Source organism: Massilia suwonensis (assembly GCF_042655665.1).
Lineage (GTDB): Bacteria > Pseudomonadota > Gammaproteobacteria > Burkholderiales > Burkholderiaceae_D > Telluria > Telluria suwonensis.
On the sequence record NZ_JBHSMR010000013.1, the window covers coordinates 168,219 to 223,210 of the forward strand.

The window sequence follows — 54,992 nt, forward strand, 5'->3', positions numbered from 1 at the left end:
CGTGGTCGGCGCGGCGGAGGCGCCTTCCTTCCCCGGCAACAGCCGCATCACCTCGGCCTGGTTCCCGACCCACGAACGCGGCCTCGCCTCGGCGCTGTTCAACTCGGCCCAGTACTTCGCTACCGTGCTGTTCGCGCCGATCATGGGCTGGCTGGTGCATTCGTTCGGCTGGCAGAGCGTTTTCTACGTGATGGGCGCGCTGGGCATCGCGATGGCCTTCGTCTGGCTCAAGACGATCTATGGCCCGAAGGATCACCCGACCGTCAGCGACAGCGAGCTGAAATACATCGAGGCGGGCGGCGCACTGGTCGACCTGGACGGCGCCAAACGCGGCGCCGCGGCGCCGGCCGTCGACACGCTGGCCTGCTTCAAGGAACTCCTGTCCAACCGCATGCTACTGGGCGTGTACATCGGCCAGTACTGCATCAACACGCTGACCTATTTCTTCCTCACCTGGTTCCCGGTCTACCTGGTGCAGGAGCGCCACATGACGATCCTGAAGGCCGGCTTCGTCGCGTCGCTGCCTGCGATCGCCGGTTTCCTCGGCGGGATCACCGGCGGCTACGTCTCGGACCGCCTGGCCAGGGCCGGCTACTCGCTGTCGGTGTCGCGCAAGGCACCGATCGTGACCGGCATGCTGCTGTCGATGAGCATGGTCGCCTGTAACTACATCGAGACCGACATGCTGGTCGTCGCCGTGATGGCGCTGGCATTCTTCGGCAAGGGCGTCGGCGCGTTGGGCTGGGCCGTGGTGGCGGATACCTCGCCGAAGGAGGCGGGCGGATTGAGTGGCGCGTTGTTCAACATGTTCGGCAACGTGGCCGGCATCACCACCCCGATCGTCATCGGCTACATCGTGCAGGGAACCGGTTCGTTCGCCGGCGCCCTGGTGTACGTCGGCGCCAACGCGGCGGTCGCGATCTTCAGCTACCTGTTTATCGTGGGCGACATCAAACGCGTGACCCTGGTGAAGTCGCTGGTGAAGTAGCCGACCGATGCGTCCGTAGCCGTGAAGCGGTCCTGCGCGCGACAGGCATGCCGTGACAGCCGCGGTCTCAGGCGCCCGCGGCGACGAAACCGCGCACCAGCCGGTTGAAGCTCCCCGGATGCGTCATGTTCATGCCATGCGAGGCGCCGGCGATGGTCTGCCGCTCGGCGCGCGTGATCCACTGCGCCAGCCATTCTACGTTGTCGCGGTACATGCGCGGACTCCGTTCTCCCTCGATCAGCAAGGTCGGGCACTGCACGCCGGCCGCATCGGCGCGCGTATAGGCCGGCAGCGGATCGCGGAACTGCTTCGGCAGCGTGGCGGCGTTGTCCAGCGCCATCGTGCGAAAGCTAGGCGAACTCCTGCGCCAGATGCCGGGCATGCTGACGGAATCGACGAACATCTCCAGGCCCGCCTCGAAGGCGCCGTCCTCGATCAGCTCGGCGACCCGGGCGCGCAGGGCGATCGTCTCCGGCGGCAAGGCGGCCTCCGCCTGGCCGTCGATGTGCAAGGGGCCGCCAGGATCGGCCAGCGTCAGCGTCTTGACGAGCTGCGGACAGGCGCGCGCCAGCTGGAAGGCGACGCAGCCCCCGCGCGAATGCCCGACCAGGTGCACCGGACCGAGGTCCAGCGCGGTAATGAACCCGGCGAGTTCGGCGGCGTGCGACTGCCAGCCGAACGGACGCGCCAGGCCCGCTTCGCCGGCCGGCCAGTAGTGGCTGAGGCTGACGGAGATGCAACGGACATGTCTGGACAGGGCGGCGACCTGGACGCTCCAGTAGCGGTAGTCGCACAGCGAGCCGTGGACGAACAGCAGGGCTTCTCCGGAGCCGGTGTCCGTATAGGGAATCCGGATCCCGGACGGGATGGCGGCGAACGCCAAGCCGGAGGCGGCGTCGGGCGCCGTATGGGTTCGTGCGGTCACGCATGAGTCCTCATCTTGGCAGGGGGCGTTAGTGTAGCAAAACCGGTGCCCTGGCCGGTGCAGTAATCGGCCGCCATCCAGGGTCAAACCCGAACCGAACTGCCTTGCATGGAGCTGCCATGGCCATTACCAATGTGTCCGCCGGGACGAACGTCGAGGAGATCGCCGACGGCGTCTACCGGATCAATACGCCCGTGAGCCTGATACCGGGCGGGTTCTCGTTCAACCAGTACCTGGTCGTGGACGAGCAGCCGCCGCTGTTTCACACGGGTCCGCGCAGGATGTTCCCGCTGGTGCGCGAAGCCGTCGAGCACGTGATGCCGGCCGAGCGCCTGCGCTTTCTCGCCTTGTCCCATTTCGAGGCGGACGAATGCGGTTCACTGAACGAGTGGCTGGCGGCGGCGCCGCAGGCCGTGCCCTTGTGCAGCCGGGTGGCCGCGATGGTGTCAGTGAACGATGTCGCGGACCGGCCGGCCATGGCGCTGGCCGATGGGGCGGAACTCAGCCTGGGCCGGCGCTCGGTGAAATGGCTCGACGCGCCGCACCTGCCGCACGGCTGGGAGACCGGCTTTCTGATGGATACCATGAGCCGCACGCTGTTCTGCGGCGACCTGTTCACCCAGGGCGGCACCGGCGCGGCGGCGCTGACCACGCAGGACATCCTGGACAACAGCGAAGCCTTCCGCCAGCCCATGGACTATTTTTCGCACTCGACCAACACCCGGCAGCTGATCGAACACCTGGCAGTCGAAGCGCCGACGACGCTGGCCTGCATGCACGGCAGCGCCTGGAGGGGGGACGGCGCGGCGCTGCTGCGGGCCTTGGGAGAAAGACTGGTCGGCCAACCGGCGCGGACGGCGTAAAGCCCAGCGCGCCGGCTGGCGTCTTCAGGGCGCGTCGACCAGCACCTCGCTGACCTGAATCACCGGTTTCTGGTTGGTGTAGTTCGGGATGTCGGCCATGATCTCCTTCGTATGCGGACCGAATCCCGCCTGGAAGGCGTCGAGCGAATCGCAGTACAGGTGCGCCATCGCGATATAAGGCGTATTTGAATCCGGCACGCCGCTGGACAGTGCCCTGTCGACCGTGTAGTACTTACAGGTGTCTCCCATCAGCCGCTTCACCATCGGCATGTGCCGCTCGCAATAATAGGCATCGTCGAAACGGGCGTCGGGGCCATTCGGATACATCACGCTTACCTTGATCATCGTCTGTCTCCTGTTGTGTGAGGGATGGTGCAAGCATCCTGCCCCGACGCGCGGCGTCTGGCAAGCGCCGCGTTGCGTTTTTGCGTTTGTCTACCCGCCTCGCATCAAGGCTGGGCGCAGCGGTAACTGCTCGCTGCATTCACGTCGCCACGGCCCCTGTACTGCGGGTAGGCCGGATACTCGCACAGCGGCCGGGTACGGCCCGCGCCTGGCGTCCCGACGTTGCCGTCGCTGGCGACCAGGTCGCGCGGCGCGCGGCCGTGCTCGACCCAGGCCTGCAGCGCCGCCAGGGAATCCCAGCGCGCGCGGAAGATGCCGTCGCCGTGGCCGAAGCCCGGGATCAGGTAGAAGCGTACGAAGTCGTCCACATTGGCCTGGCCGTTGTCGGCCACCAGCTTGCGGTAATAGGCGATCGTATTGTGCGGCGAGATCGAGTCGTCGATGGTCCCGTGGGTCATCAGCATCTTGCCGCCGTGGCGGCGGAAGCGATCGAGATTGGTGCTGGCCGCCTCCATCCAGCCTGACACCTGGCGGATGCGCGGCACCCAGGCGTCCGCGTCAAACGCCAGCGGATCGGTGGCGAAGTCGCGCGTGATGATCCCCTTGATCGTGCCGCTGGCCGGCAGCAGCTGGAAAGCCGAACCGTTGACGGGGTCGAAGGGCACGACCGGCGGATTCTGGGCCGTATTCGTGCGGCCCAGGTGGTTGTTGAGGAAGGTCGCGCCTTCCAGGATCGGCCAGCGCGGGTAGCTGTTCGAGCCGCTGGCGAAGGCGAAGTGGAACTGTACCGGCGAGGCGATCTTCGCCACCGCGCCGATCTGGGCGTCGGACAGGCAGCTGTCGCCCGTATCGCGGCCATCCGGGCAGCGCAGGGTCGACTTCACGGTGTCGATGGTAAACGCCTGGTTGCAGGCCTGGACGTTGGCGATGATGCCGTCCTCGACGCCGTCGAGCCGGTCGCAGGTGCCGGCGACCGCTTTCACCAGGGTCGCTACCTTTGCCGGGTTGATCCACGATGCGCTCGGCACGCCGGACTGCCTGCCATATACCGCCTGCGCCTGGGCCTGCGAGCCGAGGTGCATGTTGATGATGTTGTAGGCCGGGTACTGCGCGATTACGCCGTCGTAGTCCTTCGGGTAGCGCTGGGCGGCGTCAAAAGCCTCGTCCCCGCCCTGCGAGCCGCCGGCAAAGTAGACGTAGCGCGGCTTCTTGCGGTAATAGGCCTTCATGATGGCCTGGGCCGCGTCGAGGGTCTTCTTGACCTGCAGCTGGCCGAAGTTGAGGAGCTGTTCCTGGTTCAGGGCGAAGTGGGTGTCGAAGGGCGGATCGTTGTCGGCGTTGTGGCCGGAATCGCTGCCCAGGGTGACGAAGCCCTACGCCAGCGCCGTCGGCTGGGTGGCCGGCTGGCCCACGTAGCTGCCCAGGCCCGTGACCACCGTGCCGTCGGTGCCGCCGCCGCCCATTTGCAGGGCGCGCTCGTTCCAGCGCGACGGCAGGTTGACCTGGAAGCGGATCGGCGCCGCGTTCGGATCGACCGGATGGATCACGCCCGTGAGCTTGCAGTAGTCGCGCGCGGCGCCGGCGCTGTCGACGTCGGCGGTCTGCACCGCCGCATTGACGGTCGCGCCGCGGGTCGGCAGCCCGATCCGGGATGCGGGAATGCTCATGCCGGCCAGGGTGGCGCAGGCCGGGGCGGCTTTGGCACTCGATGCCGGTGCGGCGGCGGCAGTGCCGCAAAGGGTGGCGATGGCGAGGGCGAGGGTGCCCGAATGGTAGCGTTGGTGCATGCTTCGTCTCCTGTGGTTTTCATTTGAACGGACATGCCGGGAGCAGCACCCCTCCGGGCGGAGGGGCGTTCTGTCGGGGTGGCACTGCGGGATTGCTGCTTACGACTTCTGCTTGTTCCAGTCGGCCGCGTTCGACGCCGCGCTGCCGGCGACCGAGTACAAGGCCCTGGTGTTGCGCGTCTTCTGGAAGTCTTCCAGCGACTGGCCGCGCATGGCGGCGTAGATGTGCAGGTTCGACACGCCGACCACGGCGCCCAGCTTTTCAAGCAGGAAGAAGATCACGCCGTAGCGGATCAGCGCCTGCCAGTCGCGCCGCGCGATCATGTCGCGTTCCTGCGGCAGCAGGCCGGCTTCCTCGTAGGTCGTGTCCGGTTCGGCCAGGAAGCGCGCACGGAAGGCCGGGTCGATCAGCTGGTGCAGGTACTTGTTGATGCGGTAGCCCTCGACGCTGCGCTGCAGGGTGAATGGATAGGTGCCTTCCAGTTCTTCGGCGCCCGCGGTCTGGTGCGCCATGTGGCGGCGGTGCTGCTCGCGCGCGGCCGCGTTCAGGCCTGGATCGGCGGCGACTTCGCTCTCGTACAGCGCCACCGCGATGCCCGTCATCGAGGGCAGGTAGTACTCGCGGTGCAGGCAGGCGATCTTCGCCGGCATGGCGCCGCGCATCACCATCCACATCACGATCTCGGCGCTTTCCCAGCCGCCCAGGCGCGCGAAATCGGCCTGGGTCATGTTCAGCAGGATTTCCGGATCCTTCTCGAACAGGTCGAGGAACTGCTGGTCCCAGCTCGTGTTGTTGAAGCCACAGCGCTCGCCGTGGACCTGGTGCGACAGGCCGCCGGTGGCGACGATGGCGACGTTCAGGTCTTCCGGGTAGCTCTCGATCGCGCGGCGCAGGCCCTGGCCCAGCTTGAAGCAGCGCCGCGCCGAAGGCACGGGAAACTGCAGCACGCCGCACTGCAGCGGCACGATGGCACCCGGCCAGGCCCCTTCGGCATGCGGCCACATGACCGACAGCGGCGAAAAGCAGCCATGGTCGAGCGGTTTGTCCTGGAAGAAGGACATGTCGAATTCGTCGGCCATCAGCGACTGCCCGATGTGGCGCGCCAGGCCCGCGTGGCCGGCGACCGGCGGCAGCTCGCGCGCGCCGCCGCCCTCGTCGGCGACCCGGTAGCGGTCGCCGATGCCGAGCGCAAAGGCCGAGTAATGGTCGAAGAAGAAGGACGTGACGTGATCGTTGTAGATCATCAGGAGAACGTCGGGCTTCCTTTGCGCCAGCCATTCCCTGACCGGCTCGAAGGCGGCGAAGATCGGCGCCCAGACGGCGTCGTCCTGCTTGTTCGCGTCCAGCGCGAAGCCGATGGTCGGGGTGTGTGAAGAGGCGATCGCGCCGATGATGTTGGCCATGATGATTCCCTGGTATTCAAGCGGCGGCGACGGCCGGGCGCGGCGCGAAGCGGGCGAACGCGATGGAGAGCGCCGCGATGGCGGCCGGGATGGCGAGGATCGCGATCACGGCGGCGAAGCCCCAGTCCATCGACAGCATCACGCCGCCGGCAAAGGAGCCGAAGATGCTGCCGAAGCGGCCCATGCCCTGCATCCAGCTGACGCCCGTGGCGCGCACCGCGGTCGGGTAGCAGCCCGGCGCAAAAGCGTTCAGGCCGGTCTGGGCGCCGCTCATGCAGAAGCCGGCGAGCAGCACGAAGGCGGCGAACAGCGAGGTGCCCGCCGAGCCCGAGGCCAGGAACAGGATGAACACGGCGCCGGCGGCATAAGCGAACGCGATCACCTTGTTCGGGGTCCAGCGGTCCATCAGGTAGCCGACGAACAGGGCGCCCACGGTGCCGCCCAGCTGGAACAGGGCGGTGATGCTGGCGGCGCGCTCGATCGGCAGGCCGGCGTCCTTGATCATGGTCGGCAGCCAGCCGCTGAGCAGGTAGATCACCATCAGGCCCATGAAGTAGGTGGCCCAGAGCGACAGGGTCATCTTGCGGAAGGCCGGCGAAAGCAGGGCCGCGGTCGGGGCGCCGGCCTGGACGGTCTGTTCGCTCACCGTGAAGCGGGTAGCGCCTGTCACCTGCGAGCCGACCACGCGGCGCAGCGTACGGGCGATGCGCTCGGCCGGGTACCCGCGCACCACCAGGAAGCGGGCCGACTCCGGCACCAGCCACAGGTAGAAGGGCAGGCAGGCCAACGGAATCAGGCCGCCGGCGACCAGCACGCTGCGCCAGCCGTAGTCGGGCAGGATGGCAGCGGCGCCGAAGCCGACCAGGGCCGAGCCCAGGTTAAAGCCGGTGAACATGATGGCCAGCAGGGTGCCGCGCGACTTCTCCGGGATGTATTCGGACAGCAGGGTGGTCGTGTTCGGCATCGCCGCGCCCAGGCCGAGGCCGGTCAGGAAGCGCAGGATGGATAGCGTGTAGACGTTGTCGGCCAGCGCGCACAGCAGGCTGAAGCTGCCGAACCAGGCCACCGCCGCCATCAGCAGCTTCTTGCGGCCGTAGCGGTCCGAGAGCGGGCCGATGAGGAGGGCGCCGATGGCCAGGCCGACCGGGGCGGCGCTCATGACCACGCCGAAGGCGGCGCGCGAGATGCCCCATTCTTTGGTGATCGCCGGCGCCAGGAAGCCCATGATGGCGACATCGATGCCGTCGGTGGTGATGATGAGGAAGCAGAGGACCAGCAAGAGCCATTGGTAGGCGCTCATCGGACGGGTGTTGATGTGCTCGCGCACATCCAGGGTGTGTACTGTATTCATTATGTCTCCTATGCGAACCGGGGATATCATGGTGCGTGCGCCGGCTGGTACAAGTAGCTCGAGTGGCCGCGCCGCACTGAATATCGGCTATGCCTTTCGGTGATACCGCATGCGGAGTATAGGTTTTTCGTCCTCCCCAAGTATTGCTATTGGCTGGGTGAGCGTTGCTATCTGCTTATCGGACTTTTATTTCGGGGTGCTCCGGCGCCAGCCTGTGGCGATCGTTTCCAGCTCGTCGATCAGGGCGCGCGCACCCGGCGCCAGGTGCGTGCCCTTGCGCGTCATGACCCCGATCGAGCGCTCCAGGCCCGGCATCTCGAAAGGCAGCACGGCCAACTGGCCGGTCGCGACTTCATAGTGCAGCTGGTGCGCGGAGAGCACGGTCAGCATGTCGCTCGACATCAGGAGGCCGCGCAGCAGGGCCAGGTCGCCCGTCTCCACCGTCGGCTGCGGCGGCGCCATGCCCTGGCGCTCGAAGAACTGCACCAGCGACTCGCGCAGCGGCGCCCCGGGCCGCGACAGCACCCAGGGATAGCCTTCCAGGTCCGCCAGTGTCAGCTTCTTCTTGCGCGCCAGCGGATGGCCGGCGCGCGCCACCAGGGCCGCCTTGTCCTCGAACAGGGGCTCGGCGCTGAAGGCGTCGCCGGGGTTGCTGCGCAGGGCGCCGACGATGAAGTCGATGCGTCCGCCCAGAAGGCCCGCGGTGAGCTCGCCATATGGACTCTCCAGCGAGCTGACCTGCAGGCGCGGGTGGCGCTGCAGGACGGAGGCGATCGCCAGCGGCAGCAGGCGGGTGCGCGCCAGCGGCAGGGCGCCGATCGTCACCGTTCCCTGCACCACGCCGGCCAGGGCGGCGATGTCTTCCGGGATGTGGCGCAGTTCGGCCAGCACCCGTCCGAAGCGCTCGACCCAGCGCCGGCCGGCGTCGGTCGGCAGCATGCCGTGGGCGGTGCGCAGGAACAGCGGCTGGCCCAGCATGTCTTCCAGGCGCGCCACCGCCTGGCTGACGGCCGACTGCGAGGTCCCCATCGCATGCGCCACGGTCGGCATGTGGTGCATCTCGGCCAGCAGGGTGGCGGCCTGCAGGCGCCGTTCGTTGAGCAGGGCTTCGATGCCGCCCACCTTGCGCCCGTGCCGGTCTTGAAAGCGCAGGGCGTCGTCGCGCACCGCCTGCAGCTCGGCGTCGATTCGGTCGGCGCGCAGGCGCACGGTTTCGCCGGCGGCGGTGGCCAGCATGCCGCTGCCCTTGCGTTCGAACAGCTGCACGGCCAGCTGCCCTTCCAGCGTCGCGACCGAACGCGTCACCGCCGACGAGGCCCGGAACAGGGAGCTCGAGGAGCGGCGGATGCCGCCGGTCGCGGCGACCACGCGGAAGGCGTGCAGGTGTCTGAGGCTGAGTTCGGTCATGGCCGCTTTTTCGTGAGGATAATAAGAAAATTAGAACACTCGATTGCCCAGAAAGCAACCACGCCGGGAAGGCAAGGCCAGATACTTGACCTTATCAACTCCCTTGCGGATACGTCCATGGCTACCGACCTCATTTCCGACTTGCGTCCCGTTCCCTGCATCCTGATGCGCGGTGGCACCTCGCGTGGCCCTTTCTTCCTCGAATCCGACCTGCCGCTCGACACCGACGAACGCGATCGCCTGCTGCTGGCGGCGATGGGCTCGCCCGACCGCCGCCAGATCGACGGCCTTGGCGGGGCGCATCCGCTCACCAGCAAGGTCGGCATCGTGCGCCGCAGCACCACGCCCGGCGTCGACCTCGACTTCCTGTTCGCCCAGCTCCAGCCCGAGAAGGAGACGGTGGACGTCACGCCCAACTGCGGCAACATGCTGGCCGCAGTGCTGCCTTTCGCGCTGGAGCGCGGCCTGCTGCCGGCGGCCGAGGGCACGACCACGGCGCGCATCCTGACCCTGAACACGGGCATGCAGTGCGACGTCACCGTCCTCACGCCCGGTGGACGCCTGCAATACACGGGCGAGGCCCGCATCGACGGCGTGCCGGGAACGGCCGCGCCGATCACGATCAACTTCCTCGACACCGCCGGTTCGGTCTGCCCCGCGCTGCTGCCCAGCGGCCGGGTGCGCGACGAGATCGCGGTCGGCGGCGCAGAACCGTTCACGGTGCAGGCGACCCTGATCGACAACGGCATGCCGATGGTGATCGTGCGCGCGGCAGACTTCGGGGTCACCGGCTATGAGAGCGTCGACCAGCTGAACGGGGACACGGCCCTGCGCGCGCGCATCGAGGCGCTGCGCCTGGCCTGCGGGCCGCTGATGGGTCTGGGCGACGTAGCCAACAAGAGCTATCCGAAGATGTGCCTGGTCGCGCCCCCGGACGCCGGCGGCAGCGTCGCCACGCGCTGCTTCATTCCCCACGTCTGCCATGAGGCGATCGGCGTGCTGGCCGCGGTGACCGTGGCGACGGCCTGCGTGCTGGAGGGATCGGTCACGCAAGGGATCGCGCGCCTGCCCGAAGGATTGCGCAAGACGGTTTCGGTCCAACATTCGACCGGCGAATTCAGCGTCGAACTCGAACTCGACGCCCAGGACCAGCAGAAGGTGGTGCGCGCGGCGCTGCTGCGCACGGCGCGGCCCATCATGCGCGGGGAAGTCCTGATCCCCGAATGACAACAGAGAGACTCAACATGCGCAAACCCCTGATTATCGACTGCCACGGCCATTACACGACGGCCCCCAAGGCGCTGGAAGACTGGCGCAACCGCCAGATCGCCAACCTGAACACCCCCGCGCTCGGCCCAACAGCTTCGGAGCTGAAGATCGGCGACGACGAGCTGCGCGAATCGATCGAGGCCAACCAGCTGCGCCTGATGAAGGAGCGCGGTTCCGACCTGACGATCTTCTCGCCGCGCGCCAGCTTCATGGCCCACCACATCGGCAACTTCGAGACCAGCGCCACCTGGGCCGCGATCTGCAACGAGCTCTGTTACCGCGTGTCGACGCTGTTCCCCGATCACTTCATCGGCGCGGCCATGCTGCCGCAGTCGCCCGGCGTCGATCCGAAGACCTGCATTCCGGAGCTGGAGCGCTGCGTCAGGGAGTACGGCATGGTCGGCATCAACCTGAACCCGGACCCGTCGGGTGGGCACTATACCTCGCCGCCGCTGTCCGATCGCCACTGGTATCCGATCTACGAAAAGATGGTCGAGCTGGACATCCCGGCGATGATCCACGTGAGCACCAGCTGCAACCCGTGCTTCCACACCACCGGCGCGCACTACCTGAACGCGGACACCACGGCCTTTATGCAATGCCTCACCAGCGACCTGTTCAAGGACTTCCCGACCCTGAAGTTCCTGATCCCGCATGGCGGCGGCGCCGTGCCTTACCACTGGGGCCGTTTTCGCGGCCTGGCGCAGGAGATGAAGAAGCCGCTGCTCTCCGAGCACCTCTTGAACAACATCTTCTTCGATACCTGCGTCTACCACCAGCCAGGCATCGACCTGCTCACCAAAGTCATCCCGACCAGGAACGTGCTGTTCGCCTCCGAGATGATCGGCGCCGTGCGCGGCATCGATCCCGAGACCGGCCACTACTACGACGACACCAGGCGCTACGTCGAGGCCGCGAACATCTCGGATGCCGACCGCTTCCAGATCTTCGAAGGCAATGCGCGCCACGTCTATCCGCGCCTGGACGCCGCCCTCAAACAGAAAGGCTTTTAATGTGAACACGCCCCCGATCAACCAGCTCGGCGTAGTGAAGCGCAATATCGTGCGCGCCGATGCCGGCGCCGCCGAGCATCTCGGCCGCCTCGGCAGCGCCACCGTGCACGAGGCGATGGGCCGGGTCGGCCTCCTGAAGCCCTACATGCGGCCGATCTGGCCGGGCGCCGCTGTCAGCGGCACGGCGGTGACGGTGCTGCTGCACCCGGGCGACAACTGGATGATGCACGTCGCGGCCGAACAAATCCAGCCGGGCGACATCGTCGTCGCGGCGATTACCGCCGAATGCACCGACGGCTACTTCGGCGACCTGCTGGCCACCAGCTTCATGGCGCGCGGCGCGCGCGCGCTGGTCATCGACGCCGGCGTGCGCGACGTGCGCGTGCTGAAGGAGATGGGCTTCCCGGTGTGGAGCAAGGCCGTGAGCGCGAAGGGCACGATCAAGGCGACGCTCGGCTCGGTCAACATCCCCGTGATCTGCGCCGGCGCGCTGGTCAACCCGGGCGATGTCATCGTGGCCGACGACGACGGCGTGGCCGTGGTGCCGGCCGCCGACGCGGTGCGCGTAGCCGAGGTGGCCCAGAAGCGCGAGGACCTGGAAGGCGAGAAGCGCGCGAAGCTTGCTTCCGGCGTGCTGGGACTGGACATGTACAACATGCGCGGCGCCTTGGAGCAGGCGGGCCTGAAATATATCGACTAGACCGAGCAAGGCAGTACCCCTAACAATAAACCCAGGAGATAAGATGAAGAAAGCCCTCTGCAGCGCCGTTGCACTAATGTGCGGACTTGCCGCGTCTTTGAGCACTGCGGCTCACGCCCAGACCGCAGTCCAGATCTACGGCATCGTCGACAGCGGCATCGCCCACCTGACCAACGTGAACAGCGCAGGCGATTCGATCACCAAGGTCCCGTCGCTGACCAGCTCCTTCCCCTCGCGCATCGGCTTCCGCGGCACCGAGGACCTGGGCAACGGCCTGCAGGCTTTCTTCGTGCTGGAAAACGGCCTGGCGCTCGATACCGGCACCCAGCAGCAGGGCGGGCGCCTGTTCGGCCGCCAGGCCAACGTCGGCATCAAGGGCGCCTGGGGCACGATCACGCTCGGCCGCCAGCAGAACATGACCTACATCTCCGGCCTCAAGACCGACGTGCTCGGTCCGCACCTGTTCGCGATCGGCTCGATCGATCCTTACCTGCCGAACGCGCGCAGCGACAATGCGATCGGCTATATGGGCAACTTCAACGGCTTCGTGCTGGGCGCGACCTGGAGCTTCGGCCGCGACGCCTCGAACGCCGGCGGTCCTGCAGCGACCAACTGCGCCGGCGAAGTCGGCGGCGACTCGAAGGCTTGCCGCCAGGTCACGGGCCTGATCGGTTACGAAACCAAGGCCTGGGGCCTGAACGCCTCCTACGACCAGCTGCGCGGCAATGTCGGCGCCGCCGGCGGCCTGACCGGCAGCGACAACACCGACGTGCGCAAGACCGTGAACGCGTATGTGATGTTCGGCCCGACCAAGCTGGGCGGCGGCGTGATCGCGCGCGACACCGATGCCAACGCGACGGTGGGCGATTCGGAATCGAACCTGTACTACCTGGGCGTGAGCCATCCGTTCGGCTCGTTCGTCGGCGACCTGCAGGTGGCGCGCCGCGACACCAAGGATTCGCCGAACGACGTCAACATGCTGGTGGCGCGCCTGACCTATGCGATGTCCAAGCGTACCTTCGTCTATGGCGCGGTTGGCCGGATGGACAACAAAGGCGCGTCGGCGGTGGCGCTGGATGCGGGCGGCAGCGTCGGTGCCGGCATGGCCCAGAACGGTGTGATGGCCGGCTTGCGCCATCACTTCTGATTTGCGTAGGGTGGGCACTCCGTGCCCACGCGGTGGTACGCGGCGGCGAGATCGTCGAGCACGTTATCGGAGCCGTTACGTATCACGCGTGGGCACGGAGTGCCCACCCTACGGTCAGTTCGAGTTTCTACACTAATAAAAGGAGACATACCATGAACCAAACCCGTCGCACCATCCTGCTCGCCGCCGCCATGCTCTACGCCGGCCTGGCCCACGCCGCCGAACCCCTGAAAGTGGGCCTGATCCTCCCCATGTCCGGCCCCTTCGCCTCGACCGGCCGCCAGGTCGACGCCGCCGTCAAGCTCTTCCTGCAAAAAAACGGCAACACGGTCGCCGGCCGCCAGGTCCAGGTCATCCTCAAGGACGACGGCGGCGTCTCGCCCGACGTCACCAAGCGCCTGGCCCAGGAACTGGTCGCGCGCGACAAGGTGCAGGTGCTGGCCGGCTTCGGCCTGACGCCGCTGGCCCTGGCCGCGGCGCCGATCGCCACGCAAGCCAGGGTGCCGATGATCGTCATGAACGCCGCCACCTCGATCATCCCGCAGCGCTCGCCCTACATCGTGCGCACCGGCCTGACGGTGGCCCAGGTGACGGCGCCGATGGCCGAGTGGGCGGCGAAGAACGGCATCAAGTCGGTGGTGACCCTGGTCTCCGACTACGGCCCCGGCATCGACGCCGAGAAGGTGTTCGTGAAGGACTTCGGCAAGGCCGGCGGCAAGATCGTCGAGGCGCTGCGCGTCCCGCTGCGCAACCCGGACTATGCGCCTTTCCTGGCGCGCGTGAAGGACGCCAAGCCGGATGCGGTCTTCGTCTTCGTGCCCTCGGGCGAGGGCGCCGCCGTCATGAAGCAGTTCACCGACCGCGGCCTGGCGCAGGCCGGCATCAAGCTGATCGCCACCGGCGACGTGCTCGACGACGACCTGATGCCGAGCATCGGCGACGCCGCGCTGGGCGTGGTCAGCAGCCACCATTATTCGGCGGTGCATCCCTCGCCCGAGAACAAGGCCTACGTCGCCGCCTTCACCAAGGCCAACCCCGGCATGCGCCCGAACTTCCACGGCGTGGGCGGCTATGACGGCATGCAGTTGCTGTACGCCGCGCTCACGAAGACCAAGGGCGACAGCGACGGCACCAAGCTGATCGAGGCGATGAAGGGCCAGTCCTGGACCAGCGTGCGCGGTCCGGTCAGCATCGATCCGCAGACCCGCGACATCGTCCAGAACGTCTACATCCGCAAGGCGGAAAAGCGCGATGGCGGCGTCTACAACGTCGAATTCGACACGATCGAGAAAGTGCGCGATCCTGGCGTGGAGTAAAGAATAACGAACGACATGAAGACACTGTATCTCCTGTGCGGCCTGCTCTGTGACGAGCGGGTCTGGGAAGCGCAAGCGAACGCGCTGCGGCCCGAATACCACGTGCGCGTCATCAGCTTCGGCAACGGCGAGGACACGCTTGCCGCCATGGCCGAACGCGTGCTCGCGGACGCGCCGGCCAGCTTCGCGCTCGCGGGCCACTCGATGGGCGGCCGGGTCGCGCTCGAAGTCTGCCGCCGCGCGCCAGAACGGGTGGAGCGCCTGGCCCTGCTCGACACCGGCTACGAAGCCGTGGCGCCGGGCGAAGCCGACAAGCGCGCGGTGCTGGTCGACCAGGCCCGGCTTGAGGGAATCGGTTCGATCGCCGCGGCCTGGGGCCTGCCCATGCTGGCGCCAGGCCACCGCGACGACCCGGCATTGGTGCAGGCCGTGTTCGACATGGTAGGGCGCATGTCGCCTGCCGTCTACGCGGCCCAGACGCGCGCCTTGCTCGCCCGTCCCGATGCGACAGGCGTGCTGCGCAGCCTGGCTTGCCCGACCCTGGTCCTGTGCGGCATGCAGGATGCCTGGAGCCCGCCGGAGCGGCACGAACGCATGGCCGCGCTGATTCCGGGGCGGCCGCAGGTACGCCTGGTCGACGACTGCGGCCACATGTCGCCGATGGAGCAGCCCGCGGCGGTGACAAGCGCGCTGCGCGCCTGGCTGGGAGCATCCATATGAACGAAACCTTCATTCGCCAGGCCTGCACCGACCTGATCGTGCGCTACGCCTACCTCAACGACGAGCGCCGCTTCGACGAGCTGGCGGCGCTGTTCACCGATGACGCCGTGCTGTACCGGCCGTCGGCGCCGCAGCAGGGCATCGCCGGCCGCGCCGCCATCCTCGAGGCCTTCCGCAAGCGCCCGCTTGAGACCATCACCTTCCACGTGACCAGCGACATCCTGGTCGAGGTGCAGGATGGCGAAACGGCGCAGGCCCAATCGCGCATCCTGCTGCTGTCGGCCGCCCGTCCGCTCGAAGCCGGCGCGCTGCCGTCCGAGCAAAAACCAGCGGTCCCGGGCGTCTTCCGCGACCGCTTCCGCCTGACGCCGCAGGGCTGGCAGTTCGCCGAACGGCGCGGCATGTTCTGGATTTAAAGAGAGAGATCGCTATGGCCAAGATTATCGGAGGTATCGGTACCTCCCACGTTCCCACCATCGGCCTGGCCTACGACAGGAAGCGCCAGGACGATCCGGCCTGGGCGCCGCTGTTCGAAGGCTACAAGCCGGTCGCCGCCTGGCTGGAAGAGAAGCAGCCGGACCTGCTGCTGTTCTTCTACAACGACCATGCGAACAGCTTCTTCTTCGATTGCTACCCGACCTTCGCGATCGGCGTGTCGCCGGAATTCGACATGGCCGACGAGGGCGCGGGCAAGCGTCCGCTGCCCGGCATCCTCGGGCACGCCGCACTGGCGCGCCACGTCACCGATTGCCTCGTCAACGAGGAATTCGACATGGCCGTGTTCCAGGACCGGCCGCTGGACCACGGCTGCAACTCGCCCCTGGGCCTGATGTGGCCGCACGAGCCGGCCTGGCCGGGCGCGATCCTGCCGATCGCGATCAACGTCCTGCAGTATCCGCTGCCCACCGCAAAGCGTTGCTACAAGCTGGGCCAGGCCGTGCGGCGGGCGGTCGAGTCCTTCCCGGAAGACCTGAAGGTCGTCATCGTCGGCACCGGCGGCCTGTCGCACCAGATCCACGGCGAACGCACGGGCTTCAACGACGTCGAGTGGGACGAGGAATTCCTGCGCCTCTTCGTCGAGGAGCCGCAGGCGCTGGCGGCCATGACCCACGCCGACCTGGTGCGGCGCGGCGGCGCCGAGAGCGTCGAGGTGATCATGTGGATGGCGATGCGCGGCGCGCTGACGGAGCAGATCGCCTGCATCCACCAGAACCACTACCTGGCGACGACCACCAACATGGCCGTGGCGATCTACGAGCAGGTCGAGGGCAGCGGACCGCCCCCAAGCCCGCCGAAGGCGCGCTCGAACGAGCAGCTGGCCGGGATCGAGGAGATCGACGGCACCTATGCCTTCGACGTCGAACACAGCGTCAAGGCCCTGAACCTGAACCGCTTCTTCTGGCGCCACCGCGAGCCGGCCTTCCGCGAACTGGTGGTGCGCGACCTGGACGCGGCCTTCGGGGAGCTGCGCCTGAGCGAGGAGGAGCGCGATCTCGTGCGGCGCCAGGATTGGCTGGGGCTCGTGCAGTATGGCGTGAGCTTCTTCGTGCTCGAGAAGTTCGCGCGCGTGCAGAAGATGTCGAACCTGCAGGTGTACGCGAAGATGCGCGGCGAGACCCTGGAGGACTTCCTGAAGACGAGGAGGGTGCCGGAATCGGCGTGAGGCGTGTTGCATCGATCGCAACAAGGGCTCATCATGGACGGATCGCCGCCTTCCAGGAAACGACCATGACCGAGAACCAGCCCACAACCGCCATCCACGTCCACGACCGCGCGCAGACCGCCGCCTTGCTCGATTTCGCCGAACTGGTCGACGCGCTCGCCCTCGCTGCGGGAGAGCTCGAGGCCGGCGCCATCCGCAGCCCGGAGCGCCTGGTGGTGCCCCTGGGCGCAGGCGCGGTCATGCTCAGCATGCCGGCGACGGCCGATGACATCGGCATCCACAAGCTGGTCAACGTCCATCCGGGGAACGGCCGTCTCGGCCTGCCCACCATCCACGGCGCCGTCACCGTGTGCGACGCGGCGACGGGCCGCATCCTCTGCGTGCTCGACGGCCCGGAAGTCACCGGCCGCCGCACCGCCGCCGTCACGCTGCTGGCGATGCGCCGCCTGCTGCCGCAGCCGCCGCGCCATGTGCTGCTGATCGGTACCGGCACCCAGGCCCGCTATCACGTGCAGGCCTTGCAGGCGCTGCATCCGCAGGCCCAGATCTGGATCCAAGGACGCACGGCGCAAGCCGCGCTGCGCTTTTGCGAGGAACACAAACAGCTGCGTCCTCTCGACGCCTCGGCCCCCGACATGGACGCGGTAGTGACGCTTACGACCAGCACCGAGCCTGTATACGACGCGGCGCCGCGGCCCGGGCGCCTGGTGGTCGGCGTCGGCGCCTTCAAGCCGGAGATGGCGGAGCTGGGCGCGGCGCTTCTGCACGGCAGCGAGCTGTATGCGGACGATCCGGCCGGCGCCCGCCACGAAGCCGGCGACCTGCTGCGCGCCGGCGTCGACTGGCCGCGGGTGAAGTCGCTGGGCGCGCTGCTGCGCGGTCCGGTCGATGAAAGCCGGCCCGCCGTATTCAAGAGTGTTGGTACCGCGGCCTGGGACCTGGCCGCCGCGCGGGTGGCGCTGCGTACGCTCGCGCGCCGGTAAGCGGTCCGGATTTCCCGGCATTTTTCACACGGATGAACTTCGTTCCATATCGTGAAATTTGCGCCTCATCAATCCCTCCGACTTTTCCCGTTTCGCAAAAGGCCTTCCCGTATGGCGAAACGGTCGCTATAAGCCATTGATCCTGAACGTAAAAAAGTTTTGACAACTCTTATATAAGACAGAAGATTCGCAGCTGTACTGGCCTTATGATGGACTCATCCGATCGCGGCCCGGCGGGTAGCACGAACCGGGCAGCGATACGAGCGCTTTCGAGTCATCTATTAAATGGAGTGTCATCATGTCCCAGTACCAGAACGATATCCAGTCCATCACCGCCCTGAAAGACAAGCAAGCAGGCTGGCACGCGATCAACCCGGAATCGGCGGCGCGCATGCGTGCCCAGAACCGCTTCCAGACGGGCCTCGACATCGCCCGCTACACCGCCGCCATCATGCGCCGCGACATGGCCGCCTACGATGCCGACCCCTCGCAGTACACGCAGTCGCTGGGCTGCTGGCACGGTTTCATCGGCCAGCAGAAGATGATCTCGATTAAAAAGCACTTCCAGACGACCGAACGCCGCTACCTCTACCTGTCGGGGTGGATGGTCGCCGCGCTGCGCTCGGAGTTTGGCCCGCTGCCGGACCAGTCGATGCACGAGAAGACCGCGGTCGCTTCGCTGATCCGCGAGCTCTACACCTTCCTGCGCCAGGCCGATGCCCGCGAACTGGGCGGCCTGTTCCGCCAGCTCGATGCGGCCGAAGGTCCGGCGCGCGCCGCCATCCAGGACAAGATCGACAACTTCGTCACCCACGTGGTGCCGATCATCGCCGACATCGACGCCGGCTTCGGCAACGCCGAAGCGACCTACCTGATGGCCAAGCAGATGATCGAAGCGGGCGCCTGCTGCATCCAGATCGAGAACCAGGTCTCGGACGAGAAGCAGTGCGGCCACCAGGACGGCAAGGTCACCGTGCCGCACGAGGACTTCCTGGCCAAGATCCGCGCCGTGCGCTACGCCTTCCTCGAGCTCGGCGTGGACGACGGCATCATCGTCGCCCGTACCGATTCGCTCGGCGCGGGTCTCACCAAGCAGATCGCCTACACCCGCGAGCCGGGCGACCTGGGCGACCAGTACAACAGCTTCCTCGATTGCGAGGAAGTCGATTCAAGGGCGCTGGGCAACGGCGACGTCGTCATCAAGCGCGACGGCAAGCTGCTGCGTCCGAAGCGCCTGCCGAGCAACCTGTTCCAGTTCCGCGAAGGCACCGGCGAAGCGCGCTGCGTCCTCGACTGCATCACCTCGCTGCAGAACGGCGCCGACCTGCTGTGGATCGAAACCGAGAAACCGCACATCGCCCAGATCGGCGGCATGGTGAACGAAATCCGCAAGGCCATCCCGAACGCCAAGCTGGTCTACAACAACAGCCCGTCCTTCAACTGGACCCTGAACTTCCGCCAGCAGGTGTACGACAGCATGAAGGGCGAGGGCGCCGACGTCTCGCGCTACGAGCGTTCGCAGCTGATGAGCGCGGAATACGACGACTCGGAGCTGGCGCGCGAAGCCGACGAACGCATCCGCACCTTCCAGGCCGACGCGGCGCGCGAAGCGGGCATCTTCCACCACCTGATCACGCTGCCGACCTACCACACGGCCGCGCTCTCGACCGACAACCTGGCCAAGGAATACTTCGGCGAGCAGGGCATGCTGGGCTACGTGGCCGGCGTGCAGCGCAAGGAGATCCGCGAGGGCATCGCCTGCGTCAAGCACCAGAACATGTCGGGCTCGGACATCGGCGACGACCACAAGGAATACTTCAGCGGCGAAGCGGCGCTGAAGGCCTCCGGTGCGGCCAATACGATGAACCAGTTCTAAGCCAAGGGCCGTTCACGGGCCCGCGGGAGCGGGCCTTTTTTATCGACCGTTCGACCCAGCGAGGAAACCAGATGAGCAATATGCAGCACGAACTCCAACACCTGCCCGCATCGGCCGGACTCGAGGCACGCACCGTTGGCCGCGTCGGCATCGTCGGCGCAAGCAGCACCGGTATCGGCATCGCCATCCAGTTGCTGGACGCCGGCGTTCCGGTCACCTTCTACGAAGCCGACGCGGCGGCGCTGGGCGCGGGACTTGCGCAGATCCGTTCGGCTTGGACGGACACGCATGACAGCCGCCTGGCGCTGCTGGCGGGGACGATCAACTTCCATCACCTGAAGGATGCCGACCTCGTCGTCGACGCAAGCGAAACGGAGGGCGGGGAGGCGCTGTTCCGGCGGCTCGACCAGACCACGAAACCCGGCGCGATCCTGGCGACGGCAGCTGCCGGCGCCGGCGTCGACCGCCTGGCCGGCGCTACCCGCCGCCACGGCGAGGTACTTGGCCTGCGGGTCGATCGCGCGCAGGTCTGGGAGCTGGTGCCGGGCAGGGACACGTCCGACCCGACCCTGGCCACCGTGGGTGCGCTGGCGCGCCGGCTGCACGCGCCGGCTGCCGCGCGCCGCTGAAACGGACGGCGCGCCAGCCAGGTATGCCTGAGCGTCAGGCGCGCTTGCGCCGCGCCGCGGCAACGCCCAGCATGGCAATGCCGAACAAGGCCAGCGAACCCGGCTCCGGAATATCGACCAGCCTGAATTGTCCGTTGCTGCTGACGAAGTAGTTGCCCGGGTCGTTGGCGAAATCGCCGCCGCCGCAGCCCGGGCCCGTAAAGCCGGCGAACTGGCAGGCCACTTCGTTCACCAGGGTGTCATGCGGGGAGGCGATCGTGTTGGCATTGGTGAAGCTCAGGGCGAGACGGGTGTTCGGCGACAGGCGTGCGCCGTCGGCCAGGGCAAAATAGCGCTCGTCCAGGCCGCCGACCGGCGCGGCCAGCAGGAGCAACTGGCCGCGGTTGATCGCCATGCCCTGGGCATCGACCCGGCCGCCGCCGCCGTAGACCTCGAAGCGGGCAATTTCGCGCCCCAGGTTCGCGCCGTAGTAGCCGGCTTCGGTGCCGTACTGGTGATTCACAGGATTCTGGTACAAGCGCAGCGTGCCGCCCGCATAGTTGATCGAACCGCCGTATTGTCCGACTCCGCTGGCGTCGAAGATGCCCGTGATATTCGCGCCCGGGAAAGTGATCGGGAACAGACGTCCATTGCTGTCGGCCTGGACGACGTTGAAGACGGCATGTTCGCGGAACGAGAAGCCGTTGCCGCCCGCGGCACTGGCCTGGATGAAGCTGTTGCCGTTGACGTCGAGCCATTCGTTGACCATCTGCCCGCTTTCGTAGCCGCCCCCGAGCGGGTTGAAGATCCAGTCGGCGAGCACGGTGCCGGCATTGGCGGCGCCTGCTGCGGCAGTGGAAAGGAGTGCGGCGAGGGCGAAATTTTTCAGAAGGGTCATGGCTGTCGTCGTCGGGGTGGTTGATGGCCCCTTCGGCTCAGCAAGGATCATGCCAAATATGCAATATTGTGAAAAATCAAGCACCTGTATGACACCCTGAGGGCTGTCGACATGGGATGTAAGCAAATCCGACAGGAATGCGTGCAAGCCGCATGGCGGCGTTCCGCTATCGCCTCCTTACGCCGCCGGCGCCACCGACGCCCCTTCGATCCCGTGCAGCTGCAAGGCCTGCGCGACGAAGCCCGACGCCTTCATCTCCTCGACGAACCGCGCCAGGAACGCCGCCGCCTCGGCCCCCCGGCTCTTCGGCACGCCCATCGCCTGCTGGATCACCATGAAGCGCTCACCCAGCAGGCGCAGGCCGCCGTGGCGGCGCGCATCATGTTCCAGCTGCTGCTTGACGCCGGCCGCGACTTCCGCGCCTGCCGCCAGGAAGGTGTCGACCACCGTGGGCGAGGTCGGCGAGCGCACGATCTGCGCGTGCTGAAGCGTGCGCGTCAGGTACAGGTCGTAGGCGCTGCCCTTGCCGACCACGACGCGGTTGGCGCTCATGTCCACTTCTTCGTTGCTGCGGATCGGCGAGTCTTCCTTCACCAGGTAGCAGCCCTCGATCAGCACATAGGCCGCGGTGAAGGCGATGTGTTCGCCGCGGACCGGGTCGATCGCGAAGAAACCGATGTCGGCGTCTTCGGCCACCACCACGTCCACCGACTTGCCGGCGGCGTCCACCAACACCAGTTCCAGTTCAACGCCCAGCCGTTTGGCGAATTCGGTCGCCAGGTCGACGGAGACGCCCGCGGCCTGGCCTTGCGCGTCGCGGTAGGCGAGGATCGGGTTGCCGAGGTTGATCGAGGCGCGCAGCTTGCCGGTGGGAGTGAAGGAGGACTGGATGGATGAGTGCATGGCGATCCCGGCGTAAGGTGTTGGTGAGACCCTGGCCCGCAGGATGGCCAGGGAGGGCCAGCCCGAGGATAGCATTGCCCGGGCCGTATGCGCCGCGAATGGCGGCGCTACGCGATCGGCCTGGCCGGGCAGGAGAAGGAGATGTCGTGTACGATTGATTCATCCATGGGACCCGTCCTCAGACAGATTCTTTATTGAGCGAAAAAAATCATGAGCACTGAAAGCAGCCTTAACGAAACCAACGACACCCAACTGCGCGCCGATGCTCTCGAATACCACCGCAGCCCCACGCGCGGCAAGATCGAGGTGATCGCGACGAAACCGCTGTCGAACCAGCGCGACCTGTCGCTGGCGTATTCGCCGGGCGTCGCCTATGCCTGCGAAGAGATTGCCGCCGATCCGGCGATGGCCGCCGAATATACCTCGCGCGCCAACCTGGTGGCCGTGATCTCGAACGGCACCGCCGTCCTTGGCCTGGGCAACATCGGACCGCTGGCCTCGAAGCCCGTCATGGAAGGCAAGGGCTGCCTCTTCAAAAAATTCGCCGGCGTCGACGTGTTCGACCTCGAGCTGGCCGAGAACGATCCCGATAAACTGGTCGAAGCGATCGCCATGCTGGAGCCGACCGTCGGCGGCATCAACCTGGAAGACATCAAGGCGCCCGAGTGCTTCTACATCGAGAAGCAGCTGCGCGAGCGCATGAACATCCCGGTCTTCCACGACGACCAGCACGGCACCGCGATCATTTCCAGCGCGGCCCTGCTGAACGCGCTGAAGGTGGTCGGCAAGGAGATCGGCCAGGTCAAGCTGGTGGCCTCGGGCGCCGGTGCGGCGGCGATCGCCTGCCTCGACATGATGGTGGTGCTGGGCGTGAAGCGCGAGCACATCTGGGTCACCGATTCGAAAGGCGTGATCTGGAAGGGCCGCGAAGCCAATATGGAAGCGAACAAGGCGCGCTATGCACAGGAGACCGACGCGCGCACGCTGGCCGACATCGTTCGCGACGCCGACGTCTTCCTCGGCTGCTCGACCGCGGGCGTCTTGAGCGGCGAGATGGTCAAGACCATGGCCGCGCAGCCGGTGATCCTGGCGCTGGCCAATCCGGAGCCGGAAATCCGGCCGGAAGTGGCGAAGGCGGCGCGGCCCGACTGCATCATCGCCACCGGCCGCTCGGATTATCCGAACCAGGTCAACAACGTCCTGTGCTTCCCCTACATCTTCCGCGGGGCGCTGGACTGCGGCGCGACGCGCATCACCGACGAGATGAAGCTGGCCTGCGTGTCCGCGATCGCCGAACTGGCCGAAGCCGAAGCGAGCGACGTGGTGGCCTCGGCCTACGAAGGTCAGGACCTGTCTTTCGGCCCCGACTACATCATCCCGAAGCCTTTCGATCCGCGCCTGCTGGCGGCGATCGCGCCGCGCGTGGCCGAAGCGGCCGCCGCTTCCGGCGTGGCCTCGCGCCCGATCGGCGACATGGCTGCTTACCGCGAGAAGCTGGCGCAGATGATCTACCACACCGGCTTCTTCATGAAGCCCGTGTTCGCCAAGGCCAAGGCCAACGGCCGCCGCGTGGCCTATGCCGAAGCCGACGACCGCCGCGTGCTGCGTGCGGTGCAGACGGTGGTCGACGAAGGCCTCGCCAAGCCGGTGCTGATCGGCGCGCAAGCCGCCGTCGAACGGGCGATCCGCGAGGCCGGCCTGCGCCTGAAGCAGGGCACCGACTATGAACTGATCGAGGCCGAGGGCGACACCACCCTGCAAGGCACGCGCCTGCTGAAGTCGGGCGCGGTCGACGCTCTGATCTGCGGCATGAAGGGCAGCTACGACAGCCACCTGGCGCACGTGCAGAACGAGATCGGCCTCGCGCCCGGCGCCGAAGTGATGGCCGCGATGAACGCGCTGGTGCTCGACAAGCTCACCCTCTTCATCGCCGACACCTACGTCAACGACCAGCCCAGCGCCCAGGAGCTGGCGGCGATCGCCCGCATGGCCGCCGCCGAACTGCGCCAGTTCGGCCTCGAGCCGAAGGTGGCGCTGCTGTCGCACTCCTCGCAGGGTTCGTCCGAGCGGCCGTCCGCGCGGCGGGTACGCGAAGCGCGCGCGCTGCTGGCGCAAAGCGCGCCGGACCTGGCGGTGGTCGGCGACGTCCACGGCGACGCCGCGCTGTCGCAGGAGATCCGCGACCTGTACCACGTCGACAGCGGCGCGGTTGGATTCTCCGGCAGCGCCAACCTCCTGGTTACGCCCTCGCTGGACGCGGCCAACATCCTGTTCAACGTGCTGAAGGTCGCCGCCGGCAAGGGCGTGACCGTCGGGCCGATCCTGCTCGGCGCGGCGAAACCGGTGCACATCCTGAGCCCGAGCGCCACCGTGCGCCGCATCGTCAACATGACGGCGCTGGCGGCATCCGGCATCCGCGAAGGCGAGGGCTAAGGGGCTAGGCGTCGGCGCCGGCGCGAGCCTGCTGCACCAGTGCGGCATGCTCGCGCTCCTTGAAGCGCTGCACCAGTTCGGCGAAGGACATCGGCCGCCCGAACAGGAAGCCCTGCGCGTACTCGACCCCGCGTTCGCGCAAGAAAGCGGCTTGCGCTTCGCTCTCGATGCCCTCGGCGATCATGCGCAGGCCCATCGAGCGCGCCATGGCGATGATGTGGCCGACCACCAGGCTGATCGGGGCGCCGGTGCCGATCGCCTCGATGAAGGAGCGGTCGATCTTCAGGAAATCGAGGTCGAGCGACTCGAGGTAGGACAAGCTCGAGTAGCCCGTGCCGAAGTCGTCGATCGCGACCTCGATGCCCTTGTCGCGCAGGGAGCCGATGACTTCGCGCGCCGAACTCAGGTTCAGGAAGCCGCGCTCGGTGATCTCGACGATCAGGTTCGCGGGCTGGGCGCCGCAGTCCCTGATCATGACGCACAGCCGGTCGACGATGGCGCAGGAGTGCAGGTCGTCGGCCGACAGGTTCAGCGCAATGTGAAAGTCCGGGTGCACGGTCAGGAAGTGGCAGGCGTCGTGGGCGACCAGGCGCAGCACCCGTTCGGTGATCCTGGTGATCAGCTTCGATTGCTCGGCGACGGGGATGAAGAGGTCGGGCCCGACCAGGGTGCCGTCGGCGCGGCGCCAGCGCAGCAGGGCTTCTGCGCCGACCCATTCGCCGGTCTGCAGGCGCACGATGGGCTGGTAGCACAGGAAGAATTCGTCGCGGCGCAGGGCGCTCCGTAGCGCCGCTTCCATCGACAGCTGGCGCCGCGCCAGCATCAGGATCGCCAGCGCCACCACCAGGCCCGCCAGCAGGGCGGCCGGCACCAGGCGCCTGGCGATGGCGTCGGCACGCCGGTCGAGCTCCGCCAGCGGAACGGCGGCGACGGCGACGAACTGCGTCTTGTGCGAACGAAGCACCGACACGACGAAACGCGTGTCGGTGAAGCGCGCCTCGAAACCCGTGCCGAGCTTTTGCAGCCAGGCCGGGTCGACCGGCCCGCGGGCGATCGGCAGGCCCAGGCCGCCCACGTGCAGCACGCCGAGCGCGACGCCGGGCACGTCGGTCCAGACATCGATCGGCAGGTCGCGGTGGATCAGGGCGACCTGGTCGTCGCGGCCTACCGCCATCAAGGGCAACTGGCCCGGCCGGCTGAGGGGGATGTCCTGGTAGATGGTGACCCCGGCCGAGGTGCGATAGCCCGGCTGGCCCAGGGCCATGGGGGCGCCGCCCATCGACGAGCAGACGATGCTGCCCTCGCGTACGTAGCCGACGGCCTGCAGGTAGCTCGAGCCGAGATCGATCTGGCGCATCAGGTCCAGGGATTCGGCCGAACAGGGCGCGAAGCCGGACTGCTTGAGCTGGCGGAAGGCGGCGTCTATCTGCTGCGCGGTGCCGTCGGTCCGGCGCAGCACGTCCATGGCATAGCGCCGCACCTGCTCCGACTCGGCGACATAGGCCTGGCGCCGCGCTTCCTGCAGCGCGAGCCAGGGCGGCAGCGCCACCACGCCCAGCGCCAGAAGTACCGTCAAGCCCAATCCTATGCGTGCGCGCATGTACTCCCCCTTGGACTGAATGGCGCAGCGGCCCGCCGCTGCCCGGTCCGTTGGGGCGAAGCCGATTCCGCAGTATAGCCTTGCGTATGCGCGTCGCATTACCTGTCTTTACATCTTTTTGTGAGCGGATACAAAAAGCGTAGAATCGGCTGCATTGTTACCTTGACCGAGACAATGGACCGCTTCCTCGAAATGCAGGTGTTCAGCAATGTGGTCGACGCCGGCAGTTTCACGGGCGCCGCCGACGCGCTCGGCATGTCGAAGGCGGCCGTCTCGCGCCACGTGGCCGAGCTCGAGGAACGGCTCGGCGTGCGCCTGCTGCACCGGACCACGCGCAAGCTGTCGCCGACCACCGAGGGCGAAATCTTCCATGCGCGCTGCCGCGAACTGCTGGCCAACCTGCTCGAAGCCGAGGCAGAGATCACCGCGCGCAGCGGCGAAGCGGCCGGGCTGCTGAAAGTGAACGTACCGGTCAGCTTCGGCCTGATGCACCTGGCAGCGCTGTGGCCGGCTTTTCTCGCGCGCCACCCCAAGCTCCTGCTCGACATCACCCTGTCCGACCGCGTGGTCGACCTGGTCGAGGAGGGCTTCGATTGCGCCGTGCGCATCGGCCAGCTGCCGGCATCGACCCTGATCAGCCGTCGGCTCGCGTCCACGCGCCTGGTGCTGTGCGCCTCGCCCGGCTACCTGAAGCGGCGCGGCGAACCCGTGCAGCCTGCCGATCTGCCCGCGCACGAGGTGATTTCGTATAGCCTGTTCTCCAGCGGCGAGAACTGGAGTTTCACGGGACCGGAGGGCGAGGAGACGTCGGTCAAGGTGCTGCCGCGGGTACGCACCAACAGCGGCGATACCTGCCGCGCCGCCGCCCTGCAGGACCAGGGCCTGATCCTGCAGCCGAGCTTTATCGTCGGTCCCGACCTGGCGGCGGGCAGGCTGGTCGAAACCATGGCGGGCTACCGCTCGCGCGAGCTGGGCATCTACGTGGTCTATCCCTCGCGCCGCTTCGTGGCGCCGAAACTGCGCCTGCTGGTGGACTTCATGGTGGAGGCCTTCGCCAAGCCGCAGTGGGAGTGATTGTTGCTCGTGGTGAGACAGTGTTGTCCGAAAGGACGTATTTATCTCGCCTGCCGATCCAATTAAGATGAAGGCCATGTTACTCAACGAGGTAAAGACCATGACCACGCTCCCCGCCATCTTCGTCTCCCACGGCTCGCCCATGCTGGCCCTGCAAGACAGCCCCGCGCGCCGCTTCCTGGAAAGCCTGGGCCAAACGCTGCCGCGCCCGAAAGCCATCCTGGTGGTCTCGGCGCACTGGGAAACCATGCACGGCCCCGCGGTCAGCCTCGCCGCGCAACCCGACACCATCCACGATTTCGGCGGCTTTCCGCGCGCCCTGTTCGAGATGCGGTACCCGGCGCCCGGCGCCCCCGAAGCCGCCGAGCGCGCGGCCTCGCTGCTCGAGGCGGCCGGCATCCGCGTCGGCCGCAGCAGCACGCGTGGCCTCGACCACGGCGCCTGGGTGCCGCTGCGCCTGATGTATCCGGATGCGGATATCCCGGTCGCCCAGGTCTCGGTCGTGCGCGGCGCCAGCCCGGCCGAGCACGAGAAGATGGGCCGCGCACTGGCCGCGCTGCGCGCGGAAGGCGTGCTGGTCTTCGCGTCGGGTTCGCTCACCCACAACCTCTACGAATTCCGCGGCCAGGCGGTCGATGCGCCGGCGCCAGGCTGGGTCAGCGACTTCGCCGCCTGGATCAAGGAGCGGCTCGAGGCCGGCGACCGCGCCGCCTTGCTCGACTACCGTCAAGCCGCCCCTTTCGCTGCCGAGAATCACCCGACCGACGAGCACCTGCTGCCCCTGTTCGTCGCGCTCGGCGCCGGCGGGGAGGGCGCGCATGCGACCCGGCTGCATTCGAGTTTCGAACACGGCGTGCTCGCCATGGACGCCTACGCTTTCAACTGATCCACAACGACGTACTTAACCAAGAGGCTTCATCATGCATACCACGACCACCCAAGCCCTCGCCACCCACGACGACGGCGGCAAGCTGCTGTTGCGCGCCGTCCTCGCGATCCTGATCCTGTTCCACGGCGTCTCCAAGCTCATCGGCGGCATCGACCCGATCGTCGGCATGGTCACTAAGGCCGGGCTGCCCGCCGTCTTCGCCTATGGCGTCTATATCGGCGAAGTCGTCGCGCCGCTCTTGATCCTGGTCGGCGTATTCACCCGTGCGGCGGCCCTGGTCGTGGCGATCAACATGGTGGTGGCGCTGCTGCTGGCCCACACGAGCCAGTTCTTCACCATGGGCGCGACCGGCGGCTGGGCGCTCGAACTGCAGGGCATGTACCTGGGCGGCGCGCTGGCGGTGGCCCTGCTGGGCGCAGGCCGCTACAGCCTGGGCGGGATCCACGGGCGGTATAACTGAGGAAGCACCTGCACGGCGGGCGCGCACGGAGTATGATCATGTTCTCAACCAAACACAGGATCCGATGAACATGACGACGTCCAGCTATCCCGACACCCGCCTGCTGATCGCCAACGAATGGCAAGAGGCCAGCGGCGGCAAGACCATCCCCGTCGTGAACCCGGCCACCGGCCAGCCGATCGGCACCGTGGCCCACGCCTCGATCGCCGACCTGGACCGCGCGCTGGCCGCCGCCCAGCAAGGCTTCGAGACCTGGCGCGCCGTGCCCGCCTTCGAGCGCGCCGCCATCATGCGCCGCGCCGCCCAACTGCTGCGCGAACGCGCCGGCGACATCGCGCGCCTGCTGACGCAAGAGCAGGGCAAGCCGCTGGTCGAAGCCAAGGGCGAGACCCTGGCCGGCGCCGACATCATCGACTGGTTCGCCGCCGAAGGCATGCGCGTGTATGGCCGCATCGTCCCCTCGCGCAACCCGGCTGCCCAGCAGCTGGTGCTGAAGGAGCCGGTCGGCCCCGTCGCCGCCTTCACGCCCTGGAACTTCCCGATCAACCAGATCGTCCGTAAACTCGGCGCGGCGCTCGGCACCGGCTGCTCCTTCCTGTGCAAGGCGCCGGAAGAGACCCCGGCATCGCCGGCCGCGCTGCTGCAGTGTTTCGTCGACGCCGGTATCCCGCCAGGCGTCGTCGGCCTGGTGTTCGGCGACCCGGCCGAGATTTCGAGCTACCTGATCCCGCACCCGGTCATCCGCAAGGTCACCTTCACCGGCTCGACCCCGGTCGGCAAGCAGCTGGCCGCCCTGGCCGGCGCCCACATGAAGCGCGTGACGATGGAACTGGGCGGCCACGCGCCGGTGATCGTCGCCGAGGACGCCGACGTGGCGCTGGCCGTGAAAGCGGCCGGCGGCGCCAAGTTCCGCAACGCCGGCCAGGTCTGCATCTCGCCGACCCGCTTCCTGGTGCACAACGCGGTCAAGGAAGAATTCACCCGCGCCTTCGTCGCCCACGCCGAGCGCATCAAGCTGGGCAACGGCCTGGAAGAGGGCACGACCCTCGGTCCGCTGGCCAATGCGCGCCGCCTGACCGCCATGGCGAAAGTCGTGGAAGACGCGCAGGCCAAGGGCGCCACGCTCGCCTTCGGCGGCGCGCGCGTCGGCGACGCCGGCAACTTCTTCGCGCCGACCATCCTGGCCGACGTGCCATTGGAGGCGAGCGTGTTCAATGACGAGCCCTTCGGCCCGGTCGCCGCGATCCGCGGTTTCGACAGCCTGGACGACGCCATCAACGAGGCCAACCGCCTGCCTTACGGCCTGGCCGGGTATGCCTTCACGCGCTCGATCAAGAACGCGCACCAGCTGATGAACCGCGTCGAAGTCGGCATGCTCTGGATTAACCAGCCGGCCACGCCGAGCGCCGAGATGCCCTTCGGCGGCATCAAGGATTCGGGCTACGGCACCGAAGGCGGTCCGGAGGCGATGGAGGGCTACCTGAATACGAAGGCGGTGTCGATGGTCGGCGTGTAAGCCGTCCCGCTTGCGTAAAAAAGGCCGCCGGCTGACCCCGGCGGCCTTTTTGCATTTACGCAATAACGGTACACTGTCGGGATGATTTCGACCGACACTTCCTTCGACCTCGCCGCCGGCGCCCTTAACCTGCTCGACTGCGGCGTCATCGTCCTCGACGGCGAACACCGCATCGTCTTGTGGAACCGCTGGATGACGACGCGCTCCGGCCGTTCGTCGACGCGCGTGTGCGGGCAGTCGCTGTTCACGGTCTTCGCCGAGCTGCGCGGCTCGCGCGTGGAAGCGGCGGTGCTGGCGGCCCTGGTCGACGGCAACGCCAGGACCGTCTCGCAAGGCCTGGAGCGCGCGCCTTTCCCGCTGCGCGAGGCCGGCAGCTTCGACGGCGCCCGCATCGAGCAGGCGGTGACCGTCTCGCCGCTGCGCGAAGGTGGCGCGACGCTGTGCATGATCGAGATCCGCGACGTGAGCGGCACCATCGACCGCGAACGCCAGCTGCTCGAACACGCCGAGTCGCTGCGCGCCCGTTCCTACGTGGACGGCCTGACCGGCATCCACAACCGCCGCTACTTCGACATGACGCTCGACCGCGAACTGCGCCGCGCCCAGCGCAATGGCGGCCCGCTGTCGCTGCTCTTGATGGACATCGATTCCTTCAAGGCCTACAACGACCACTTCGGCCACCAGCAGGGCGACACCTGCCTGATCACCGTCGCGCAGGCGCTGGCCGCCATGCTCAAACGCCCGGCCGACGTGGCCGCGCGCTACGGCGGCGAGGAGTTCGCGGCCATCCTGCCCGACACCACGGCCGAGCAGGCAGCCGGCGTGGCCGAGGCGATCCGCCTCGACGTCGCCAAGCGCCGGCTCGCGCATGCGCCGGCGGCGCACAAGGACCACGTGACGCTCAGCATCGGCGTGGCCAGTTTCAGCAAGGATGGGCTGAACGAGCCGGCGCTGCTGATCGAAGCGGCGGACAAGGCGCTGTATGCCGCCAAGCGGGGAGGGCGCGACCGCGTCGTGATGGCGGGCACCGACCCCTCCCCATGAAACGCCTGCTCCCCTCGCTGGTGCTGCTGGCCGCGTGCGGGCATCCGCCGGCGCCGCCCCTGGCGAATCCCGGTACCGCGCCCAACGCTTACCAGCAGAGGAAGCATGTCGGGGAGGACGTGTATGCAGTCGATCCGCAGGCTTCGCTGCTGACCGTTGCGGTCCGGCGCGCAGGTCCCCTGGCGTGGCTCGGGCACGATCACGTAGTGGCCAGCCGCGCGCTGGAGGGCCATCGCTGCCCGACGCCAAAGGCAGCCGGCGAGCTCCCGAGACGCCAGGTAGCACCTTTGTTTGCGCTATCGACGCGATCGTGTTCGTTACGCTTTACCCCTTCTCACAGCTGCGCGGATTTGAGAGCCCCGGTTCGTGCCTTGCATACGCGAGAGCGGCAGGCAACAAGTCGTATCGATATGGGCCATACCGGTAGGAGCCGTCCCTGTACTCGATACCGTGCGCATCCATCTGCAGCCGCTCGGCCTGGGTAGGTGGGGCCCATTGCTTCCAGCAACGCGGCATGGGGTCCTCGTGCAAGCCCTGCCTGCCCTGGTCCAGCCGCGCATAGCGGAGCGCCTCGATGAGCCGATCATAGGTATAGTCCTGATAGTGATATGCCCTTCCGTCGAAGGATACGCCGCAAGCTGCTGCCTCAAGTGGCAATGTAGTCGAGTCGTCCATGATGTCGTCACAAGAGCGGGTGCGATTGGAAGATGTCCGATCGGCCGTCGGCACATCCATACCGGAACGGCGTCAATCTTTACGCCGGCTGGCTGACCCGTACGGGTGCGTGCTGACCGGACGGGCATCTGGAAAGACGTTCCTGAACTGACTGGTATCCTGCGCATGTGCGTCTATCCACGCATGCGCTCTGGCGACCTGGTCGAATTCCTCGAAGCAGTACATCACGCCATCGAGCATGACTTCATTTGCAAATTCCATGTTTTGTCCTCATCGGTGACGATGGTCTGAACGCGGTGGCGCGGTTCGCCTGTCCCGTGCCGCTTATCGGTCGGCGAAGGCCACCTCTTGCGTGATGACCCGCTGTATGACCGATTCCTCCACCCCGACGGACTCCAGAAAATGTCGGGCATAGGGGACGCCCCAGTCCTGGTTCAACACGCGCCCCAGGTTAACGAGCGCCCGCTCTTCGGCATTTTTGCGTGTTTCGATCTGAGCATTCATATCGTCCTTCATGAAGGAATATGCCAATGGCCGGAATCGAACGAGCCTATCCAGCTTGATCCCAAGCGTGGTGCATGGCCGCCCTCGTCTCGTCCCATGTCAGTGGCTTGCCTTCACGACGGCCGCGTTCCCATTCCGCCCGTATCTCCGGTTCCACGTCATCCCAGCTGCGGCCCCGGAAAGCGCGCCGGCGGCGCAGATTGTTCCCATAGCGGTAAACAGGGGCGACGTCGTCGTAATTCATGTGCGGATAGGTGCGTGCCAGATGAAGGCGATAGCCGGCCTCGCTTGTATCGTTTCCAAGCGTGCTTCTCTCCCACCCGTATTTCACGGCATCCATGAAGTTTTCCCAAGGCGTGAGCTCGCCGGGATGCTTGCGCTTCCATGCTGCTTTTCTCACGGCGGCGCCAAGGACCGGACCGGGATCGCGCCTGACTGTGACCTGTGCAGGGTGGCGCAGGTAAGGGAAGTAGCGCGTGTTCCAGTGACTTCGGAGGTAAGCGTCGTCATCGCTTTCCGGCCGCGTGCTTTCCCAACCGAGGTGCAGTGCCGGTTCGGACTGATCCCATTGCGCTCCTGCGCAATCGTGCGCCTCCCATAGCACCTTCAGGTCGCCGGTCGCGTCGTTCCACGAACGGTTGCGGAACCTTTCGCTCTCGTGGAGATGGCGCGCGAAGCGAAAAGCCCTGGCGGTGCCGTCCCAGGTGTCGTCGCTGCCGGTACGAACCAGACTGGGGACGAGCGATGCGGCGCGATCCCCTTCGGACTCGGAGTCTATGACCAGGGTCAGCAGGTAGCTGTCGGGCGATTGGGGCCTGTCGGCGGCGCTTGCCGCATTGCCGCGCGCGTGAAGCAGGAAGCGCGACAGGAACCGGACGGCCGATGTGCCCGAGTGCTCGCGCCACTTGATGCGCGCGGCGGGATACACGGCTGGTGTCGCGCCATGTACCGTCACCAGCCGGGCGTCGGCGCGTGCGTATCCCGAGCCGAGTAATCGATCCAGCGCCTGCTCGGCTTTGCCGCGCTCGTCGAACACCGCTTTCATTTGATGTCGCATAGGTCCTCCTGCTGCCATTGTTCGAGCATGCATGCCGTGCTTCGGGCATGACGCATGCGCGTGTGCGGGTACGGGTGCATCGTCGTGCATTGCCTGGGTACGGCCCGCATCGTGCGGACTGATCGTGGTCACCGGGGACAAAGCGTTCGTCATGCCGCGCAAGGGCGGCGACCAGGAGGGTAGGAGAGCGTCGCATGCGCAACACTGGATTGGAGTCTACGCCCATTGCCGGGGGAATGGGGGACATGCGCGGACTTTTTTTTGCAAGCGTGGGCACGGCAGGCGATCCATGGATGCACGCGCCGGGCGTCGCGCTTCGTGCTAGCATGGGATTGGGGATCCTCTTCAAGCCGGCGGTCCGGCGCGGGGAGTGTCCGACCGCTGACGGGACCGCGTGGGTTCCCGCATGTGAACGCCGCCTGGCCGGGCTACGTTTCAATCGACAAGGCATCGTTGCCTGTTCGGGCAATTGCCAACGCTGCGGCGTTGCCGCGGCAACCCGCATGGGTGGAGGCAGCGTGACAAACCAGGTTCTCATCATCTCCTCCCGACCGGACGATGTCCGCGCCCTGAAGCGGGCCCTCGGAAATGCGTCCGACGGCCCCTTCGTCGTCAGGGACTTGTCGACCCTGGCGCAGGCGCTGGAACGCATCCGGCACGGCGGGATCGACGCCATCCTGATGGACATGATGCTGCCCGACAGCGAGGGCTTGCCGTGCTTCGACCAGGTCCACGAGGCGGCGCGCCATACGCCGATCATGATGCTGTGCGGAGAGGAAGAGGAGCCCGCCGCGAGGGAGACTGTCCAGCGCGGCGCACAAGGCTGGTTATCGCGGGGATATTTCGACAATAGCCTGTTGCCGCAGTCTCTGCGCAACGTCATCGAGCGCATGAAAGTGGAACAGGGCGCTTACCTTGCCCTGGCGCGCGCCCAGATCACACTCGATTCGATCGGCGACGGCGTCATCTCGGTCGACATGCATGGACGTGTCGACTACCTGAATGTCGCGGCCGAGGAAATGACCGGATGGTCCGGTGCCGAGGCGGATGGAAGGCCGGTCGCGGAGGTGCTCGTCATCGTCGATGCCGCCAGCGGCGAGCCGGCTGTCAACCCGGTCGGCGCAGTGCTGGAAAGCGGCCACGACCAGGCGTTGGAGAGGGAAGTCGTCCTGGTCGGCCGTCATGGCGTACGCAAGGCGATCGACGATTCGGCCGCGCCGATTTTCGACTGGAACGACCGGATAGTGGGTGCCGTGATGGTGTTTCGGGACATTTCAGCTACTGTCGCGCTGACGTCGACGATGCGGCATCTGGCGCAGCACGACTTCCTCACCAAGCTGCCCAACCGTGTGCTTCTGAACGACCGGATTACCCAGGCCATCGCCATGGCCAGGCGCGGCGCGGCAGGCCCGGCACTGCTCTTTCTCGACCTGGACAAGTTCAAGCATATCAACGATTCACTTGGCCATGACGTCGGCGACCGGCTGCTCCAGGCGGTCGCCGCGCGCCTGCTCGACTGCGTGCGGCTCTCGGATACGGTCAGCCGCCATGGAGGCGACGAGTTCGTCATCCTGCTGGCCGACGAGCGGCGGCCGCACGCCGCCGCGCTGGCGGCCGAGAAGATCCTGATTGCCCTATCGACGCCCTTCCTGATCGAAGGGCAGCAATTGCATACCTCGACCAGCATCGGTATCAGTGTTTTTCCCGCAGACGGGGTGGATGCCGGCGCCTTGATCAGGAATGCCGATACCGCCATGTACCATGCCAAGGAGCGCGGGCGTAACAATTACCAGTTTTTTAGCCAGGATATGAATGCGCGCGCCGTTGAGCGGCAACTGATCGAAACGCATTTGCGCCTGGCGCTCGAGCGGCATGAGTTCACGCTGCACTACCAGCCCAAGCTGGACCTGGAAAGCTGCAGGATCACCGGCGTCGAGGCCCTGTTAAGGTGGAACCATCCTGAGTGGGGAATGACGCTGCCGGAACGTTTCATCCGCATCGCCGAAGAGTGTGGCCTGATCATTCCTATCGGACGATGGATATTGCGCGAGGCCTGCGCGCAATCGGTCCGGTGGCGCGACAGCGGATTGGCCCCTGTGTCGATCGCCATCAACGTATCGGCCCTGGAGTTTCGTCACCGCGACTTTTTCACCCATGCGACGGCTGTCTTCACGTCGAGCGGCGTCGCTCCCGCCTGCCTGCAGCTCGAATTGACCGAGAGCGTGCTCATGCGCGATGTCGCCGCCAGTGCCGAACTGCTGACGAAGTTCAAGGCGATCGGTGTGGAGATTGCCGTGGATGACTTTGGCACCGGTTATTCCAGCCTGAGCTACCTGAACCAGTTCCCGATCGACGTGCTCAAGATCGACCAGTCCTTCGTCAGGGCGATCGATGGGACCCTGGATGGCAACGGGGCGATCGTCAGCGCCGTGATCGGCATGGGCAGGAGCCTGAATCAGCGTGTGATCGCCGAAGGCATCGAGAATGCGACCCAGCTCGACTTCCTCAGACTGCACGGGTGCAGCGAAGGGCAGGGCTACTTCTTCAGCAAACCCGTCGACGCCACCCGGATGCGGGAGATGCTGCTGGGCTAGGCACTATCCGGCATGGGATAAGTTGCATTGCACCACGCCGGAAAAATAAACACGGCAAATCGTCCCGTGCGCACGGAAACAGGCGCATAGTGGGTTCGTTCGCAGGATCCCCGATCCCGCATCTCCCGCAGCGAGCGCTGCATCTCCCATCGATGCGCCAGGCCTTGCCGGTTCCGGTCACATCCGGCCGCGATACCTCACGTCTCGACACCCGAAAGGATTCACCATGTTTCCCTATTCTCCCGCCACCAATCCGGCGGTCCGGTCCCACCTTGATTCACAGTTTGCCTACTTTAACGATCTGAACCAGGCCCTGGCAGGGTCTTTCCAGGCGGTCTGCGACGCCAACCTGAAGCTGGGCCATACCATGATCGAAGAGACCATGAGCGCCGGGCAGCGGATGCTGTCCAGCGAGCGCGCCGTCGACGCCATGGGTGCGGCCGCGGCCCACGCCCAGCCGGCCACCGACAAGCTGCGTGCCTACCAGCAGCATCTTTCCCGACTGGCCGCCGAGGTGCAGGTCGAACTGGCGCGCGTCAACCAGCAGCATGGTCCGGAAACGGCGCGCACCGCGCACGCCCTGGCGGACGAGGTGACACGGGTTGCCAGCGAAGAAACGGCGCGCAGCGTGCAGCAACAGGAAGACGTCCTGAAGACATTCCGCGACCCATTCCAGCCAGGCGAGGTGCAACGTGGCGGCGAACAAGGTGCTGAACGTACGGCCACCAACGCCGAGCGCGCGGCCGCGAGCACGGGCTCGCGCATGCAGTTCGATGGTCTGGCCGAGAATGGCTCGGTGCAGGGCCATGTGCAGGGACCATCAGTGCAGGCAGCAGGCAGCAAGCCCCTGCGCAAGCCTGGCTGAGCAGCTCAGCCAAATGGCAGCCATCGGCATCATGTCCAGCTTTAACTTGGACGTGCAGCGCTTTACGGGCGCGGATGGAAGCAAGAGCTACCGGTTCAGGGCGGGCGGCACGGCGCCGGCCACGCCTGCTCGCGCTCATCCAGGCGAGCGGATGAAATCGATGAACGCGCGCAGCGGCGACGGCACCAGGCGCCGGCCGGGATAGTAGAGGTAAGGTCCGGAAAAGCGTGGCCACCAATCTTCCAGTACCGGCAGCAGTGCGCCGCTGTCGATGTGGGGACGCAGCCAATCCTCGAACAGGTAGACCAGGCCGCTGCCGCCCAGGGCGGCATCGACCAGCAGGTCGGCGGTGATGCCGATGCGGACGATGAGCGGTCCACGCGGCTTGATGGCAAGCTTTTCGCCGCCGCGCTCGAAGTCCCACTGCAGCACCGGGCCACCGGCGAAGCGCCCCGCCAGGCAGGCGTGCTGCAGCAGCTCGCTCGGATGCGCAGGGTGGCCGTGGCGCTCCAGGTAAGCCGGCGCCGCGGCGAGCGCCATGCGCTGCAGGCGCGGACCGATCGGTACGGCGACCATGTCCTGTTCCAGGCTTTCCTCGTAGCGGATGCCGGCGTCGCAGCCGGCCGCCAGCACGTCGACGAAACGGTCTTCGGCCGTCACTTCCAGCGTGATGTCAGGATGGGCTTCCAGGAAGCGTGGCACGATCGCCGGCAGCACCAGGCGCGAGGCGGCCAGCGGCACGTTCAGGCGCAGGGTACCGCTGGGACGGCTGTGGGCATCGTGGACGGCGTCGAGCGCGGCCTGCACCTCGTCGAGCGCCGGCTCCATGCGCGCGAGCAGTGCGTGCCCGGCCTCGGTCGGGACAACGCTGCGCGTGGTGCGGTTCAGCAGGCGCAGTCCCAGGCGTTCTTCGAGACGGCGCATGGCCTCGCTGATGCCGGAGGCGCTCAGGCCAGTGGCGCGCGCGGCGTCGCGAAAGCCGCCGGCGCGGGCCACGGCGAGGAATAGCCTCAAGTCGTTTAAATCAGCGTCCATCTATATTGTGCGTTTTTCCGGACAACCCGTTCGGCGGTGCCAGGATTGTCGCATGAAAGCGCACAGCGTATCGTGTCCTCATACCAACCCAACGAGGACACCACCATGCACACCACCCAGGACTGCGGCACCTTCCAGCTCGGCGACCGCCGCGTCAAGCGCATCGGCTATGGCGCCATGCAGCTCGCCGGCCCTGGCGTATTTGGCCCGCCGCGCGATCCCGGCGCCGCACGCGCCGTGCTGCGCGCGGCGCTGGAAGCAGGCGTCGACCATATCGACACCTCGGACTTCTATGGTCCCTACGTCACGAACCGGCTGATCCGCGAGGCGCTGCACCCGTATCCGTCGGACCTGACGATCGTCACCAAGATCGGCGCCCGGCGCGACGGGCAGGGTGCCTGGCTGCCGGCCTTCTCGCGCCCCGAGCTGATCGAGGCGGTCCACAGCAACCTGCGCAACCTGGGACTGGACGTGCTCGACGTCGTCAACCTGCGCAGCATGTTCGACGTGCATGGACCGGCCGAGGGCTCGCTCGAGGAACCGTTGACGGTGCTGGCCGGGCTGCGCGAACAGGGCCTCGTCCGCCACATTGGCCTGAGTAACGTGACGCCGGCGCAGATCAGCGATGCACAGAAAATCGTGCCGATCGTGTGCGTGCAGAACCAGTACAACCTGGTGCACCGCGACGACGACGCCCTGGTCGACCAGCTGGCCCGGCAAGGCATCGCCTACGTGCCCTTCTTCCCGCTGGGCGGCTTCACGCCGCTGCAGTCGGACGCGCTGGCGACGGTGGCCGCGCGGCTGGTATCGACGCCGGAGCAGGTCGCGCTGGCCTGGCTGTTGCAGCGCTCGCCGAACTTCCTCTTGATTCCGGGTACCTCGTCGGTGAAGCACCTGCATGAGAATCTTGGGGCGGGGCGATTGGTCTTGCCGGACGAGGCGCTGGCGGTGCTGGATCGTATCGGTACGCAGGCATGAAAAAAGCGTGGCCATTGAGGCCACGCTTTTTTCTTCTCGGCGGTGCCGAGGCTACGCTCCGGTCAGCGCACGTAGTCGATCACGGTGCATATTCGATTTCGGTCCATAGCCGATTACGGCACGTATTTCCACGCACCCTTTTCGATCTTGACCATCACCTGCGAACGCTGGTCCAGGCCCTGGTGGTTGGTCGGGCTCATGTTGAAGATGCCGTGCGCGGCCGGGATGTTCTTGAGGCCTTCGAGCGAGTCGCGCAGGGCGGCGCGGAATTCCTTGGTGCCCGGCTTGGCCTTCGGCAGCGCGGTCTTGGCGGCTTCCGCCAGCAGGATCGATGCATCCCAGGCGTGGCCGCCGAAAGTCGAGACGCTGTCCTTGCCGAAGGAGGCCGTGTACTTGGTGGTGTAGGCCAGGGCGGATTTCTTGACCGGGTTCGCATCCGGCAGCTGGTTCGCCACCAGCATCGGACCGACCGGGACGAAGGTGCCTTCGCAGTCGGCGCCGCAGACGCGCAGGAAGTCGCTGTTGGCGACGCCGTGGGTCTGGTAGATCTTGCCCTTGTAGCCGCGCTCGCGCAGCGCTTTTTGCGGCAGCGCGGCCGGGGTGCCGGAGCCTGCGATCAGGATCGCGTCCGGATTGGCCGCCATCAGTTTCAGGACCTGGCCGGTGACCGAGGTGTCGGTGCGGGCGAAGCGCTCGTTGGCGGCGATCTTGATTTTACGGGCCGGCATGTACTTCGCCACCTCGCCGTACCAGCCTTCGCCATAGGCATCCGAGAAGCCGATGAAGCCCATGGTCTTGACGCCGTTGTTCGACATGTGGGTGGCAATCGCATTGGCCATCTGGCCGTCGTGCTGGGTGGTCTTGAAGACCCAGCGCCGCTTGGCGTCCATCGGCTCGACGATGCGCGAGGCGCCGGCGATGCTGATCAGCGGCGTCTCGGTTTCGGCCGCCACTTCCAGCATGGCCAGCGAGGTCGGGGTGATCGAGGAGCCGATCAGCACGTCGACCTTGTCTTCGGAGATCAGCTTGCGCGCATTCTTGACGGCCTGGGTCGCATCCGACGCGTCGTCCAGCACGATGTACTGCACTTTCTGGCCGGCGATCTCGGTCGGCAGCAGGCCGAAGGTGTTCTTCTCCGGGATGCCCAGCGATGCGGCCGGGCCGGTGGTCGAGATCGAGACGCCGACCTTGATCTGGGCGTGCGCGCTGAAGGAAGCGCCGAGGGCGGCGAGGGCGAGGATGCTGTGGCCGATGATGGTGAGGCGGGGAATGCGGGTCATGCCTGTCTCCTGATTATCGTGAAAAAGTCGCCGCGGCGAGGCGGCGCGTCATAGTATAGGCCGAGAGGAAGGAAAAAATGTCGGTTCCTCAACAGTTTTAGAATATCATTTATCCACGGTGGCTTAAACAAAAGCGCTTACAGGCCTATAAACACATTCGACAAGGAGGGCCACACGGGCGGACGCGATGGCGGCCGGGCGAAGAGACACGCCAGGCCATTCGCACCATCGGCAAGCCCCAGGCAGCGGTATGGATTTAACGATTTTCGCCATCCTCACCCAGGACGGCATTGCCAGCGGAGCCGTGTACGTGCTCCTTGCCCTGGCACTGGTACTGGTGTTCTCGATCACGCGCGTGATCTTCATTCCCCTCGGCGAATTCCTCGCCTTCGGCGCCCTGACCATGGCGGCGCTGCAAAGCGGGAAGGTGCCGCAGAGCGCAGCCTTGCTGCTGGTGCTCGGCGTGGCCACCTTCCTGCGCGACGCCTGGACCACATTGCGCGCCGCCGCCGGACAGGTCGACCGCGGCCGCATGCTGGCAACCAGCTTCGCCAAGTTCGTGCTCTTCCCCCTCGTCGTGTTCTTCGTCGCCCGCTCCGCCGAAGGCGCGACGTGGCCGATGATCGCGCAGCTGCTGCTCACCTTCGGCATCGTCGCGCCGATGGGCCCGATGGTCTACCGCCTGGCCTTTCAGCCGCTGGCCGAAAGCACGGTGCTGGTGCTCTTGATCGTGTCGGTGGCGGTGCACATGGTCCTGCTGGGCATCGGTCTGTACATCTTCGGCGCGGAAGGCTCGCGCACCACGGCCTTCAGCGACGCGGCGATCAACGTCGGCACGCTGACCATCTCGGGCCAGAGCATCGTCGTGATCGTCACCGCCTTGCTGCTGATCGGCGCGCTCTACCTGTATTTCGACCGCACGCTTTCGGGCAAGGCCCTGCGCGCGACCGCCGTCAACCGCCGCGGCGCGCGTCTGGTCGGCATCGGCACCACACAGGCCGGCCGCCTGGCCTTCCTGCTGGCCTCGACCATCGGCACCCTGTGCGGCGTGCTGATCGCGCCCATCACCACCATCTATTACGACAGCGGCTTCCTGATGGGCCTGAAGGGCTTTGTCGGCGCCATCATCGGCGGCCTGGCCAGCTATCCGCTGGCGGCCGGCGGCGCGCTGCTGGTCGGGCTGCTGGAAGCCTATTCCTCGTTCTATGCGAGTGCCCTGAAGGAGGTCATCGTCTTCACCCTGATTATTCCGGTGCTCGTGTGGCGCTCGATTGCCCATCCCCAGGTCGAAGAGGAGGAGGCATGATGATGCGTAAAATCGGACCCCTGACCATCCTGGCACTCGCCGCGCTCGTCTTCGGCCTGCTGCCGCTGCCCGCCTACTGGGTCACGCTGGCCAACTACATCGGCCTGTACGCCATCGTCGCCCTCGGCCTGGTGCTGCTGACCGGCGTCGGCGGCCTGACGTCCTTCGGCCAGGCCGCATTCGTCGGCCTCGGCGCCTACGCCACGGCCTATCTCTCTACCACCCACGGGCTCTCGCCCTGGCTCGGTCTGGTCGTCGGCCTGGCCGTCACGGCGGCGTCGGCGCTGTTCATCGGCGCCATCATGCTGCGCCTGTCGGGCCACTACCTGCCGCTCGGGACCATCGCCTGGGGCCTGTCGCTGTACTACCTGTTCGGGAACATGGAGTTCCTCGGGAAGTACGACGGCCTGGCCGGCATTCCGGCCTTGAGCCTGTTCGGCCTCGATCTCGGGTCCGGCAACAGCATGTTCTTCCTGATCTGGGCGATCCTGCTGGTCTCCATCGCCTTGCTGCGCAACCTGCTCAACTCGCGCTCCGGCCGCGCGATCCGGGCGCTGAAGGGCGGCGGCCTGATGGCGGAAGCCATGGGCGTGAACACGGCGGCCATGAAGATCCGCATCTTCGTGATCGCCGCCTTGCTGGCCTGCGTCTCGGGTTGGCTGTATGCGCACCTGCAGCGCGCCGTAAATCCGTCGCCGTTCGGCCTGAACTCGGGCATCGAATACCTGTTCATGGCCGTGATCGGCGGCGCCGGCTACCTGTGGGGCGCGATCCTCGGCGCCTTCGTGCTGACCGTGCTGAAGGACCAGCTGCAAAGCATCCTGCCCGGTCTCCTCGGCTCGAACGGCAACTTCGAGATCATCGTCTTCGGCATCCTGATGGTGATCCTGCTGCAGTACGCAAGGAACGGCATCTGGCCCTTCATCGCGCGCTGGCTGCCCCAGCGTCCCGAAGCGGTGGCGCCGGATGCGGCCGACAGCCTGCCTCGCCGCGCCATGCCTGAACCTGGCCAGCCGCTGCTGGAGATCGACAAGGCGCGCAAGCAGTTCGGCGGGCTGGTGGCCGTCAACGACATGGAGTTCACCGTGAACAGCGGCGACATCGTCGGCCTGATCGGCCCGAACGGCGCCGGCAAGTCGACCATGTTCAACCTCGTCACGGGCGTGCTGCCGGTGACCTCGGGCGAAATCCGCTTCCGCAGCGGCGGCGCGCTGCAGCGCATCGATTCGCTGCCTTCGCGCGAGATCGTCAAGCTCGGCATCGGCCGGACCTTCCAGCACGTGCACCTGCTGCCCGAGATGACGGTGCTGGAGAACGTGGCGATCGGCGCCCACCTGCGCGCGAAGCACGGCGTGGTGACGAGCGCGCTCTCGCTGGACCGCGGCGAAGAGAGCGCATTGCTGTTCGAAGCGCGCCGCCAGCTGGAACGCGTGGGCCTCGGCAGCATGTTGTACGAGCAGGCCGGCAACCTGGCCCTGGGCCAGCAGCGCATCCTCGAGATTGCGCGTGCGCTGTGCTGCGATCCGGCCCTGCTGCTGCTGGACGAACCGGCGGCCGGCCTGCGCTACAAGGAAAAGGAAGCGCTTGCGAGCCTGCTGAAGAAGCTGAAGGGCGAGGGCATGAGCATCCTGCTGGTCGAGCACGATATGGACTTCGTCATGAACCTGACCGACCGCCTGGTGGTCATGGAATTCGGCACCAAGATCGCACAGGGCGTGCCGAGCGAGGTGCAACAGGATCCGGCCGTGCTGGAAGCCTACCTGGGAGGCATTGAATAATGAGCGCGCCAATTCTGGAAGTGAAGGACCTGCACGTCGCCTACGGCAAGGTCGAGGCCCTGCACGGGCTGAACGTGAAAGTGGAGGCGGGGCAGATCGTGACCGTCATCGGCCCGAACGGCGCCGGCAAGTCGACCATGCTGAACGCGATCGCCGGCGCACTGGTGGCGAATGCCTCGGCGCGCGGCGCGGTGCTGCTGCGCGGCGTCGACGTGAGCCGCTATCCTGTCGAAGGCCGCGTTGGCCACGGCATGAGCCTGGTGCCTGAGAGCCGCGACCTGTTCACGACCATGAGTGTCGAGGACAACCTGCTGCTGGGCAGCTACACGCGCTACAAGCGGCGCGAGAAGGATTATGCGGCGACGCTGGAATCCGTCTATGAACTGTTCCCGCGCCTGCGCGAGCGGCGCACGCAGGCGGCCGGCACCATGTCGGGCGGCGAGCGCCAGATGGTGGCGCTCGGCCGCGCGCTGATGGCCAAGCCGACGCTGTTGATGCTGGACGAGCCGAGCCTGGGCCTGGCGCCGCTGATCGTCAAGGAGATCTTCCGCGTCATCGTGCGCCTGAAGGAAACCGGCGTCGGCATCCTGCTGGTCGAGCAGAACGCGCGCGCCGCGCTGCAGGCGGCCGACTACGGCTACGTGCTCGAAACAGGCGACGTGGTCATGGAAGGTCCGGCGGCGCAACTGGCGAACGATCCGAAGGTGATCGATACCTACCTGGGCCTGAACAAGAAATCCGCCTGAGGAGTTTCGCATGTACGACATCACCTGCATCGGCGTGGTCGGCACCGGCACCATCGGCGCCAGCTGGGCCGCGTATTACCTGGCGCGCGGCTTCGACGTCTCGGCCACCGACCCGATGCCGGGCGCGGAAGCGAAACTGCGCGAGGCGGTGCGTGCGCACTGGTCCATCCTCACGCAGATGGGACTGGCCGACGGCGCCTCGCCGGAGCGTTTGCGCTTTTCCGGCTCGCTGAAAGAGGCCCTGCAAGGCGTCCACTTCGTGCAGGAGAGCGGTCCGGAACGTGAGGACCTGAAGCTGGCGCTGTTTCGCGACATGGACGCGCTGCTGCCTTCGCACGTCATCCTGGCATCGAGTTCGTCCGGCCTCCTGATGAGCAAGGTGCAGGACGCCTGCGCCCATCCCGAGCGCGTCGTGCTGGGACACCCCTTCAATCCGCCGCACATGATCCCGCTGGTCGAAGTGCTGGGCGGCGCCTTGACCTCGCCCGAGACGGTCGAGCGCACCATGGCCTTCTACGCCGCCATCGGCAAGCGCCCGATCCACGTGCGCAAGGAAGTGCCCGGCCACATCGCCAACCGCCTGCAGGCCGCGCTCTGGCGCGAAGCCTTTCACCTGGTGGAGCAGGGCGTGGCGACGGTGGCCGACGTCGATACCGCCATCGCCTATGGCCCCGGCCTGCGCTGGGCGCTGATGGGGCCCTTCCTGAACATGCACCTGGGCGGCGGCGAGGGCGGCATCCGCCACATGCTCGACCACCTGGGCGGGCCGATCGAGAGCTGGTGGGACGATCTCGGCACGCCGCGCATTACCGAGGAACTCAAGCAGCAGCTCGCCGCCGGTGTGGCGGACGCGCTGGAAGGACGCGACGGCGCCGCGCTGGCGCCCGCGCGCGATGCCTTGCTGGCTGGGCTGATCGAGGCCAAGAAGGGGACGGACAAGCTGCCGTAGCCTGGGCACCCCGTGCCCAAGGGGGGAGCACTCAAGCCTCCAGCAGCTGGCGCGCCAGCAGTGCCGCGTGCGGCGTCAGCGCCGCAAAGTCGCGCGCGCACAGGTGCAGGCGGCGCATGGCCCAGGCTTCATCCAGCGGCAGGATCGCCAGGTCGCGCCGAATCGTGCCGGCCAAAGCGTTCGACAGGATCGCAATCCCGATCCCGGCCTCGACGTACATCGCCGCGGGAGAAGCCAGGGTCAGGTCTGTCATCTCGACACGGGCTCTTCTTTAATCTCGTCCTGATGTCAGGCCTGGCACCTGTCTGCTCATCGGCAAACAGGAGTCAATCAGATACTGCTGTGAGCCAAATGAATAAGCGGATAAGGCCGTCCCTGTCCATCCAGCGGCGAGCGGCCGGTCCGCTTGAAGCCCATCTTTTCGTAAAAGCCAATCGCCTGCCCGTTCTGCTCATTGACATCCGTTGTCATCGCGGGATGGAGCGCCAGGCCGTGACGGACCAGCGCTGCACCAATACCCAGCCCTCTGCAGGCAGGGTCGACGAACAGGGCCTCCATGTGGCCGTCATCAATCAGCATGAAGGCCTGAGGATAATCGTCAGCATCCACTGCCAGCCAGAGCACGGCTTTCGGGAGGAAGTCGCAGACCAACCTCTCGATGGCTTGCCGGTCCTCTGGATCCAGGAAATGATGTGTCGCATCGACCGCGCGGCGCCAGATGTCGACAGCGCGTTCGCCCTCGTCGGGTCGAGAAAGCCGGATAGTAGTCATTGTTTAGTCGCAAGTGTGCAAAAAGATCGGCGGCATTCTAGCATCGGAGACGCCGCTCGAACGAGGTCTTCGCCCTCCAGCGGCTGGCGCGCCAACAATGCCGCGTGCGCCGTCAGCGCAGCGGAGTCGCGCGTGCATCTGCGGTGCGCTTCGGGTCGTCAACGGACGCTACACTAGGTCTGCATTCGGCCAACAGCGGTCATCCTTAGTCGCGGACAACTAGATGTTGCTTTTCAACTCCTAGATGGCACGACGTGATGCAGATCGTCCGACAAAGATTGTGCGTGCTGCACCGCGAGGAGCGGCGCCCGGGTGCGCGAAAGGACTCCCATGATGTCAGGCAATAGGCGGAACCAGTCTACCGACGCGGAAACGCATGGCGCCGAGCGCGGACTCGACCGCTTCGAGGGATTCAGCGACGCGGTGTTCGCAATCGCGCTCACCCTGCTGATCGTCGAGATCAAGGTCCCCGGATCTCCCGAGGGCACGCATGGCTACAGCGACCTGGTAAGCGCCATGGCGGAGCAGTGGCGCGAATTTCTCGCGCTCGTTATCTGCTATGTGGTGATCGGCGCATACTGGCTGCAGCACCATTATTCGGGTCGCATTTATGCAAAGACCGATCACTGGTTCGGCACGCTCAACCTCCTGTTCCTGCTGGCAATCGTCGTCATTCCTTATCCGGTCCGCATCTGGTGCTTCCACCTCGGCACGGGCTTCGAGCCCGACGCGTCGGTGACCCTGGTTGCCGGTCTTGCGCTGACTGCCTGCACCTGGATGGCGAAGTGGTTCTATGCAATGCCGGGCTGCCGGCTGATGGACGAACGGCTCGCGCCCGATTTCCTCCAGCAGATGACGCGCCGCTACGGCGCTGCGACGCTGGTCCAGATCGTTGCGGTGCCCGTTGCGATCGTGGCGCCGCGCATCGGCGTTGCCATTGCATTACTGTGCATCGCCTTCTTCCTGCTGTCGCAACCCACGCCGCGCTACAAACCCAGGGAGGAGCCGGACGAGGCCGAGAAATCGAACAAGTAGCTATTGCGCGGCCAGAAACAGCCATACAAACTCAATCCCCCCGATCCTCCAGCAACTGGCGCGCCAGAAGAGCCGCATGCGGCGTCAGCGCCCCGAAGTCGCGCGCGCACAGGTGCAGGCGGCGCACGGCCCAGGCTTCATCCAGCGGCAGGATCGCCAGGTCGCGCCGGATCGTGCCGGCCAGCGCGTTCGACAGGATCGCAATCCCGATCCCGGCCTCGACGTACATCGCCACGTGTTCCGTGTTGCGCAGCTTGACGCGGTAGTCGAGCTGGCGGCCGAGACGCGCCGCGCGCTCCGCCAGGTGCGTCTCCAGCGCGGTATCGGCCATGCCGACCATGGGCTCGGCCAGCAGCTCGTCGAAGCCGACCCGCGCCAGGCCAGCCAGGCGGTGCCCGTGCGGGACGACGACGACCAGTTTGTCGTTGGCGATCGGATGGGCCTGCAGCATGGCGAGGTCCGTGATGTCGGCGACGATGCCCAGGTCGGCGCGCCGGTCCACCAGCGCCTGAACGATCTCCACGCTGGGCCGCTCTTCGAGGTCGATCGAGAGGTCGCGCTGCGCGGCCAGGAAGCGGCATAGCTGCGGCGGCAGGAAGCCGGCCATGGCGGCCGTGTTCGACAGCAGGCGGATCCGGCCTTTCAGGCCGCTCGCGTAGGTGCGCAGTTCGCCGCGCATCTGCTCCACCTGGCCGAGGATGCCTCTTGCATGGCGCGCCAGCGCTTCGCCGGCGGCGGTCGGACGCACCCCGCGCCGGTTACGCTCGAGCAGCGGCGCGCCGAGGGCCGTTTCCATGCCGGCGATGCGCTCGCTGACGGAGGCCAGCGCCAGGTGAACGGTCCGGGCGGCCCCGGTCAGGCTGCCGCATTCGACAACGGTGAGGAAGAGACGCAGGTCGGTCAGGTCGAAGCGCATGATGACGGGTGGTTTCGGAAACGACGAAGTCTAGCACCGGAATTGCCAGATTGTGCAGGGTGAAAGCGCCGACTACCATCAAGGGCATGGAAACGATTCTCCTCACATTTGCGGCGGGCGGCACGGCGGGCGCGATGAACGCGCTGGCAGGCGGCGGCTCCTTCGTCAGCCTGCCGGCGCTGATCGCGGCCGGCGTGCCTCCGGTTCAGGCGAACACCTCGAGCACGGTCGCGCTCTTTCCCGGCGGCCTGGCCAGCGCCTGGGCCTACCGCGACGGCCTCGGTCCGATCGGCAGCGTGCCGCTGCGCGCGCTGCTGGTCGCGACCCTGTGCGGCGGCCTCCTCGGCGCGCTGCTCCTGCTGCGGACCTCGTCGGCGGCCTTCAGCGTCGTGCTGCCCTGGCTGCTGCTGGCGGCATCGCTCGCGCTGGCCTTCGGACGGCGCATCGGCGCGGCCCTGCGTGCGCGCTGGCGTATCCACGGGCATGCGGTGCTGGCGATCCAGTTCGCGCTCGGCATTTACGGCGGCTATTTCGGCGGCGCGGTGGGGATCATGATGCTGGCGATCTGGGGCCTGCTCGACCAGCGCGAGCTGCAGCAGCTGAACGCGCCGCGCACGCTGCTGGTGAGCGCCGCCAACCTGGTCGCGGTGCTGGCCTTTATTGTCGCCGATGCGGTACATTGGCCGGTGACGCTGGCGATGCTGGCCGGCGCCCTGCTGGGCGGCTACGGCGGCGCCCATCTCGGCCGCCGTGCGCCGCCCGCCATCGTGCGCAGGATCACGCTGCTGGCCACATTCTGCATCACCCTGGTGTTCTTTGTGAAAACGTACGCCCCGGCGCTGCTGCAGCGCTGAAGGAGGAGGACAGGCATGTTCGACGCTTTGCTCGCAACGATAGGAACGCTTGGCGCCCTGGCCAGCATCGTGGCCGGACTGCGTGCGCACGCGGCCGGCACGACGGACGAGGACACCGCACCGGAGGAGGCGCCAGCAGCTATCTGTCCCGCGCGCAGCCGCCGCCACGGACGCGCGCGCGCTTCCCGCGCTCAGTGCGCCAGCAGGACCGGCAAGGGACTGCGCTCGAGCAGGTAGCGGGTGACGCCGCCCAGCACCAGTTCGCGGTAGCGGCTGTGGCCGAAGGCGCCGGCGACGATCAGGCCGGCGCCGGCATCGTGCGCCAGGTCGGCCAGCGCCTGGCCGGGCGCGCCCTGCGTGTTCTCGGCCACCACCTCGACCGGCACGCCATGGCGCGCGAGATACAGCGCCATGTCGGCGCCGGGCTCGTCGCCATGCAGGCCCGATTCGCGGTCGGCGTTGATCAGGGCCAGCTGCACGCTCTGCGAGCGCGCCAGCAGCGGCAACGCCGCCTGGATCGCGCGGATCGCCTGCAGACTGCCATCCCAGCCAACCACGATGCGCTCGGCGATCGGCTTGCCCGAAAAGGACGGCGGCACCGCCAGCACCGGACGCGCGCCGTGCATCGCCACGTACTGCGGCAGGCCGCGCACGCTGTCGCGCGCGCCGGTGTCGAGGCTGGTCACGACCAGGTCGGCGTAGCGCGACTGCAGCAGGAGGGAACGGCGGTGCTCGTCTTCGGCCATGCGTTCCTCGATCGATTCGACGCCGAGCCGGCGCGCGTTTTCCGCGAAATGCCGCAGGCTCTTGCGCGCTTCGACGCACATCGCGTCGAACTCGTCGACCGGCGCGACCGCCATCGAACCGACCAGCAGGGCGTAGGAGGACCAGGAAGTGCCGGTGGCCGCGGCGCCGACCAGGTGGGCGCCATGCAGGCCGGCCAGCTGCGCAGCGGCGCGCAGGCGCGAATCCATGGCGGCGCTGTCGTCGACATGCACCACGATTGTCTTGTACATGCTGGCTCCTTTCGCGATGAAGAAGGGGGACTCCGTAGCTTCGACTCTACGCCAAGCACCGGGCCTCGTCACGCGCCTGTGCGCGAAAAAATGGCATGCGGCAGCAGCCGCTGATTCGTGGAAAATCCGGTCTGTCGATAGTATTTACACTTGGTTCTTGCCTGCGGCGTCGACGCCCCGTAGCGCCTCTCCGGCACGTTTTATGCTGATCGGGTAGCACACCCATTTTGGAGGATCAGTCATGAAACGTCTTGCTCTTTGTGTGACGAGTTCGCTGCTCTTGCTCTGCGCCGGCGCGGCAAATGCTGGGCTCATCCGCTACTCGACGTCCCTGAACGGTGCGATCGAGGGCACCCCGAACGACTCGCCGGCGACCGGGCGGGCCAATGTCGTGATCGACGACGTGGCAGGGACAATGACGGTGAACGCCACCTTCGCCGGCCTGACGGCGCCGACCACGGCCTCGCACATCCATTGCTGCACGGCGGTACCGCGCGAGGGCACGGTGGGCGTGGCCACCTCGCTGCCGACCTTCCCGGCCTTCCCGTTGGGCGTCACTTCGGGCAGCTACACCGAAACCTTCGATCTGCTGAACCTGGCCACCTACAACCCGACCTTCGTCACCAACAACGGCGGTACCGTGGAAAGCGCGCAGTCGGCCTTCCTGGCCGGCCTCGCTTCGGGACGCGCTTACCTGAACATCCATACGCAGGCTTTCCCGGCCGGCGAGATCCGCGGCTTCCTGGCCGAGGTGCCCGAACCCGCCAGCCTGGCCCTGTTCGGACTGGGGGCGGCCGGCATGGCCGCGCTGCGCCGGCGCCGCGTATAGATTCATGAGCCGCGTTCATAAGGTCTAGTCATCCGGGCGGTCTTATCGCGGCGGGGGCGGCACGCTAGAGTAGGGTTTTGAAAGGAACCCGCATGCAACGTGTCCTCCTGTCCGCGCTGGCGCTCTGCGCCACCGGCGCCGCCTGTGCGCAGGCGCCCGCCGACCTCGTCATCACCCGCAACGGCGCGCAAGCATCGAGCCGCGGTCCCGCCGCCAACTTCACCGGAATGGTGCGGGTCGACCCCTTGTACGGGCCGCAGGCGCCGTCGCGCGGCAGCGCGTCGTATGTCACCTTCGAACCGGGCGCGCGCTCGGCTTGGCACAGCCATCCCCTCGGGCAGACCCTGATCGTCACCGCCGGCGTCGGCCGCGTGCAGCGCTGGGGCGGCAGAATCGAGGAGATCCGGCCCGGCGACGTGGTCTGGACCCCGCCCGGCGTCAAGCACTGGCATGGCGCGGCCCCAAACACGGCCATGACCCACATCGCCAGCCAGGAAGCCGAGAACGGCAAGGTCGTCGAGTGGATGGAGAAGGTCAGCGACGAACAGTACGGAAAATAGGATCAGCCCTTGTGGCGGATGGCGTCGATCACCAGCGCCAGCGCGCGCGAGGAATTGCGCCGGCTCGGATAATACGCGTGCAGGCCCGGCCACAGCGGGCACCAGTCTTCCATCACGCTGACCAGGCGGCCCGCGCGCACGTGTTCGCCGACCATCTCCTCGGGCAGGAAGCCGAGGCCGGCGCCGTCGAGCGCGGCCTTCAGGATGTGGTTGGCGGTCGAGAATACGGCCTGGCCGCGCACCCGGGCTTCGATGTCCTGGCCCTCGTGCTTCAGTTCCCAGGCATAGATGCCGCCGCTGCTGGCCAGGCGCAGGTTGATGCAGTTATGCTTCATCAGGTCGGCCACGGATGCCGGCAGCGGACGGCGCGCGAAGTAAGCTGGCGCGCCGACGATGCGCATCCGCACGTCCGGCGTCAGGCGCACGGCGATCATGTCCTTGTCGACCTGGTCGCCATGGCGCACGCCGATGTCGTAGCGTTCGGCGGCGATGTCGACGATGCGGTAGTCGGCGCTGAATTCCACGTGCAGGTCCGGGTACTGCGGCAGCAGCGGCGCGATGCGCGGCCACAGCACGTCGTCGATCACGTGGTCGATGGCCGTGATGCGCACCGTGCCGGAAGGCTTGTCGCCGAGGTCGCTGACGGCGGCGATCTCGGCCTCGATTTCTTCCAGGCGCGGCGCTACGTTTTGCAGCAGGCGCTCGCCGGCCTCGGTCGGCGACACGCTGCGCGTGGTGCGGCTCAGCAGGCGCACGCCGAGACGCGCTTCCAGCGTGCGCACCGTGTGGCTGAGCGCCGATTGCGTCATCCCGAGCTTGGCCGCGGCGCGCGTGAAGCTGCGTTCGCGGGCGACGGCGAGGAAGACGAGGATGTCGTTGATGTTGTCGCGCGCCATGGCTGTCCGGTGGTTCATGAGAAAGGTTTCTTATTCTAGCGCCCGATTGATGAATGGTGTTCATAAGGCTCATCAATGCCGGGCCCGGCCGGGTCCATCGAAACGGGGTAAGATGACCGGCCTCAACCAGACTGCCGATTCATGCGCTTCCTCCTCATCGCCATCGTCCTGATCAGCGTCGCCCTCGTCGGCGCCTGCGCCTTCGCCCCGGCCCGCACGAGCCACGCCTCGCCCCAGTTCCGGGGCGGCAGCTTCGTCAACGCGACGCCCGTGCACGAATTCACGTTCGGCGAGCAGGCGCGCCTGTGGTGGAACTTCATGTTCGACAGGCCGGCCGGCACGACGCCGGCGCAGCCGATTCCGGTGCACACCCTGAGCCGCCAGGCGCTGCTGGACGCCCCCGACAATACGCTCTGGCGCCTGGGCCACTCGACCGTGCTGCTGAAGCTGGACGGCGCCTTTTACCTGACCGATCCGGTCTTTTCGGAGCGCGCCTCGCCCGTGCAGTGGGCCGGTCCGCAGCGCTTCTCGAAAGCGCCGATCGCGATCGCCGAGCTGCCGCCGCTGAAGGCCGTGATCCTCTCGCACGATCATTACGACCACCTCGACCACGCCAGCATCCTGGCCCTCTCGGGCAAGACCGAGCACTTCCTGGCGCCGCTGGGCGTGGGCGACCGTTTGATCAGCTGGGGCGTCCCCGCCGACAAGGTGCAGCAGCTCGACTGGTGGCAGGAGCGCAGCGTCGGCGGCGTCCGCTTCGTCGCCACGCCGGCGCGCCACTTTTCCGGACGCGGCCTGAACGACCGCAATTCCACGCTCTGGGCGTCCTGGGTGATCGCTACAAGCAAGCTGCGCGTCTTCTTCAGCGGCGACAGCGGCTATTTCGACGGCTTCAAGGCCATCGGCGCACGCTTCGGTCCATTCGATGTCGCCCTGGTCGAGACCGGCGCCTACGACAAGCAATGGCCGGACGTGCACATGCAACCCGAGCAGACCCTGCAGGCGGCCCTGGACCTGCGCGGCGCCTGGCTGCTGCCGATCCATAACGGCACCTTCGACCTGGCGCTGCACCGCTGGCAGGAACCGCTCGAGCGCATCAGCGCGCTGGCCGGCGCCCGCGGCCTGCCGCTGGCGACCCCTGGCATCGGCGAGCCGCTGTCCATCGCCCAGCCGCAGGCGGGCGAGGCCTGGTGGCGCACTCTTCAGTAAGCTCGCTTATACTCGTTCTCATCATGATCACGATGGGAGCGGCCAGTGCGTCCAGAAATTCTGTTGTTGGGATCCGGCTGGGTCCCTCAAGTCGATAAGGTGCTCGAGCGCGACTATGTCTGCCACCGGCTGGCGGCCGTCGCGCCGGCGGACCGCGATGCCTTCATCGAGCGTGTCGCGCCCGGCGTGCGCGGCGTGTTCACCACCGGCGTCACCGGCATCGACGCGGCGCTGGCCGACCGCTTGCCCAAGCTCGAGATCGTCGCCGTGCACGGCGTCGGCGTCGATGCGGTCGCCTTCGATGCGCTCGACCCGCGCGGCATTCTTGTCACCAACACGCCCGACGTGCTGACTGAGGACGTGGCCGACCTGGCCGTGAGCCTGCTGCTCGCCAGCAGCCGCCGCATTCCCCAGCTCGACCGCCACGTGCGCGCCGGAGACTGGGAAGCGAAGAAACCCTTGCAGCCCGCGCGCAGCCTGCGCGGCAAGGTGGCCGGCATCGTCGGCCTGGGCCGCATCGGGCGCGCCGTCGCCACGCGCCTGGAAAGCTTCGGCATGGCGATCCGCTACTTCCAGCGCAGCACGGCCGACTGCCTGTATCCGCGCAGCGCCTCGCTGCCGGACCTGGCGCGCGAGAGCGACTATCTCATCGTCTGCGCACCCGGCGGCGCGGCCACGCGTGCGATGATCGACGCGGATGTGCTCGATGCGCTCGGCCCTGAAGGCACCCTGGTCAACATCGCGCGCGGCTCGCTGGTCGACGAAGCGGCGCTGATCGCAGCCTTGCAGGAGGGACGGCTGGGCGCCGCGGCGCTGGATGTGTTCGCCGACGAGCCGCGCGTTCCAGCCGCGCTGCGCGAACTGGACAATGTTGTCCTGACGCCGCACGTCGGCAGTTTCACGGTCGAGACCCGTACCGCGATGGGCATGCTGGCGGCGGCCAACCTCGAGGCGCATTTTGCTGGAAAGCCTTTACCTACGCGGGTTCTGGGCGCGTCCGCCTGAGCAAATCTTTCCCGCAGGCTCGAAATGCGGCGGTTCGTTTCCCGCTGTAAACGCGTTCCGTATCAAACAGCGTACCCAGCCGATAGTTTTTCCAGCAGGGTCTGGAGTTGATCAGTTCTTGGCTCTAGAGTGGTTCCCGGACCTGAGCGGTTACGCGCTGTGCGTGCAGCGAACCGTGCCAGGCATCGAACCCTCATCACGATCGGCGAGCCACATGAAACTGCATTCGACTACCCAGCGCGCACTCCGCAAGCCTGCACTGCGCAACAACATCCTGACCGGCCTGTTCCCGCTCCTGACCGTTGCCGGCGGCGCCGCAGCTGCCCCGACGGCGCCGGCGGCTCCGGCGGCCCCACCCGTGTACAGCGTGATCAACCTCGACCCGGAAGGGGCGATCGCCTACCTCAACGAAAACGGACAGGCGGCGGTCGGCTCCTTCGTGTTCGGGACCAGCGGCTTCTTCGACGGCAACCGCGTCGTGCCCTTCGGCGTGCCGGGGGACACCTCCATCGCTGGACTGAACAACCGCGGCGTGGTCACCGGCGAAACCAGCGAAGGCACAGGGCCGTTCCGGCGTTTCTACGAGTTCACCTGGAGCCTGGGGCGCGGCATGCGTGCCTTGCCGAACGTGCCGAGCCGGGTCTGGGGCATCAACGACCAGGACCAGGTCGTCGGCGACATGACCGAGGCCTCGGGCATCCAGCGCGCGGTGCGCTTCGAGCCGGGCGGCGCGATTACGCCGCTCGGCCCGGTGCCTCTGGGGGTGTCCGCGGTACGCGCCATCGCCAATACGGGCGTTTCCGGCGGCTATGCCGATGACGGCAGCGGGATCCAGCGCGCCACGCTGTGGGATGCGCGCGGCCGCCCGACGAACCTCGGCACCCTGGGCGGGAGCATCGCCGGCACGGCCTTCGTCAACGAGCGTGGCGAGGCGGCCGGCACCTCCTACGAC

51 protein-coding genes and 1 pseudogene (2 of these 52 cut by a window edge) are annotated in these 54,992 nt (G+C 66.9%); 33 read left to right on the forward strand and 19 right to left on the reverse strand.

What is annotated here, in order from left to right:
- A protein-coding gene (locus ACFPQ5_RS08665) for an MFS transporter (protein ID WP_379753633.1) crosses the window boundary here: on the forward strand, nucleotides 1-988 show its 3' portion. It extends 374 nt beyond the left edge of the window; 988 of the gene's 1,362 nt are visible here — the last part of the coding sequence; its start codon lies off the left edge, out of view; it ends in the stop codon at nucleotides 986-988.
- A gap of 67 nt (nucleotides 989-1,055) precedes the next feature.
- Here the strand turns inward: ACFPQ5_RS08665 and ACFPQ5_RS08670 are convergent, their stop codons facing one another.
- A complete protein-coding gene (locus ACFPQ5_RS08670) occupies nucleotides 1,056-1,913 on the reverse strand; it encodes an alpha/beta fold hydrolase (protein ID WP_379753636.1) in 858 nt (285 codons plus the stop codon).
- Nucleotides 1,914-2,032: 119 nt separating this feature from the next.
- Here ACFPQ5_RS08670 and ACFPQ5_RS08675 point away from each other — a divergent pair, with 119 nt between their 5' ends.
- On the forward strand, nucleotides 2,033-2,776 hold the full coding sequence (locus ACFPQ5_RS08675; RefSeq protein ID WP_379753639.1) for an oxygen-binding di-iron domain-containing protein: 744 nt from the start codon (nucleotides 2,033-2,035) through the stop codon (nucleotides 2,774-2,776).
- Nucleotides 2,777-2,800: 24 nt separating this feature from the next.
- On the opposite strand, the gene ACFPQ5_RS08680 is transcribed toward ACFPQ5_RS08675, so the two are convergent.
- The 5 genes and pseudogenes from ACFPQ5_RS08680 to ACFPQ5_RS08700 form a co-directional block, all read right to left on the reverse strand.
- A complete protein-coding gene (locus ACFPQ5_RS08680; protein WP_379753641.1) occupies nucleotides 2,801-3,121 on the reverse strand; it encodes an EthD family reductase in 321 nt (106 codons plus the stop codon).
- A 104-nt stretch (nucleotides 3,122-3,225) separates the two neighbouring features.
- Nucleotides 3,226-4,908 (reverse strand): annotated as a pseudogene (locus ACFPQ5_RS08685) (tannase/feruloyl esterase family alpha/beta hydrolase).
- 99 nt (nucleotides 4,909-5,007) lie between these two features.
- On the reverse strand, nucleotides 5,008-6,312 hold the full coding sequence (locus ACFPQ5_RS08690) for a gallate dioxygenase (protein ID WP_379753644.1): 1,305 nt from the start codon (nucleotides 6,310-6,312) through the stop codon (nucleotides 5,008-5,010).
- A gap of 16 nt (nucleotides 6,313-6,328) precedes the next feature.
- Nucleotides 6,329-7,663: an MFS transporter gene (locus ACFPQ5_RS08695; protein WP_379753647.1), complete on the reverse strand. Its 1,335-nt coding sequence runs from the start codon at nucleotides 7,661-7,663 to the stop codon at nucleotides 6,329-6,331.
- A gap of 186 nt (nucleotides 7,664-7,849) precedes the next feature.
- The gene (locus tag ACFPQ5_RS08700; protein WP_379753649.1) at nucleotides 7,850-9,070 is read right to left on the reverse strand and encodes a LysR family transcriptional regulator; all 1,221 of its coding nucleotides are present in this window, start codon (nucleotides 9,068-9,070) and stop codon (nucleotides 7,850-7,852) included.
- A gap of 117 nt (nucleotides 9,071-9,187) precedes the next feature.
- Here ACFPQ5_RS08700 and ACFPQ5_RS08705 point away from each other — a divergent pair, with 117 nt between their 5' ends.
- The 11 genes from ACFPQ5_RS08705 (at nucleotide 9,188) to ACFPQ5_RS08755 (ending at nucleotide 20,386) form a co-directional block, all read left to right on the forward strand.
- On the forward strand, nucleotides 9,188-10,297 hold the full coding sequence (locus ACFPQ5_RS08705) for a 4-oxalomesaconate tautomerase (RefSeq protein WP_379753652.1): 1,110 nt from the start codon (nucleotides 9,188-9,190) through the stop codon (nucleotides 10,295-10,297).
- Nucleotides 10,298-10,326: 29 nt separating this feature from the next.
- Entirely contained in the window at nucleotides 10,327-11,352 is a 1,026-nt protein-coding gene (locus ACFPQ5_RS08710) for an amidohydrolase family protein (RefSeq protein ID WP_379760042.1), read from the forward strand.
- A 16-nt stretch (nucleotides 11,353-11,368) separates the two neighbouring features.
- Nucleotides 11,369-12,052 carry a 4-carboxy-4-hydroxy-2-oxoadipate aldolase/oxaloacetate decarboxylase gene (gene ligK, locus ACFPQ5_RS08715; protein ID WP_379760044.1) on the forward strand — a complete coding sequence of 228 codons (684 nt, stop codon included), beginning with the start codon at nucleotides 11,369-11,371 and terminating at the stop codon, nucleotides 12,050-12,052.
- A 43-nt stretch (nucleotides 12,053-12,095) separates the two neighbouring features.
- Nucleotides 12,096-13,199: a porin gene (locus ACFPQ5_RS08720; protein WP_379753655.1), complete on the forward strand. Its 1,104-nt coding sequence runs from the start codon at nucleotides 12,096-12,098 to the stop codon at nucleotides 13,197-13,199.
- Nucleotides 13,200-13,351: 152 nt separating this feature from the next.
- Complete coding sequence (locus ACFPQ5_RS08725; RefSeq protein ID WP_379753657.1) at nucleotides 13,352-14,515, forward strand: ABC transporter substrate-binding protein; 1,164 nt, start codon at nucleotides 13,352-13,354, stop codon at nucleotides 14,513-14,515.
- A 15-nt stretch (nucleotides 14,516-14,530) separates the two neighbouring features.
- On the forward strand, nucleotides 14,531-15,235 hold the full coding sequence (locus ACFPQ5_RS08730) for an alpha/beta fold hydrolase (protein WP_379753660.1): 705 nt from the start codon (nucleotides 14,531-14,533) through the stop codon (nucleotides 15,233-15,235).
- On the forward strand, nucleotides 15,232-15,651 hold the full coding sequence (locus tag ACFPQ5_RS08735; RefSeq protein ID WP_379753663.1) for a nuclear transport factor 2 family protein: 420 nt from the start codon (nucleotides 15,232-15,234) through the stop codon (nucleotides 15,649-15,651). Before ACFPQ5_RS08730 ends, ACFPQ5_RS08735 begins: the two co-directional genes overlap by 4 nt.
- Nucleotides 15,652-15,665: 14 nt before the next feature.
- Nucleotides 15,666-16,898 (forward strand): gallate dioxygenase, encoded by a 1,233-nt coding sequence (locus ACFPQ5_RS08740; RefSeq protein WP_379753666.1) that lies wholly within the window; start codon nucleotides 15,666-15,668, stop codon nucleotides 16,896-16,898.
- Between the two features lie 65 nt (nucleotides 16,899-16,963).
- Nucleotides 16,964-17,881: a bifunctional Delta(1)-pyrroline-2-carboxylate/Delta(1)-piperideine-2-carboxylate reductase gene (gene lhpI / locus ACFPQ5_RS08745; protein ID WP_379753669.1), complete on the forward strand. Its 918-nt coding sequence runs from the start codon at nucleotides 16,964-16,966 to the stop codon at nucleotides 17,879-17,881.
- Nucleotides 17,882-18,179: 298 nt separating this feature from the next.
- Nucleotides 18,180-19,757, forward strand: a complete 1,578-nt coding sequence (locus tag ACFPQ5_RS08750) for an isocitrate lyase (RefSeq protein ID WP_379753672.1) — start codon at nucleotides 18,180-18,182, stop codon at nucleotides 19,755-19,757.
- A 71-nt stretch (nucleotides 19,758-19,828) separates the two neighbouring features.
- Nucleotides 19,829-20,386, forward strand: a complete 558-nt coding sequence (locus tag ACFPQ5_RS08755) for a 3-hydroxyacyl-CoA dehydrogenase NAD-binding domain-containing protein (protein WP_379753675.1) — start codon at nucleotides 19,829-19,831, stop codon at nucleotides 20,384-20,386.
- A 34-nt stretch (nucleotides 20,387-20,420) separates the two neighbouring features.
- Here ACFPQ5_RS08755 and pepA read toward each other — a convergent pair whose 3' ends face one another.
- Both pepA and ACFPQ5_RS08765 read right to left on the reverse strand, forming a co-directional pair.
- Nucleotides 20,421-21,263: a flocculation-associated PEP-CTERM protein PepA gene (gene pepA / locus ACFPQ5_RS08760; RefSeq protein ID WP_379753678.1), complete on the reverse strand. Its 843-nt coding sequence runs from the start codon at nucleotides 21,261-21,263 to the stop codon at nucleotides 20,421-20,423.
- A gap of 177 nt (nucleotides 21,264-21,440) precedes the next feature.
- Nucleotides 21,441-22,166 carry an ABC transporter substrate-binding protein gene (locus ACFPQ5_RS08765; protein WP_379753681.1) on the reverse strand — a complete coding sequence of 242 codons (726 nt, stop codon included), beginning with the start codon at nucleotides 22,164-22,166 and terminating at the stop codon, nucleotides 21,441-21,443.
- 210 nt (nucleotides 22,167-22,376) lie between these two features.
- Between ACFPQ5_RS08765 and ACFPQ5_RS08770 the strand changes: the two genes are divergently transcribed.
- Nucleotides 22,377-24,599 carry an NADP-dependent malic enzyme gene (locus tag ACFPQ5_RS08770; RefSeq protein ID WP_379753684.1) on the forward strand — a complete coding sequence of 741 codons (2,223 nt, stop codon included), beginning with the start codon at nucleotides 22,377-22,379 and terminating at the stop codon, nucleotides 24,597-24,599.
- Nucleotides 24,600-24,603: 4 nt separating this feature from the next.
- Here ACFPQ5_RS08770 and ACFPQ5_RS08775 read toward each other — a convergent pair whose 3' ends face one another.
- Nucleotides 24,604-26,175 carry an EAL domain-containing protein gene (locus tag ACFPQ5_RS08775; protein WP_379753687.1) on the reverse strand — a complete coding sequence of 524 codons (1,572 nt, stop codon included), beginning with the start codon at nucleotides 26,173-26,175 and terminating at the stop codon, nucleotides 24,604-24,606.
- A gap of 198 nt (nucleotides 26,176-26,373) precedes the next feature.
- On the opposite strand from ACFPQ5_RS08775, the gene ACFPQ5_RS08780 reads away from it, so the two are divergent.
- The 5 genes from ACFPQ5_RS08780 (at nucleotide 26,374) to ACFPQ5_RS08800 (ending at nucleotide 31,182) form a co-directional block, all read left to right on the forward strand.
- Nucleotides 26,374-27,273 carry a LysR family transcriptional regulator gene (locus tag ACFPQ5_RS08780; RefSeq protein WP_379760046.1) on the forward strand — a complete coding sequence of 300 codons (900 nt, stop codon included), beginning with the start codon at nucleotides 26,374-26,376 and terminating at the stop codon, nucleotides 27,271-27,273.
- 100 nt (nucleotides 27,274-27,373) lie between these two features.
- The gene (locus tag ACFPQ5_RS08785; protein WP_379753690.1) at nucleotides 27,374-28,159 is read left to right on the forward strand and encodes a dioxygenase family protein; all 786 of its coding nucleotides are present in this window, start codon (nucleotides 27,374-27,376) and stop codon (nucleotides 28,157-28,159) included.
- A gap of 34 nt (nucleotides 28,160-28,193) precedes the next feature.
- The gene (locus ACFPQ5_RS08790; protein ID WP_379753693.1) at nucleotides 28,194-28,622 is read left to right on the forward strand and encodes a DoxX family protein; all 429 of its coding nucleotides are present in this window, start codon (nucleotides 28,194-28,196) and stop codon (nucleotides 28,620-28,622) included.
- A 70-nt stretch (nucleotides 28,623-28,692) separates the two neighbouring features.
- On the forward strand, nucleotides 28,693-30,138 hold the full coding sequence (locus ACFPQ5_RS08795) for an NAD-dependent succinate-semialdehyde dehydrogenase (RefSeq protein ID WP_379753696.1): 1,446 nt from the start codon (nucleotides 28,693-28,695) through the stop codon (nucleotides 30,136-30,138).
- Between the two features lie 81 nt (nucleotides 30,139-30,219).
- The gene (locus tag ACFPQ5_RS08800; protein WP_379753699.1) at nucleotides 30,220-31,182 is read left to right on the forward strand and encodes a diguanylate cyclase domain-containing protein; all 963 of its coding nucleotides are present in this window, start codon (nucleotides 30,220-30,222) and stop codon (nucleotides 31,180-31,182) included.
- A gap of 747 nt (nucleotides 31,183-31,929) precedes the next feature.
- Here the strand turns inward: ACFPQ5_RS08800 and ACFPQ5_RS08805 are convergent.
- The 3 genes from ACFPQ5_RS08805 to ACFPQ5_RS08815 all read right to left on the reverse strand — a co-directional run bounded on the left by ACFPQ5_RS08805 (nucleotide 31,930) and on the right by ACFPQ5_RS08815 (nucleotide 33,418).
- Nucleotides 31,930-32,118: a hypothetical protein gene (locus tag ACFPQ5_RS08805; RefSeq protein ID WP_379753703.1), complete on the reverse strand. Its 189-nt coding sequence runs from the start codon at nucleotides 32,116-32,118 to the stop codon at nucleotides 31,930-31,932.
- 63 nt (nucleotides 32,119-32,181) lie between these two features.
- Nucleotides 32,182-32,361 (reverse strand): hypothetical protein, encoded by a 180-nt coding sequence (locus ACFPQ5_RS08810; protein ID WP_379753706.1) that lies wholly within the window; start codon nucleotides 32,359-32,361, stop codon nucleotides 32,182-32,184.
- Nucleotides 32,362-32,407: 46 nt separating this feature from the next.
- Nucleotides 32,408-33,418 carry a hypothetical protein gene (locus ACFPQ5_RS08815; protein WP_379753709.1) on the reverse strand — a complete coding sequence of 337 codons (1,011 nt, stop codon included), beginning with the start codon at nucleotides 33,416-33,418 and terminating at the stop codon, nucleotides 32,408-32,410.
- Nucleotides 33,419-33,612: 194 nt separating this feature from the next.
- Here ACFPQ5_RS08815 and ACFPQ5_RS08820 point away from each other — a divergent pair, with 194 nt between their 5' ends.
- The gene (locus ACFPQ5_RS08820; protein WP_379753712.1) at nucleotides 33,613-36,012 is read left to right on the forward strand and encodes a putative bifunctional diguanylate cyclase/phosphodiesterase; all 2,400 of its coding nucleotides are present in this window, start codon (nucleotides 33,613-33,615) and stop codon (nucleotides 36,010-36,012) included.
- Between the two features lie 226 nt (nucleotides 36,013-36,238).
- Complete coding sequence (phaP, locus tag ACFPQ5_RS08825) at nucleotides 36,239-36,877, forward strand: TIGR01841 family phasin (RefSeq protein ID WP_379753715.1); 639 nt, start codon at nucleotides 36,239-36,241, stop codon at nucleotides 36,875-36,877.
- A 135-nt stretch (nucleotides 36,878-37,012) separates the two neighbouring features.
- Here phaP and ACFPQ5_RS08830 read toward each other — a convergent pair whose 3' ends face one another.
- Nucleotides 37,013-37,912 (reverse strand): LysR family transcriptional regulator, encoded by a 900-nt coding sequence (locus ACFPQ5_RS08830; RefSeq protein WP_379753718.1) that lies wholly within the window; start codon nucleotides 37,910-37,912, stop codon nucleotides 37,013-37,015.
- 105 nt (nucleotides 37,913-38,017) lie between these two features.
- On the opposite strand from ACFPQ5_RS08830, the gene ACFPQ5_RS08835 reads away from it, so the two are divergent.
- Nucleotides 38,018-38,890, forward strand: a complete 873-nt coding sequence (locus tag ACFPQ5_RS08835; protein ID WP_379753721.1) for an aldo/keto reductase family oxidoreductase — start codon at nucleotides 38,018-38,020, stop codon at nucleotides 38,888-38,890.
- A gap of 113 nt (nucleotides 38,891-39,003) precedes the next feature.
- Here the strand turns inward: ACFPQ5_RS08835 and ACFPQ5_RS08840 are convergent, their stop codons facing one another.
- A complete protein-coding gene (locus ACFPQ5_RS08840) occupies nucleotides 39,004-40,170 on the reverse strand; it encodes an ABC transporter substrate-binding protein (protein WP_379753724.1) in 1,167 nt (388 codons plus the stop codon).
- A 250-nt stretch (nucleotides 40,171-40,420) separates the two neighbouring features.
- Here ACFPQ5_RS08840 and ACFPQ5_RS08845 point away from each other — a divergent pair, with 250 nt between their 5' ends.
- Genes ACFPQ5_RS08845 through ACFPQ5_RS08860 form a run of 4 tightly spaced genes read left to right on the forward strand, consistent with a single transcriptional unit; the run spans nucleotide 40,421 to nucleotide 44,949 of the window.
- On the forward strand, nucleotides 40,421-41,476 hold the full coding sequence (locus ACFPQ5_RS08845; protein ID WP_379753727.1) for a branched-chain amino acid ABC transporter permease: 1,056 nt from the start codon (nucleotides 40,421-40,423) through the stop codon (nucleotides 41,474-41,476).
- Nucleotides 41,476-43,254 carry a branched-chain amino acid ABC transporter ATP-binding protein/permease gene (locus ACFPQ5_RS08850; RefSeq protein WP_379760049.1) on the forward strand — a complete coding sequence of 593 codons (1,779 nt, stop codon included), beginning with the start codon at nucleotides 41,476-41,478 and terminating at the stop codon, nucleotides 43,252-43,254. Before ACFPQ5_RS08845 ends, ACFPQ5_RS08850 begins: the two co-directional genes overlap by 1 nt.
- A complete protein-coding gene (locus ACFPQ5_RS08855; protein ID WP_379753730.1) occupies nucleotides 43,254-44,000 on the forward strand; it encodes an ABC transporter ATP-binding protein in 747 nt (248 codons plus the stop codon). The genes ACFPQ5_RS08850 and ACFPQ5_RS08855 overlap by 1 nt, the downstream gene beginning before the upstream one ends.
- Before the next feature lie 10 nt (nucleotides 44,001-44,010).
- Complete coding sequence (locus ACFPQ5_RS08860; RefSeq protein ID WP_379753733.1) at nucleotides 44,011-44,949, forward strand: 3-hydroxyacyl-CoA dehydrogenase NAD-binding domain-containing protein; 939 nt, start codon at nucleotides 44,011-44,013, stop codon at nucleotides 44,947-44,949.
- 31 nt (nucleotides 44,950-44,980) lie between these two features.
- Here the strand turns inward: ACFPQ5_RS08860 and ACFPQ5_RS08865 are convergent, their stop codons facing one another.
- Nucleotides 44,981-45,202: a type 2 periplasmic-binding domain-containing protein gene (locus tag ACFPQ5_RS08865; RefSeq protein ID WP_379753735.1), complete on the reverse strand. Its 222-nt coding sequence runs from the start codon at nucleotides 45,200-45,202 to the stop codon at nucleotides 44,981-44,983.
- A gap of 77 nt (nucleotides 45,203-45,279) precedes the next feature.
- Nucleotides 45,280-45,720: an acetyltransferase gene (locus ACFPQ5_RS08870; RefSeq protein WP_379753738.1), complete on the reverse strand. Its 441-nt coding sequence runs from the start codon at nucleotides 45,718-45,720 to the stop codon at nucleotides 45,280-45,282.
- Nucleotides 45,721-46,050: 330 nt separating this feature from the next.
- On the opposite strand from ACFPQ5_RS08870, the gene ACFPQ5_RS08875 reads away from it, so the two are divergent.
- Entirely contained in the window at nucleotides 46,051-46,755 is a 705-nt protein-coding gene (locus tag ACFPQ5_RS08875; protein ID WP_379753741.1) for a TMEM175 family protein, read from the forward strand.
- Nucleotides 46,756-46,786: 31 nt separating this feature from the next.
- Here ACFPQ5_RS08875 and ACFPQ5_RS08880 read toward each other — a convergent pair whose 3' ends face one another.
- On the reverse strand, nucleotides 46,787-47,671 hold the full coding sequence (locus tag ACFPQ5_RS08880) for a LysR family transcriptional regulator (protein ID WP_379753744.1): 885 nt from the start codon (nucleotides 47,669-47,671) through the stop codon (nucleotides 46,787-46,789).
- A gap of 86 nt (nucleotides 47,672-47,757) precedes the next feature.
- Between ACFPQ5_RS08880 and ACFPQ5_RS08885 the strand changes: the two genes are divergently transcribed.
- Nucleotides 47,758-48,525, forward strand: coding sequence for a sulfite exporter TauE/SafE family protein (locus tag ACFPQ5_RS08885; protein ID WP_379760051.1), 768 nt, complete (start codon nucleotides 47,758-47,760; stop codon nucleotides 48,523-48,525).
- 191 nt (nucleotides 48,526-48,716) lie between these two features.
- Here ACFPQ5_RS08885 and ACFPQ5_RS08890 read toward each other — a convergent pair whose 3' ends face one another.
- Nucleotides 48,717-49,541 (reverse strand): universal stress protein, encoded by an 825-nt coding sequence (locus tag ACFPQ5_RS08890; RefSeq protein WP_379753747.1) that lies wholly within the window; start codon nucleotides 49,539-49,541, stop codon nucleotides 48,717-48,719.
- Between the two features lie 241 nt (nucleotides 49,542-49,782).
- Between ACFPQ5_RS08890 and ACFPQ5_RS08895 the strand changes: the two genes are divergently transcribed.
- Entirely contained in the window at nucleotides 49,783-50,370 is a 588-nt protein-coding gene (locus ACFPQ5_RS08895) for a CHRD domain-containing protein (RefSeq protein WP_379753750.1), read from the forward strand.
- A gap of 92 nt (nucleotides 50,371-50,462) precedes the next feature.
- Nucleotides 50,463-50,930, forward strand: a complete 468-nt coding sequence (locus tag ACFPQ5_RS08900; protein WP_379753753.1) for a (R)-mandelonitrile lyase — start codon at nucleotides 50,463-50,465, stop codon at nucleotides 50,928-50,930.
- A 2-nt stretch (nucleotides 50,931-50,932) separates the two neighbouring features.
- Here ACFPQ5_RS08900 and ACFPQ5_RS08905 read toward each other — a convergent pair whose 3' ends face one another.
- Nucleotides 50,933-51,826: a LysR family transcriptional regulator gene (locus tag ACFPQ5_RS08905; protein WP_379760053.1), complete on the reverse strand. Its 894-nt coding sequence runs from the start codon at nucleotides 51,824-51,826 to the stop codon at nucleotides 50,933-50,935.
- Between the two features lie 141 nt (nucleotides 51,827-51,967).
- On the opposite strand from ACFPQ5_RS08905, the gene ACFPQ5_RS08910 reads away from it, so the two are divergent.
- From ACFPQ5_RS08910 to ACFPQ5_RS08920, 3 genes are all read left to right on the forward strand, one after another.
- Nucleotides 51,968-53,035 carry an MBL fold metallo-hydrolase gene (locus ACFPQ5_RS08910; protein WP_379753756.1) on the forward strand — a complete coding sequence of 356 codons (1,068 nt, stop codon included), beginning with the start codon at nucleotides 51,968-51,970 and terminating at the stop codon, nucleotides 53,033-53,035.
- Between the two features lie 45 nt (nucleotides 53,036-53,080).
- A complete protein-coding gene (locus ACFPQ5_RS08915; RefSeq protein ID WP_379753759.1) occupies nucleotides 53,081-54,040 on the forward strand; it encodes a 2-hydroxyacid dehydrogenase in 960 nt (319 codons plus the stop codon).
- Between the two features lie 214 nt (nucleotides 54,041-54,254).
- Nucleotides 54,255-54,992, forward strand: the 5' end (the start) of a protein-coding gene (locus ACFPQ5_RS08920; RefSeq protein ID WP_379753762.1) for a hypothetical protein. It continues 1,218 nt past the right edge of the window; only the first 738 of its 1,956 coding nucleotides appear in the window; it begins with the start codon at nucleotides 54,255-54,257; its stop codon lies beyond the right edge, outside the window.

What these genes read in the sequence shown, in the direction of transcription:
- ACFPQ5_RS08675 (WP_379753639.1), top strand. Translation starts at nt 2,033, where the DNA reads ATGGCCATTACCAATGTGTCCGCCGGGACGAACGTCGAGGAGATCGCC.
- ACFPQ5_RS08680 (WP_379753641.1), bottom strand. Translation starts at nt 3,121, where the DNA reads ATGATCAAGGTAAGCGTGATGTATCCGAATGGCCCCGACGCCCGTTTC.
- ACFPQ5_RS08690 (WP_379753644.1), bottom strand. Translation starts at nt 6,312, where the DNA reads ATGGCCAACATCATCGGCGCGATCGCCTCTTCACACACCCCGACCATC.
- ACFPQ5_RS08695 (WP_379753647.1), bottom strand. Translation starts at nt 7,663, where the DNA reads ATGAATACAGTACACACCCTGGATGTGCGCGAGCACATCAACACCCGT.
- ACFPQ5_RS08700 (WP_379753649.1), bottom strand. Translation starts at nt 9,070, where the DNA reads ATGACCGAACTCAGCCTCAGACACCTGCACGCCTTCCGCGTGGTCGCC.
- ACFPQ5_RS08705 (WP_379753652.1), top strand. Translation starts at nt 9,188, where the DNA reads ATGGCTACCGACCTCATTTCCGACTTGCGTCCCGTTCCCTGCATCCTG.
- ACFPQ5_RS08720 (WP_379753655.1), top strand. Translation starts at nt 12,096, where the DNA reads ATGAAGAAAGCCCTCTGCAGCGCCGTTGCACTAATGTGCGGACTTGCC.
- ACFPQ5_RS08725 (WP_379753657.1), top strand. Translation starts at nt 13,352, where the DNA reads ATGAACCAAACCCGTCGCACCATCCTGCTCGCCGCCGCCATGCTCTAC.
- ACFPQ5_RS08730 (WP_379753660.1), top strand. Translation starts at nt 14,531, where the DNA reads ATGAAGACACTGTATCTCCTGTGCGGCCTGCTCTGTGACGAGCGGGTC.
- ACFPQ5_RS08735 (WP_379753663.1), top strand. Translation starts at nt 15,232, where the DNA reads ATGAACGAAACCTTCATTCGCCAGGCCTGCACCGACCTGATCGTGCGC.
- ACFPQ5_RS08740 (WP_379753666.1), top strand. Translation starts at nt 15,666, where the DNA reads ATGGCCAAGATTATCGGAGGTATCGGTACCTCCCACGTTCCCACCATC.
- lhpI (WP_379753669.1), top strand. Translation starts at nt 16,964, where the DNA reads ATGACCGAGAACCAGCCCACAACCGCCATCCACGTCCACGACCGCGCG.
- ACFPQ5_RS08750 (WP_379753672.1), top strand. Translation starts at nt 18,180, where the DNA reads ATGTCCCAGTACCAGAACGATATCCAGTCCATCACCGCCCTGAAAGAC.
- ACFPQ5_RS08755 (WP_379753675.1), top strand. Translation starts at nt 19,829, where the DNA reads ATGAGCAATATGCAGCACGAACTCCAACACCTGCCCGCATCGGCCGGA.
- pepA (WP_379753678.1), bottom strand. Translation starts at nt 21,263, where the DNA reads ATGACCCTTCTGAAAAATTTCGCCCTCGCCGCACTCCTTTCCACTGCC.
- ACFPQ5_RS08765 (WP_379753681.1), bottom strand. Translation starts at nt 22,166, where the DNA reads ATGCACTCATCCATCCAGTCCTCCTTCACTCCCACCGGCAAGCTGCGC.
- ACFPQ5_RS08770 (WP_379753684.1), top strand. Translation starts at nt 22,377, where the DNA reads ATGAGCACTGAAAGCAGCCTTAACGAAACCAACGACACCCAACTGCGC.
- ACFPQ5_RS08780 (WP_379760046.1), top strand. Translation starts at nt 26,374, where the DNA reads ATGGACCGCTTCCTCGAAATGCAGGTGTTCAGCAATGTGGTCGACGCC.
- ACFPQ5_RS08785 (WP_379753690.1), top strand. Translation starts at nt 27,374, where the DNA reads ATGACCACGCTCCCCGCCATCTTCGTCTCCCACGGCTCGCCCATGCTG.
- ACFPQ5_RS08790 (WP_379753693.1), top strand. Translation starts at nt 28,194, where the DNA reads ATGCATACCACGACCACCCAAGCCCTCGCCACCCACGACGACGGCGGC.
- ACFPQ5_RS08795 (WP_379753696.1), top strand. Translation starts at nt 28,693, where the DNA reads ATGACGACGTCCAGCTATCCCGACACCCGCCTGCTGATCGCCAACGAA.
- ACFPQ5_RS08800 (WP_379753699.1), top strand. Translation starts at nt 30,220, where the DNA reads ATGATTTCGACCGACACTTCCTTCGACCTCGCCGCCGGCGCCCTTAAC.
- ACFPQ5_RS08805 (WP_379753703.1), bottom strand. Translation starts at nt 32,118, where the DNA reads ATGGAATTTGCAAATGAAGTCATGCTCGATGGCGTGATGTACTGCTTC.
- ACFPQ5_RS08810 (WP_379753706.1), bottom strand. Translation starts at nt 32,361, where the DNA reads ATGAATGCTCAGATCGAAACACGCAAAAATGCCGAAGAGCGGGCGCTC.
- ACFPQ5_RS08815 (WP_379753709.1), bottom strand. Translation starts at nt 33,418, where the DNA reads ATGCGACATCAAATGAAAGCGGTGTTCGACGAGCGCGGCAAAGCCGAG.
- ACFPQ5_RS08820 (WP_379753712.1), top strand. Translation starts at nt 33,613, where the DNA reads ATGCGCAACACTGGATTGGAGTCTACGCCCATTGCCGGGGGAATGGGG.
- phaP (WP_379753715.1), top strand. Translation starts at nt 36,239, where the DNA reads ATGTTTCCCTATTCTCCCGCCACCAATCCGGCGGTCCGGTCCCACCTT.
- ACFPQ5_RS08830 (WP_379753718.1), bottom strand. Translation starts at nt 37,912, where the DNA reads ATGGACGCTGATTTAAACGACTTGAGGCTATTCCTCGCCGTGGCCCGC.
- ACFPQ5_RS08835 (WP_379753721.1), top strand. Translation starts at nt 38,018, where the DNA reads ATGCACACCACCCAGGACTGCGGCACCTTCCAGCTCGGCGACCGCCGC.
- ACFPQ5_RS08840 (WP_379753724.1), bottom strand. Translation starts at nt 40,170, where the DNA reads ATGACCCGCATTCCCCGCCTCACCATCATCGGCCACAGCATCCTCGCC.
- ACFPQ5_RS08845 (WP_379753727.1), top strand. Translation starts at nt 40,421, where the DNA reads ATGGATTTAACGATTTTCGCCATCCTCACCCAGGACGGCATTGCCAGC.
- ACFPQ5_RS08850 (WP_379760049.1), top strand. Translation starts at nt 41,476, where the DNA reads ATGATGCGTAAAATCGGACCCCTGACCATCCTGGCACTCGCCGCGCTC.
- ACFPQ5_RS08855 (WP_379753730.1), top strand. Translation starts at nt 43,254, where the DNA reads ATGAGCGCGCCAATTCTGGAAGTGAAGGACCTGCACGTCGCCTACGGC.
- ACFPQ5_RS08860 (WP_379753733.1), top strand. Translation starts at nt 44,011, where the DNA reads ATGTACGACATCACCTGCATCGGCGTGGTCGGCACCGGCACCATCGGC.
- ACFPQ5_RS08865 (WP_379753735.1), bottom strand. Translation starts at nt 45,202, where the DNA reads ATGACAGACCTGACCCTGGCTTCTCCCGCGGCGATGTACGTCGAGGCC.
- ACFPQ5_RS08870 (WP_379753738.1), bottom strand. Translation starts at nt 45,720, where the DNA reads ATGACTACTATCCGGCTTTCTCGACCCGACGAGGGCGAACGCGCTGTC.
- ACFPQ5_RS08875 (WP_379753741.1), top strand. Translation starts at nt 46,051, where the DNA reads ATGATGTCAGGCAATAGGCGGAACCAGTCTACCGACGCGGAAACGCAT.
- ACFPQ5_RS08880 (WP_379753744.1), bottom strand. Translation starts at nt 47,671, where the DNA reads ATGCGCTTCGACCTGACCGACCTGCGTCTCTTCCTCACCGTTGTCGAA.
- ACFPQ5_RS08885 (WP_379760051.1), top strand. Translation starts at nt 47,758, where the DNA reads ATGGAAACGATTCTCCTCACATTTGCGGCGGGCGGCACGGCGGGCGCG.
- ACFPQ5_RS08890 (WP_379753747.1), bottom strand. Translation starts at nt 49,541, where the DNA reads ATGTACAAGACAATCGTGGTGCATGTCGACGACAGCGCCGCCATGGAT.
- ACFPQ5_RS08895 (WP_379753750.1), top strand. Translation starts at nt 49,783, where the DNA reads ATGAAACGTCTTGCTCTTTGTGTGACGAGTTCGCTGCTCTTGCTCTGC.
- ACFPQ5_RS08900 (WP_379753753.1), top strand. Translation starts at nt 50,463, where the DNA reads ATGCAACGTGTCCTCCTGTCCGCGCTGGCGCTCTGCGCCACCGGCGCC.
- ACFPQ5_RS08905 (WP_379760053.1), bottom strand. Translation starts at nt 51,826, where the DNA reads ATGGCGCGCGACAACATCAACGACATCCTCGTCTTCCTCGCCGTCGCC.
- ACFPQ5_RS08910 (WP_379753756.1), top strand. Translation starts at nt 51,968, where the DNA reads ATGCGCTTCCTCCTCATCGCCATCGTCCTGATCAGCGTCGCCCTCGTC.